Origin of the sequence: Vibrio sp. 1557 (assembly GCF_033340175.1) — a bacterium.
GTDB lineage: Bacteria > Pseudomonadota > Gammaproteobacteria > Enterobacterales > Vibrionaceae > Vibrio > Vibrio alginolyticus.
Genome location: NZ_JAWOVZ010000014.1, coordinates 1 through 57,671 on the forward strand (window position 1 = coordinate 1; position 57,671 = coordinate 57,671).

General features: G+C 43.7%; 51 protein-coding genes, 4 tRNA genes and 1 pseudogene (1 of these 56 running past the window's edge). 24 read left to right on the forward strand and 32 right to left on the reverse strand.

The genetic code is table 11. The features are described from left to right. Nucleotides 1-233: 233 nt before the first annotated feature. From R7070_RS16065 to R7070_RS16095, 7 genes are all read right to left on the reverse strand, one after another. Nucleotides 234-935, reverse strand: coding sequence for a response regulator transcription factor (locus R7070_RS16065; protein WP_169643992.1), 702 nt, complete (start codon nucleotides 933-935; stop codon nucleotides 234-236). Between the two features lie 107 nt (nucleotides 936-1,042). Continuing rightward, the gene (locus R7070_RS16070; protein ID WP_169643994.1) at nucleotides 1,043-1,924 is read right to left on the reverse strand and encodes a hypothetical protein; all 882 of its coding nucleotides are present in this window, start codon (nucleotides 1,922-1,924) and stop codon (nucleotides 1,043-1,045) included. Beyond that, nucleotides 1,914-4,298: a fimbria/pilus outer membrane usher protein gene (locus R7070_RS16075; RefSeq protein WP_169644015.1), complete on the reverse strand. Its 2,385-nt coding sequence runs from the start codon at nucleotides 4,296-4,298 to the stop codon at nucleotides 1,914-1,916. The genes R7070_RS16070 and R7070_RS16075 overlap by 11 nt, the downstream gene beginning before the upstream one ends. Nucleotides 4,299-4,389: 91 nt before the next feature. Next, nucleotides 4,390-5,085 carry a fimbria/pilus periplasmic chaperone gene (locus tag R7070_RS16080; protein ID WP_169643996.1) on the reverse strand — a complete coding sequence of 232 codons (696 nt, stop codon included), beginning with the start codon at nucleotides 5,083-5,085 and terminating at the stop codon, nucleotides 4,390-4,392. A gap of 2 nt (nucleotides 5,086-5,087) precedes the next feature. Next, a complete protein-coding gene (locus tag R7070_RS16085; protein WP_169643998.1) occupies nucleotides 5,088-5,795 on the reverse strand; it encodes a molecular chaperone in 708 nt (235 codons plus the stop codon). A gap of 75 nt (nucleotides 5,796-5,870) precedes the next feature. Next, complete coding sequence (locus R7070_RS16090; RefSeq protein ID WP_169644000.1) at nucleotides 5,871-6,371, reverse strand: hypothetical protein; 501 nt, start codon at nucleotides 6,369-6,371, stop codon at nucleotides 5,871-5,873. A 77-nt stretch (nucleotides 6,372-6,448) separates the two neighbouring features. Continuing rightward, on the reverse strand, nucleotides 6,449-6,955 hold the full coding sequence (locus R7070_RS16095) for a hypothetical protein (protein WP_225492135.1): 507 nt from the start codon (nucleotides 6,953-6,955) through the stop codon (nucleotides 6,449-6,451). A gap of 481 nt (nucleotides 6,956-7,436) precedes the next feature. Here R7070_RS16095 and R7070_RS16100 point away from each other — a divergent pair. The 4 genes from R7070_RS16100 (at nucleotide 7,437) to R7070_RS16115 (ending at nucleotide 9,849) form a co-directional block, all read left to right on the forward strand. Next, nucleotides 7,437-7,523 (forward strand) — tRNA-Leu (locus R7070_RS16100). Nucleotides 7,524-7,559: 36 nt separating this feature from the next. Continuing rightward, nucleotides 7,560-7,633: transfer RNA gene (locus R7070_RS16105), tRNA-Cys, on the forward strand. A 307-nt stretch (nucleotides 7,634-7,940) separates the two neighbouring features. Then, nucleotides 7,941-9,464, forward strand: coding sequence for an alpha-amylase (gene amyS, locus R7070_RS16110; protein ID WP_085570234.1), 1,524 nt, complete (start codon nucleotides 7,941-7,943; stop codon nucleotides 9,462-9,464). A gap of 130 nt (nucleotides 9,465-9,594) precedes the next feature. Next, nucleotides 9,595-9,849 carry a hypothetical protein gene (locus R7070_RS16115; protein WP_005375990.1) on the forward strand — a complete coding sequence of 85 codons (255 nt, stop codon included), beginning with the start codon at nucleotides 9,595-9,597 and terminating at the stop codon, nucleotides 9,847-9,849. Between the two features lie 74 nt (nucleotides 9,850-9,923). Here the strand turns inward: R7070_RS16115 and R7070_RS16120 are convergent, their stop codons facing one another. Together R7070_RS16120 and R7070_RS16125 are read right to left on the reverse strand one after the other, a co-directional pair. Next, nucleotides 9,924-10,712, reverse strand: a complete 789-nt coding sequence (locus R7070_RS16120) for a lipase family protein (protein ID WP_005375991.1) — start codon at nucleotides 10,710-10,712, stop codon at nucleotides 9,924-9,926. A gap of 69 nt (nucleotides 10,713-10,781) precedes the next feature. Further along, entirely contained in the window at nucleotides 10,782-11,711 is a 930-nt protein-coding gene (locus R7070_RS16125) for a CHAD domain-containing protein (RefSeq protein ID WP_256900046.1), read from the reverse strand. 301 nt (nucleotides 11,712-12,012) lie between these two features. Here R7070_RS16125 and R7070_RS16130 point away from each other — a divergent pair. Both R7070_RS16130 and R7070_RS16135 read left to right on the forward strand, forming a co-directional pair. Next, a tRNA-Leu gene (locus R7070_RS16130) sits at nucleotides 12,013-12,099 on the forward strand. Between the two features lie 36 nt (nucleotides 12,100-12,135). Then, a tRNA-Cys gene (locus R7070_RS16135) sits at nucleotides 12,136-12,209 on the forward strand. Nucleotides 12,210-12,214: 5 nt separating this feature from the next. Here R7070_RS16135 and R7070_RS16140 read toward each other — a convergent pair. The 5 genes from R7070_RS16140 to rnk all read right to left on the reverse strand — a co-directional run bounded on the left by R7070_RS16140 (nucleotide 12,215) and on the right by rnk (nucleotide 17,585). Further along, nucleotides 12,215-13,207 carry an LLM class flavin-dependent oxidoreductase gene (locus R7070_RS16140; RefSeq protein ID WP_005376038.1) on the reverse strand — a complete coding sequence of 331 codons (993 nt, stop codon included), beginning with the start codon at nucleotides 13,205-13,207 and terminating at the stop codon, nucleotides 12,215-12,217. A 222-nt stretch (nucleotides 13,208-13,429) separates the two neighbouring features. Next, a complete protein-coding gene (locus tag R7070_RS16145) occupies nucleotides 13,430-14,635 on the reverse strand; it encodes a diguanylate cyclase domain-containing protein (protein ID WP_256900047.1) in 1,206 nt (401 codons plus the stop codon). 133 nt (nucleotides 14,636-14,768) lie between these two features. Continuing rightward, nucleotides 14,769-15,755, reverse strand: a complete 987-nt coding sequence (locus R7070_RS16150; protein ID WP_005376042.1) for an ABC transporter substrate-binding protein — start codon at nucleotides 15,753-15,755, stop codon at nucleotides 14,769-14,771. Nucleotides 15,756-15,982: 227 nt separating this feature from the next. Further along, nucleotides 15,983-16,942, reverse strand: coding sequence for a GGDEF domain-containing protein (locus tag R7070_RS16155; protein ID WP_031777243.1), 960 nt, complete (start codon nucleotides 16,940-16,942; stop codon nucleotides 15,983-15,985). A gap of 235 nt (nucleotides 16,943-17,177) precedes the next feature. Then, nucleotides 17,178-17,585, reverse strand: coding sequence for a nucleoside diphosphate kinase regulator (rnk, locus tag R7070_RS16160; protein ID WP_005390213.1), 408 nt, complete (start codon nucleotides 17,583-17,585; stop codon nucleotides 17,178-17,180). A gap of 527 nt (nucleotides 17,586-18,112) precedes the next feature. Here rnk and nirB point away from each other — a divergent pair. The 4 genes from nirB to cobA all read left to right on the forward strand — a co-directional run bounded on the left by nirB (nucleotide 18,113) and on the right by cobA (nucleotide 22,992). Next, entirely contained in the window at nucleotides 18,113-20,677 is a 2,565-nt protein-coding gene (gene nirB / locus R7070_RS16165) for a nitrite reductase large subunit NirB (protein WP_256900048.1), read from the forward strand. 13 nt (nucleotides 20,678-20,690) lie between these two features. Further along, on the forward strand, nucleotides 20,691-21,014 hold the full coding sequence (gene nirD / locus R7070_RS16170) for a nitrite reductase small subunit NirD (protein ID WP_005387969.1): 324 nt from the start codon (nucleotides 20,691-20,693) through the stop codon (nucleotides 21,012-21,014). A gap of 194 nt (nucleotides 21,015-21,208) precedes the next feature. Next, the gene (locus R7070_RS16175) at nucleotides 21,209-22,060 is read left to right on the forward strand and encodes a formate/nitrite transporter family protein (protein ID WP_033907034.1); all 852 of its coding nucleotides are present in this window, start codon (nucleotides 21,209-21,211) and stop codon (nucleotides 22,058-22,060) included. A gap of 173 nt (nucleotides 22,061-22,233) precedes the next feature. Then, the gene (cobA, locus tag R7070_RS16180; RefSeq protein ID WP_054575960.1) at nucleotides 22,234-22,992 is read left to right on the forward strand and encodes a uroporphyrinogen-III C-methyltransferase; all 759 of its coding nucleotides are present in this window, start codon (nucleotides 22,234-22,236) and stop codon (nucleotides 22,990-22,992) included. 16 nt (nucleotides 22,993-23,008) lie between these two features. Here cobA and R7070_RS16185 read toward each other — a convergent pair whose 3' ends face one another. After that, nucleotides 23,009-23,449: a DUF4174 domain-containing protein gene (locus tag R7070_RS16185; RefSeq protein ID WP_017820187.1), complete on the reverse strand. Its 441-nt coding sequence runs from the start codon at nucleotides 23,447-23,449 to the stop codon at nucleotides 23,009-23,011. 119 nt (nucleotides 23,450-23,568) lie between these two features. Here R7070_RS16185 and R7070_RS16190 point away from each other — a divergent pair, with 119 nt between their 5' ends. Next, the gene (locus R7070_RS16190; protein WP_005387978.1) at nucleotides 23,569-24,057 is read left to right on the forward strand and encodes an NYN domain-containing protein; all 489 of its coding nucleotides are present in this window, start codon (nucleotides 23,569-23,571) and stop codon (nucleotides 24,055-24,057) included. Between the two features lie 87 nt (nucleotides 24,058-24,144). Here R7070_RS16190 and R7070_RS16195 read toward each other — a convergent pair whose 3' ends face one another. After that, nucleotides 24,145-25,476: an anaerobic C4-dicarboxylate transporter gene (locus tag R7070_RS16195; RefSeq protein WP_005376060.1), complete on the reverse strand. Its 1,332-nt coding sequence runs from the start codon at nucleotides 25,474-25,476 to the stop codon at nucleotides 24,145-24,147. Nucleotides 25,477-25,895: 419 nt separating this feature from the next. Here R7070_RS16195 and R7070_RS16200 point away from each other — a divergent pair, with 419 nt between their 5' ends. Next, the gene (locus tag R7070_RS16200) at nucleotides 25,896-26,633 is read left to right on the forward strand and encodes a siderophore ferric iron reductase (RefSeq protein ID WP_054575961.1); all 738 of its coding nucleotides are present in this window, start codon (nucleotides 25,896-25,898) and stop codon (nucleotides 26,631-26,633) included. A gap of 89 nt (nucleotides 26,634-26,722) precedes the next feature. Then, nucleotides 26,723-28,894, forward strand: coding sequence for a TonB-dependent receptor (locus tag R7070_RS16205; RefSeq protein WP_085569014.1), 2,172 nt, complete (start codon nucleotides 26,723-26,725; stop codon nucleotides 28,892-28,894). 49 nt (nucleotides 28,895-28,943) lie between these two features. Here the strand turns inward: R7070_RS16205 and R7070_RS16210 are convergent, their stop codons facing one another. Continuing rightward, a complete protein-coding gene (locus R7070_RS16210) occupies nucleotides 28,944-29,135 on the reverse strand; it encodes a DUF2986 domain-containing protein (protein WP_005376066.1) in 192 nt (63 codons plus the stop codon). A gap of 136 nt (nucleotides 29,136-29,271) precedes the next feature. Here R7070_RS16210 and R7070_RS16215 point away from each other — a divergent pair, with 136 nt between their 5' ends. Then, entirely contained in the window at nucleotides 29,272-29,781 is a 510-nt protein-coding gene (locus R7070_RS16215; RefSeq protein WP_318141250.1) for a GNAT family N-acetyltransferase, read from the forward strand. A gap of 14 nt (nucleotides 29,782-29,795) precedes the next feature. Continuing rightward, nucleotides 29,796-30,185 carry a nitrous oxide-stimulated promoter family protein gene (locus R7070_RS16220; RefSeq protein WP_005387988.1) on the forward strand — a complete coding sequence of 130 codons (390 nt, stop codon included), beginning with the start codon at nucleotides 29,796-29,798 and terminating at the stop codon, nucleotides 30,183-30,185. 49 nt (nucleotides 30,186-30,234) lie between these two features. Here the strand turns inward: R7070_RS16220 and R7070_RS16225 are convergent, their stop codons facing one another. Both R7070_RS16225 and trxC read right to left on the reverse strand, forming a co-directional pair. Next, on the reverse strand, nucleotides 30,235-31,395 hold the full coding sequence (locus R7070_RS16225; protein WP_017634647.1) for an MFS transporter: 1,161 nt from the start codon (nucleotides 31,393-31,395) through the stop codon (nucleotides 30,235-30,237). 176 nt (nucleotides 31,396-31,571) lie between these two features. Continuing rightward, nucleotides 31,572-32,006: a thioredoxin TrxC gene (trxC, locus tag R7070_RS16230; RefSeq protein ID WP_005387991.1), complete on the reverse strand. Its 435-nt coding sequence runs from the start codon at nucleotides 32,004-32,006 to the stop codon at nucleotides 31,572-31,574. Between the two features lie 162 nt (nucleotides 32,007-32,168). Between trxC and R7070_RS16235 the strand changes: the two genes are divergently transcribed. Beyond that, the gene (locus tag R7070_RS16235; protein ID WP_033907040.1) at nucleotides 32,169-33,263 is read left to right on the forward strand and encodes a ketoacyl-ACP synthase III; all 1,095 of its coding nucleotides are present in this window, start codon (nucleotides 32,169-32,171) and stop codon (nucleotides 33,261-33,263) included. An 86-nt stretch (nucleotides 33,264-33,349) separates the two neighbouring features. Here R7070_RS16235 and R7070_RS16240 read toward each other — a convergent pair whose 3' ends face one another. The 10 genes from R7070_RS16240 to R7070_RS16285 all read right to left on the reverse strand — a co-directional run bounded on the left by R7070_RS16240 (nucleotide 33,350) and on the right by R7070_RS16285 (nucleotide 46,782). Next, nucleotides 33,350-34,675, reverse strand: coding sequence for a DUF1501 domain-containing protein (locus tag R7070_RS16240; RefSeq protein ID WP_033907041.1), 1,326 nt, complete (start codon nucleotides 34,673-34,675; stop codon nucleotides 33,350-33,352). A gap of 9 nt (nucleotides 34,676-34,684) precedes the next feature. Next, a complete protein-coding gene (locus R7070_RS16245) occupies nucleotides 34,685-36,253 on the reverse strand; it encodes a DUF1800 family protein (protein WP_033907043.1) in 1,569 nt (522 codons plus the stop codon). 407 nt (nucleotides 36,254-36,660) lie between these two features. After that, a complete protein-coding gene (locus tag R7070_RS16250; protein ID WP_033907044.1) occupies nucleotides 36,661-37,923 on the reverse strand; it encodes a hydroxymethylglutaryl-CoA reductase in 1,263 nt (420 codons plus the stop codon). Nucleotides 37,924-38,275: 352 nt separating this feature from the next. After that, nucleotides 38,276-39,493: a mannose-6-phosphate isomerase, class I gene (gene manA, locus R7070_RS16255; protein ID WP_033907045.1), complete on the reverse strand. Its 1,218-nt coding sequence runs from the start codon at nucleotides 39,491-39,493 to the stop codon at nucleotides 38,276-38,278. A gap of 123 nt (nucleotides 39,494-39,616) precedes the next feature. Further along, nucleotides 39,617-40,957, reverse strand: coding sequence for an MFS transporter (locus R7070_RS16260; RefSeq protein ID WP_033907046.1), 1,341 nt, complete (start codon nucleotides 40,955-40,957; stop codon nucleotides 39,617-39,619). 6 nt (nucleotides 40,958-40,963) lie between these two features. Beyond that, the gene (gene uhpB / locus R7070_RS16265) at nucleotides 40,964-42,466 is read right to left on the reverse strand and encodes a signal transduction histidine-protein kinase/phosphatase UhpB (protein ID WP_064376966.1); all 1,503 of its coding nucleotides are present in this window, start codon (nucleotides 42,464-42,466) and stop codon (nucleotides 40,964-40,966) included. Then, on the reverse strand, nucleotides 42,466-43,074 hold the full coding sequence (uhpA, locus tag R7070_RS16270; RefSeq protein WP_256900051.1) for a transcriptional regulator UhpA: 609 nt from the start codon (nucleotides 43,072-43,074) through the stop codon (nucleotides 42,466-42,468). The genes uhpB and uhpA overlap by 1 nt, the downstream gene beginning before the upstream one ends. Nucleotides 43,075-43,212: 138 nt before the next feature. Next, nucleotides 43,213-44,607 carry a hexose-6-phosphate:phosphate antiporter gene (uhpT, locus tag R7070_RS16275; protein WP_021707729.1) on the reverse strand — a complete coding sequence of 465 codons (1,395 nt, stop codon included), beginning with the start codon at nucleotides 44,605-44,607 and terminating at the stop codon, nucleotides 43,213-43,215. 406 nt (nucleotides 44,608-45,013) lie between these two features. Then, nucleotides 45,014-45,844, reverse strand: coding sequence for a formate dehydrogenase accessory sulfurtransferase FdhD (gene fdhD, locus R7070_RS16280; RefSeq protein WP_256900052.1), 831 nt, complete (start codon nucleotides 45,842-45,844; stop codon nucleotides 45,014-45,016). A gap of 53 nt (nucleotides 45,845-45,897) precedes the next feature. Continuing rightward, complete coding sequence (locus R7070_RS16285) at nucleotides 45,898-46,782, reverse strand: LysR family transcriptional regulator (RefSeq protein WP_017820178.1); 885 nt, start codon at nucleotides 46,780-46,782, stop codon at nucleotides 45,898-45,900. Between the two features lie 666 nt (nucleotides 46,783-47,448). Between R7070_RS16285 and R7070_RS16290 the strand changes: the two genes are divergently transcribed. Together R7070_RS16290 and R7070_RS16295 are read left to right on the forward strand one after the other, a co-directional pair. Next, nucleotides 47,449-49,773 (forward strand): FdhF/YdeP family oxidoreductase, encoded by a 2,325-nt coding sequence (locus tag R7070_RS16290; RefSeq protein WP_256900053.1) that lies wholly within the window; start codon nucleotides 47,449-47,451, stop codon nucleotides 49,771-49,773. Between the two features lie 195 nt (nucleotides 49,774-49,968). Further along, nucleotides 49,969-50,445 carry a DM13 domain-containing protein gene (locus R7070_RS16295; RefSeq protein ID WP_256900054.1) on the forward strand — a complete coding sequence of 159 codons (477 nt, stop codon included), beginning with the start codon at nucleotides 49,969-49,971 and terminating at the stop codon, nucleotides 50,443-50,445. Nucleotides 50,446-50,643: 198 nt separating this feature from the next. Here R7070_RS16295 and R7070_RS16300 read toward each other — a convergent pair whose 3' ends face one another. Beyond that, nucleotides 50,644-51,093, reverse strand: coding sequence for a YkgB family protein (locus R7070_RS16300; RefSeq protein ID WP_053303648.1), 450 nt, complete (start codon nucleotides 51,091-51,093; stop codon nucleotides 50,644-50,646). A gap of 143 nt (nucleotides 51,094-51,236) precedes the next feature. Here R7070_RS16300 and R7070_RS16305 point away from each other — a divergent pair, with 143 nt between their 5' ends. Both R7070_RS16305 and R7070_RS16310 read left to right on the forward strand, forming a co-directional pair. After that, nucleotides 51,237-52,037, forward strand: coding sequence for a PhzF family phenazine biosynthesis protein (locus tag R7070_RS16305; RefSeq protein ID WP_213915478.1), 801 nt, complete (start codon nucleotides 51,237-51,239; stop codon nucleotides 52,035-52,037). 140 nt (nucleotides 52,038-52,177) lie between these two features. Further along, nucleotides 52,178-52,876 (forward strand): annotated as a pseudogene (locus R7070_RS16310) (aspartate/glutamate racemase family protein). A 67-nt stretch (nucleotides 52,877-52,943) separates the two neighbouring features. Here the strand turns inward: R7070_RS16310 and R7070_RS16315 are convergent. Further along, complete coding sequence (locus tag R7070_RS16315; RefSeq protein ID WP_256900055.1) at nucleotides 52,944-54,647, reverse strand: FAD-dependent oxidoreductase; 1,704 nt, start codon at nucleotides 54,645-54,647, stop codon at nucleotides 52,944-52,946. 151 nt (nucleotides 54,648-54,798) lie between these two features. Here R7070_RS16315 and R7070_RS16320 point away from each other — a divergent pair, with 151 nt between their 5' ends. From R7070_RS16320 to R7070_RS16330, 3 genes are read left to right on the forward strand one after another with little or no spacing between them, the layout of a single operon-like run. Then, complete coding sequence (locus tag R7070_RS16320) at nucleotides 54,799-55,089, forward strand: ArsR/SmtB family transcription factor (RefSeq protein ID WP_005376206.1); 291 nt, start codon at nucleotides 54,799-54,801, stop codon at nucleotides 55,087-55,089. Nucleotides 55,090-55,094: 5 nt separating this feature from the next. Further along, on the forward strand, nucleotides 55,095-55,508 hold the full coding sequence (locus R7070_RS16325) for a YeeE/YedE family protein (RefSeq protein ID WP_254901900.1): 414 nt from the start codon (nucleotides 55,095-55,097) through the stop codon (nucleotides 55,506-55,508). Between the two features lie 14 nt (nucleotides 55,509-55,522). Continuing rightward, nucleotides 55,523-55,963 (forward strand): YeeE/YedE family protein, encoded by a 441-nt coding sequence (locus tag R7070_RS16330; RefSeq protein WP_054700899.1) that lies wholly within the window; start codon nucleotides 55,523-55,525, stop codon nucleotides 55,961-55,963. A gap of 53 nt (nucleotides 55,964-56,016) precedes the next feature. On the opposite strand, the gene R7070_RS16335 is transcribed toward R7070_RS16330, so the two are convergent. Continuing rightward, a complete protein-coding gene (locus tag R7070_RS16335) occupies nucleotides 56,017-56,880 on the reverse strand; it encodes an endonuclease/exonuclease/phosphatase family protein (protein ID WP_238970892.1) in 864 nt (287 codons plus the stop codon). Between the two features lie 309 nt (nucleotides 56,881-57,189). Here R7070_RS16335 and nrdD point away from each other — a divergent pair, with 309 nt between their 5' ends. Next, a protein-coding gene (nrdD, locus tag R7070_RS16340) for an anaerobic ribonucleoside-triphosphate reductase (protein ID WP_005388026.1) crosses the window boundary here: on the forward strand, nucleotides 57,190-57,671 show its start. 1,639 nt of this gene lie beyond the right edge of the window; 482 of the gene's 2,121 nt are visible here — the first part of the coding sequence; its start codon is at nucleotides 57,190-57,192; the stop codon falls past the right edge of the window.

Sequence of the window (57,671 nt, forward strand, 5' to 3'; positions counted from 1 at the left end):
AACCACGGTTTATTAAGGCTTTGTTGTACTGCGTCCAGTTAGTTGTTTTGTAACGAGGTTTAGGCATGAGGCTACGATGATTAATGGGTGTAGCCGATCAGATCGTAGCTTCTTGATTTAGTTCCATCGATTTAAGCAACAAAGCCAGCTCGCGGGTGAATAGTTACTATCAAAGAACTGATAGATGAATTAGATGTTTTCACCGTGAATTTAGTTTGCAAGCAATGAAAAGGTTAGTGATGATACTGGGTAAATAAAATTTTATCATAAATAAAGCTTGCCTTTTGAATGGCTTCCTTACGGTTATTTACTTTTAATTTTTTATATATGTTGTAAACATGTGTTTTAACGGTACATTCAGCGATAAATAAATCTTCAGATATCTCACGATTGGATGCGCCTTTGATGACAAGTTTAAATATTTGAATCTCTCTCTTGGTTAAATGAGTCTGTTTCGCTTGCAGCTGTAGTGCATAAGGACGAATGTCGGTTATCATCTCTGTCATTACTTTTCTTGGCAGCCACAGATCACCATCAATTACGCTTTTTAAACAACGCGTAAAGTGCTCTATAGGTGCATCCTGGTAGATAATCCCTTTCAAATCTATGAGATACATTAATTGTGTTTCTGCTACTATCATTTCTCCAATTTCTTTAGGAAAATCATAAATTATCCATTTATTGGATAATACCTGTGATAACGTTACTTGGATATCGATAACCTTTTCTAAGGTTAGATAACTAATAAGAACGAGATCAGAGCTGATGGTCTTAGTAGATTTATTAATTTCTTGTAAGCATTTTCTTTCAAAAGAAAAATAGCCACTTTTGTTTATTTCTTGTATTATAAATTGGTTGCTAATCCCGTCATCGCCTATCAAAAGTATATGCTTTATAGCCCGATTACAATTATGTTCTTGTTCTACATAACTCATAGTTATAATTTCCGTTTTTTATTGTGCTCACTTATAGATTAGTCAATTCTAGGTAACAACGCGGAAGTTTGCCAATGTGGTATTCATATTTTGATATATGTATCGCTTTATGGCTGTTGGGATAAATTAGGTTCGATTGATATCTGCAATGTGTCTTCGTATTGACCTCCAGGTTTTTCTTCTGCGTTACCAATAACAAAGATCAGAGGAATAGGTTGACCAGTCGTAGCAGCGTGACGTGGGATACGTACACTAAATTGTGTAAGATTGACGTAGTCGTTGTCGAAGATAATTTGATAGGGAATATCCCACTTGGGTTCATGTGATTCGTGGCGTAATGCACCATGATTTGATGACTCCAAAACAACCGCATAGGCAGAGTTACTTTGAACCCATAGGTTAGGCGATGAATTGATTACTTTGTTTGAGTGTAACGTTCCTAAGTCAAGGTCATAATGTGGTTGTGATAATCCGTAAAAATGAATTTTCGCTGCTGGTGGTACATCCACAGTGACAGGAAGCAAAGTAGGACTTATTTCTATTTTGCCGTCTATTTGTGCATATGACGTAGCAACTTCTAATACGCCTCGATAGATCCCTGACGTTAACCATTGTTTAGCGGGAAAGCGCATTTGTACGGTTGCAGCAGGTTGGTTCTCGGTCAAAGTAAAGCGCCATTGATTAGCTATTGTGTTACCTGATTGCCCACTCCACTCGAAAAAGAGCGAATCTTGACGGCTACTTTTCAATGATTTACTTGTATCGTCAAGCTGTAAAACTAAGTTCAGTTTGCAGCCCTCACCAATAATATTTGCACTCACACGATAGGTATTGGTTGTTGCAAAACTGCTGTTATTGAAGACATCGTATTTTGCTTGTGTTGATACTGGTTGGATAGACAGAGAGTTAGCTTCACAAGCCCAAACAGAAGGTATATTAGCCAATGGTAGCAAGAACAACGCGCTCCGCTTTAGTTGTTTAATCGACATATAACTCTCCTAATCTGATCAAGGTGTCACTTCGTTCACTAAGATTAATAACTACTGACTCTTGTTCTTTAGTGTCAAGAACGAGTTTGTATTGCCCCGGTTTTAATCCAGAAATCGCAAAAACACCACTACGGTTTGTAAAGAATTCAATTGGTTGTTGCTGTGTTTTACCAAGGTACTGCGCAAAGCCCGCAACAAGTGAAATAGGGCTGTTACTTTGACGATCGAACAGTTTACCAATGACGGTTAATACCGCATCAGAACCAATTTGCAGTTGGAATCCTTTTTTATAGCCAGGTTTAACCCAAAAAGCGCCTTCTCCGAGATCGTAACCGGGTGGTAAGTTTTCCACGTCGTATCCGATCACTTGGCTGCTATAGGCCACAAGGTCAGGAACCAACGCAGAAGAGTCTTCATAGAGATAGACGCGTGCTTGCTTACCGTCTCGGGTAGGGTCGATGGCAATGTCGTTCTCTGCAAGGCTTTCATGTTTATTAATGATGGCAAACGCTTCTCTAACGGGTCTTCCTATTGTCACTGATGACCCTGCAAATGCCACCGCACTACTAAGCTTAAGATCGGTGCTATGATTTCTCGTATTATCACTGATGCTCTCAAGGCGAGAGGTGTGACTCGCGCTTAATTCATAGCGGTTTGCCGTATAGTTAACCCCAAGATTAACATCCGCGTCAGTCTCTTTGTTATTAATGGCACTGGCAAATGCAGAAACGCCGCCAGTGCTTCCAATATTATTTTGATAACTATAATCTAAGGCACTTTCATTGAGTTCTGTTGAATAACGACCAACGACACGTGTTTGTTTGCTGAGTGGCCAACTTAAGGTGAGAGTCGTGCTAATGTCATCGCTCCCCCTCTCGTTATTCTTATAATTAACACGAGCGCTCCACGTGGCGGGTGTATCGAATAATCTTGCAGATAGGCTGGGGCTTACAATCCAATAGTCGTTTTTTTTATCAACGCCAGCTCGATAATTTAGAGTAACAGCCGCGCGTAATGAACGTGAAAGATAGATGGATCCAAAAGCACTAGCATAATGAGTCGTTAAATTAATATCACTGCTTGATGCTTCATATGCCGATATTCCACTGAAGCTATTGCTTAAATATTCATAACTGAGGCTTAACTGTGGCTCTAGTGAGTTTGATTTAGAAAATTCGGCATCGAATGCTACTTTATAAGCGTCACCGCGACCATAAATCGGATGATCACTGTGTGAAGCGTTTAATTCAGTAATGCCTAGTTTAGAAGCGAAAAGTGCGCTAGCACCATATTGGTATAGGTTTTCACGCACTTGAGAATTAACTCCTAAGGTTAACCAAGGTGAGACACCAACATCGAGATAACCGTGAAAAATACGTTCATCCGTGAGGTATTCTAATTGTTTATTTTGGATTTCTGATGGAACGCCATACATGATACTGTATTCGAATTCGCCACTGTTTAATAAATCATTACCGGTCGCAATCGAAAATTCAATGCGTTCTTCATTTCCTGAACGATCAGTAATAACGAGCTCAATATCATTGTTTCCTTGTGCTAGTGGAATATCACTGAGATTATAACTGCCCGCACCAAGGGTTAATCTTTGTACAGGGATGCCATCGATATACACATCGACATTAGACGTGCGCTGGAGTGTGAATGATTGACTTGCACGAGGGCGTACATTTTTGGTGGGTATAAGAGTGAAGTCACGCGTCACGCCAACTCCCAAAATGTCTGTTCCATCTTGAAAAGCTTGACCACTGTTGTACATATCGCCTATTACTACTCGAGTACCTTGTTGGGGGTAATCGATATTAAGGCGTGTGCCTTCTCTAATGTAGCTTGAACCGGTTAGAGAACCATTTTCTATAAAGGATTCATATTCAAAATTAAGCATGCTTAGATTGAATGCTGAGTCGAATCGACTGCGATATAGGCTTTCTCGAGCAGAGTCTTCGTCGACAAATTGACTTTCATTGGCGGAAAGCGACACATTCACATAGCCACTCAAAAGGCTTGGCTTCGCATAATTATATAAATTTCCCGCTTCGCTCATAGATAAATTCTGTGTCAGGCTGGACTGTGGTGGGATTGTCAAGACACATTCTAATGAAGCAAAATCAAAGGTTAAACTTACCCCTGTTTGTGCGAAGTGCTGTTGAGACAATATGTCATCACCACTGGATTCTTTAAGCGCATTTATTACCTCTTGTGTCACAACTGACGTTAGGAGAGACAGGGTGTCCTCTTTGGGTAATAAAATTTGGTTGTCTGCCGTAATGGTGATGTCTGCTTCACCTAATATAGTATCACTGACCCTTAGTAAAGAGGTGAGTTTAATATCTCGGCCAGTTGGATTAAGCACCATTTCTTGGCTGTGGGCAGCAGAATTTATTATGAATAGAACCAAGCAGCACATGAAAGTGGGCGTAACCAACGTGCGCATGATCTTAAAAATGTCAGTTTTCATAACCATGATATATGCCAACGGGTAATTGAATCGAAGAAGAATGTACAGTAATAGTAGAATGAGGCGGAACAAACTGCTCACCCAGCGCCTTATGCACGGTCTGATTAATATCATCAGGAAGGTTGTCGAACCTGAGTAATGAAGTGAAGGTAAATCGATTCCCGGTGTTAGTGAGCGTTAAACTACCATGTTCACCAATATGTAACTTTATGTCCGGTTGAAGAGAAGACGAGTGAACGTGTAACAGTGCATTGTAGTGGATCTGTAGATTAATCCCAGTAGACAAACCATTCACCTTTTCAACTTGAGTACTGCTTCGATTTATATCGGCGGTGCTAAAGCGGATAAAGTAACTTTGCGACATTTCGAGAGGCACTTTACTTAGCCATTGTATTCTAAATGTTTGACGCTTTCCGGGCGCGAGCATTGCTGCGGGCGGAAACACCAAAATGTCTTCATTTGGTGAGCTAGACGTAGACGTTTCAAACGTACCATTAGGCGCAAATGTCAAACGTCGAACGTTGGCTTCAAGTGCGAGCGTTTTGGTTGAGTTGTTGGAAACTACCAACTGCGAAGTTAGTTGATGATCCGTATTTAGCTCAATGACCGTGGGGGAGAGTGTAATTCCAAACGCTTGAGTATATATAAAGCACACTATCACTCCGGCTAATAAACGCCATTGCATCGTTACTCCTCCTGTTCAATATCAATTGATAGTGTACGAATGTTGAAGTTCTCGAGTGGCAACATTTCAAAAGAACGTTTGGAGTGGGGCAATACTAACGTCCCTGAGATACGTTGTGAAATTTCATTTCCTTTTAAATAAGTAGATTGAGTGCCATCGGATACTTTCCACGTCGTGTTGGTTAATCGTCCGTAACTGTTGCCGCTATTCAGCACATCTAGAACCCAATTGTCTTTGTCGTTTTGTTTTATACTTGTGACGGAAAACTGGGGCGAGGTGTTTTGCGGACGAACATTGATGAGCGTGTTGAATCGAAGAAGTAAACTCACTTGGCCTTGATTGCTGCTGGCTCGTTCCACTTTAACTTGTTTAACCGCAACCCGATACGCTTTAGATTCAGTGATGGATGGATCGCCTAAGTAACGAATCATAACTGATTGTGCCCGGCCTGGTTCTATAATGGCAGTGACGGGTATGACCAATAATTCTTCATCCGCAGGCACAATGGTCTCGTTACCATATTCATCCATGGTCATGAAATAGGGTTGTAGTTCTACCGTCAATGGCACAGTAGAGGTATTCTCCACCCGCATCGTCATTTGAGCACGTTTCCCTAATGGTGCCATCTCGGCAGACATCGGTTCTACTTTAAAAGCATGTGCGAACATACACGTAAACGACAAAAAGAAAAATGTGAACCAACGAATCATAGCAGTGAGCTCCATCAAAAAAATCTTACATGACAATAAAGGAGGAGGCGAAATACGCCCCCTCATTCTGTACGTTTAGTTTGAGGTGATATTCACAGTTAATGTGTCAGAGTAGCCACCAGCCCAAGGAGATGTCTCGGTAGTAACAATGTCAATTGATGCACCTACACCAGTAGCCAAATTGCCTGAACCACCATAAGATTGAGAAGCTGAAACATCGTTTAGACCAGGGCCACCCGGTGCGTTCAATGTAAAGGATGCTAAACCGCCAGCAGGGTTAAATGTTGCGTCATATTTTAGAGCAAAGTCTTCATTATCATCCGACTCCAAACCACCTTCCGCACTGGTCATGGTAACGGTCGCACCATCTGCATCATTACATTTCAATTCCAGACCACCTACACTAACGCTTTGAATTGTTGAGACGTTACCAAAGTCAATTAACTGTGTGGCAAGGCCAGTCACTTCACAAACAGGTGATACATAACCAACTAACTGAACGTCACCTGGAGCGGCGTAAGCGTTAGCACCAAAAATAGCGGTTACAGCAGCTGCACAGAGTGTTAGCTTTTTCATAAGAAATTCCTTTCACTTTTGATTGTTGGCTCAATTACGGCTGAGCGTATATTGCTCTGCAGTTATTTGCAGAGTTCCTACTTTGTTACGCTATGAATTGAAGGGTATACTTCAATTTCAATAACGTCATGATAATAACCCGCATAAAGCAAGTTATTTTCGAGCGTTACCCTAAGTACTCCTCGTTGAGTAAAAGGAATAACACCAGAGCTGTCTATCATTGCGGGCGAAAGCAATTGTCTACTAAGTCGACTTTCATTTAATCGAAGCTCATCGACTTGCAACGATAATTCGTAATTTTCAATTAATTCAACGCCCTGATGTTCATATTTAAGGCCACCATATTGAGAATTGATGGTGATCCCCAAAGGGCGATTGCAATATAGTGAGAAGGGCAATGATTGCGTCTTCTGCTCAGAAAAGGTCATCACATTGCCTGATAAAAAAGTAATCTCACAACGATCTTTAATTTGACCTGCTAACCCCATGGTCAAGGTGTTCGCACGGACATAGAAAGGGATCGATAGGCTCATAACCGTTAGCGTTATCACGAATCTACGAAGAGTAAAAAATATTTTAGTCATTTACTCGCCCCTATCTGTTCAATTGCATTCGTTGTTTAACAATTCAAACTATAGAAAGCACAGACTTTGGCATAGTAGTAAAAAAAGTTGATTATTAATGGAGAGTAGGAGAAATAGTATGAGTTTAGTTAAAAGAAATGAGCCCATTTGTTTGCAATAGGTTGATATAAAATGAGTTGTATTTATTGAGGTTAAAAGTTAGCGAATAAAGAATATTTTACTTATTGTAAATGTCTGATTTATAAACTAGCAGAAGTATGCGTTTACGATATGTTTTCAGGCAACGAATTGCTAGTACAAAAAGGGGATAGGAATCGACATTTCTGGTATTAATTTATACAAATAGGTGGATTTATCTCCAGTCAGTTGATAAATAGAATATTTTTTGTTGACCAGATAAATTAATCCGTTAAAGTACGCCTCGTTCTCACGGCAAAGGTCGCTGAGACAGATGGTGTCTAACCCATCGCATGATTGCGTTGCCCTGGTGGTGGAATTGGTAGACACAAGGGATTTAAAATCCCTCGGCGTTCGCGCTGTGCCGGTTCAAGTCCGGCCCGGGGCACCATCAAAATCTTTGGTGACAGAGATACAAAATCAGAAAGGCGCCTTGGCAGAGTGGCTATGCAGCGGATTGCAAATCCGTGGACCTCGGTTCGACTCCGGGAGGCGCCTCCACTATTTCGAAAGCCAGTCTTAAATAACTGGCTTTTTTCGTTTTTAGTCTGCCTTTTCGTAACCCTTCGCGCTTTCCTAAAGTCTCCCATGTTTTGATCACCATTCAATATTTTTAACGTGCTAATCATTGATTTTATAAATGTTAGACAACTCAATAATTGTATAGTGTGATTGGTGATAGTTTCTCTTCGATTGTAATCCGAACTTTTTGTATTACAGGCAGCAACCTAGCTAGCGTCATAGTTAGTATCGCTTGGTGCGTATATGCAGAAAGGAGGATTCTAGTCCTTAACGTGAGAGAAAAATAATGAAAACATTCAACCTTAAACCTACACTTTTACCCTTAACTTTGCTGCTCAGTTCGCCTGTAATGGCGGCACAAAATGGCACCATGATGCAGTATTTCCATTGGTATGTGCCAAATGACGGTGCACTCTGGACACAAGTTGAAAACAACGCTTCGGCACTATCTGACAACGGCTTTACTGCGTTATGGTTACCGCCCGCCTATAAAGGTGCTGGTGGTAGCAACGACGTCGGTTATGGCGTTTATGATATGTATGATTTGGGAGAGTTTGATCAAAAAGGTTCGGTGCGCACCAAGTATGGCACCAAAGATCAGTACCTAAGCGCCATCAATACTGCCCATAAAAACAATATCCAGATTTATGGCGATGTGGTGTTCAACCATCGCGGCGGTGCGGATGGTAAATCCTGGGTCGACACCAAGCGAGTCGATTGGAACAACCGAAATATTGAACTTGGTGATAAATGGATTGAAGCGTGGGTAGAGTTTGATTTCCCTGGGCGCAACGATAAGTACTCAAACTTTCATTGGACGTGGTACCACTTTGATGGCGTGGACTGGGACGATGCTGGCGAAGAAAAAGCTATCTTCAAATTCAAAGGTGAGGGTAAGGCATGGGATTGGGAAGTGAGCTCGGAAAAAGGCAACTACGATTACCTTATGTACGCTGATCTAGACATGGATCACCCTGAAGTTAAGAAAGAACTTAAAGACTGGGGTGAGTGGTATATCAACATGACTGGTGTTGATGGGTTTAGAATGGACGCGGTGAAGCACATCAAATATCAATACCTGCAAGAATGGATTGATCACCTACGTTGGAAAACAGGGAAAGAACTATTCACGGTCGGAGAGTACTGGAACTACGATGTGAATCAGCTGCATAACTTTATCACCAAAACCTCTGGCAGCATGTCTTTGTTTGATGCACCGTTACATATGAACTTTTATAATGCGTCTAAATCGGGTGGTAGCTACGATATGCGTCAAATCATGGATGGTACGCTGATGAAGGACAATCCAGTCAAAGCGGTTACCTTAGTAGAAAACCATGACACTCAGCCTTTGCAGGCGTTGGAATCAACCGTTGATTGGTGGTTCAAGCCGCTCGCTTACGCGTTTATCTTATTGCGTGAAGAAGGTTATCCATCCGTGTTTTATGCAGATTACTACGGCGCCCAGTACAGTGATAAAGGGCATGACATCAATATGGTCAAAGTGCCTTACATTGAAGAGCTAGTAACACTGCGTAAAGATTATGCGTATGGCAAACAACATTCTTATCTCGACCACTGGGACGTAATTGGTTGGACTCGAGAAGGTGATGCAGAGCATCCACATTCAATGGCCGTGATCATGAGTGATGGACCTGGCGGCTCGAAGTGGATGTATACGGGTAAACCAAGTGCTCGCTACGTAGACAAGTTGGGTATCCGAACTGAAGAAGTTTGGACTGATGCGAATGGTTGGGCTGAGTTCCCAGTAAACGGCGGATCTGTCTCGGTTTGGGTTGGCGTTGAATAATCCATTCCTGTGATTTTGATACAGAGTAGGCAATTCTTGATAAAACTTTTCAATGAATCAATGTGTTATTTGATATTCATTCAACAAATGAGTAACTTATATTTGAGCATAATCTAGAGGAAGATAAAGAATGGAATCTATTGCTGATGTATTGGTTGTGGCTATTGTGTTCGGTGCCATATTTGGGGGCGGGATAATAAAGTTAATCTTGAACCATCGTAAAGAAGTAAGAGCGTTGGAGATATCTGAACGTAATACGATGAGCCGAGAAGAACAAGATAACCTTAACAAGCAAATTGGTGACTTGAAGCGACGTGTTGAAGTGTTAGAGCGAATTGTCACAGATAACAAATATCAACTTGAAAAAGAAATTGCCTCTCTGTAGATCACCACTTAATCGTAAAGCCGGCGAAGTCCGGCTTTTTCGTGTCTATACTTCATACCTTTCGGATGTTTAACTCAGCGTTCATCAAAAAAGTCTTTGTCGCGAATGTATTTACTCATAAAGTGATAAGAGAACGGTCGCATTAACCAACTAAATAAGGAGCGCCCAAGCCGTATGAGCGTTGGGGTGTTCTCGTATATTCTCCCGTTATATAACCATAGCATTTTGCCTACATGCCAATACAAAAAAGGTACGGGCGGCATAAAGGTCACGATGTCGATGTCGCAACAAATCCTGTATGTTTTGTGCCCCAAACGGTAGCGTTTCTTAAACGTCCAATCCCCGACAGCGGGCTGTCCGAAAGTGACCACGCGTTTAATGCTTTTTGGGTATTTTTTCTCAATATAGTCAGCAAAAACACTGCCAATCGCGCCACCTGAAGAGTGGCCAGTAATAGTGATTCTTTTCCCCCTGAGAATAAGTGGTACAACGATACCTTCGAGGCGTTCGATCACGGTCAACCCTAACCGATCTTCATTCCGGCTCGGTAAACTTTCTTGGAACAACAGATGATAGAAACCCGCGTGAATGCGATAGTTTAGTCCCAACCTTCGACAGCTTCTCGTCCACATCGCGAAGTTCAACAACCAATCACTGATACTGTGTGAGCCTTTAATCACTACGACCACTTCACTCTGTTTTTTACTCCAGAGCACGCGAATCATAATCTTACCATGTTCATTTCTAATGACTCGTTGCCCATTAGGATCGAACCCGTATTGAGTTTGCCTGAAGACGCGAGGGTAGGCGAGATTACAAAGCACCGCATAGCGCTCGTATTGGTATCGTTTTAATGGTTTCACGTTAACTTTCTTAGTGGAGCCTAACGGTTGACTGTAATTAATGAATATTAAAAATACGTGAACCTTGATTTAGGGTCGGTAGAGATTCTGTGTATTGGTATCGCGAATGAAAGACTCAAGCTGGCTTAAATGCGTCAAGATGGTTTGGCGAGAGAGTGCATGATGTTCGCTAAGCACGTTAATTAGCTTTTTCAAAGCCTTACGATCTTGTTTATTGAGATTTGCTGTCTCTTTGAGTTGTGCGAAAAATTCAATTTGACTTGAAGTGTCGTTAAAGTCACCGAGCTTGTCTTGCAATAGTTTTAGTTGTTTCACGTTGTTTTTGTGCTGTTGGGAAGGGTAGAGCGTGGAAAACCCTTCCAACAAATAACGCAGCGCTTTGCACTTTATCCGCATCGAATGAATCACGCTGTCATGACTTTTGTCCGAGATCTTGCGTCGTGCTTTATCAACTTTTTTAAATTGATCGGAGATTTTTTGGCTTGCGAAGAGTAACGCAGGTACGTTGCTATCCACTCGTTCGTGTTGCGTACTTCGCAGCAGACTATTCCTGACCAAAGTGCAGTGCGTTGTGTATTCTTCTGTAGCTAGCCAACGCGTAACTTTTGCCTGTTCGTAAGCACGTTCGGCTTCGATAAAGCCAAAAAGCTGCTCAAGAGACGATTTGTGGTTTGGGAGCATTTCAATGTATTGTTTTTTGCCCAAGATAAATACGTCTAAATCACGCAGCTTATTTGTTTTCTTCATCATTATTTTTAAATGAGGTTTCAAAATACTCAGTTCAAAAGGAGGTATCAGTTCGCGAAGTAGTACGCATAGTGAGCGTATGCGCCTTAGTGTGACGCGATACTGGTGTGTATATTCAGGATCCAAGTCTTCGATGATTCCCAGCTCCAGAGAGCGTGCATAATCAAATTCACTAAGGAAGAAGTGGGGCACTACGAAGTCGAGTTCGGAGTCGGCATGTAAGGGTAAGTGAAATGATGGTTTTCGAAACATGATGAGCGCTATTTTGTTCTCTGAAATACACGTTAAGTTTATACCCATACTGTTAACTTGCGCGATTTGTTGGCTCTTCATTGATATAAAATGAGAAGGTTAAAAGGCACGAAAGCAAAGCGTATTGATGATCAAATAAGCAAAATGATCGCCCTTTGTTCGTTAGAGTCGTCTTTTTAACCATTTGAATAAAAAAGACTAATTTTTTGTTGACCAGATAAATTAATCCGTTAAAGTACGCCTCGTTCTCACGGCAAAGGTCGCGAGATAGATGGTGTCTAACCCATCGCATGATTGCGTTGCCCTGGTGGTGGAATTGGTAGACACAAGGGATTTAAAATCCCTCGGCGTTCGCGCTGTGCCGGTTCAAGTCCGGCCCGGGGCACCATCAAAATCTTTGGTGACAGAGATACAAAATCAGAAAGGCGCCTTGGCAGAGTGGCTATGCAGCGGATTGCAAATCCGTGGACCTCGGTTCGACTCCGGGAGGCGCCTCCATTCTTTTACTTGTCCATGAGTTCCGATAGTAACCTGTAGGATCTCAACTTCTCAGATTGTTCAAACACCATCGTGTTTACCATAATTTCATCTGCCCCAGTGCGTTCCAAAAGTTTCTCAATTTTCTGTCTTACATATGTTTGATCACCATGGATAGATTCACGTAATTGAGTTTCAACGTGAAGCTTTTCCTGTGCTGACCATAGTGGTGCCATACTTTTCACTGGTGCGCGAAGTTTTTCGCGATTGCCGCGAATCATTTTTAAGAATTTTTGCTTCTCTGTTGTCGCGAGAAAATCTGCATGTGACTGAGTATCCGCTACGATAACGTTGGCACAAATCATCACATAGGGTTGAGCTAAATGCTCGGATGGGACAAACTCATCTCGATAAAAGTTTAGAGCACGAGACATTGCATCTGGAGCAAAGTGTGCAGCAAATGCGAAAGGTAAGCCTCTCTTAGCTGCTAAACGTGCGCTGTATGTACTCGACCCCAGAAGCCAAATCGGCAGAGATGTGTTGTTACCTGGATAAGCCGCGACTGGTTGATTTCGAGATACGGGACCAAGAAAGAAATTAAGTTCCTCCAACAGCTCTTCAAAGTCAGGATCCATATGCTCTGGTTCCCGCCTTAATGCATGCATTGTTTGGTAGTCGGTGCCTGGTGCGCGTCCTAATCCGAGGTCAATACGACCAGGGTATAATGCCTCTAACGTTCCGAATTGCTCTGCAATAACTAGTGGTGCATGGTTAGGTAACATGATTCCACCTGATCCTAAACGGATCGAGTTCGTGTGCGCTCCAATATGACTGAGTAATACACTGGTTGCGGCACTGGCGATGTCGGGCATGTTATGGTGTTCAGCCATCCAAAACCGATGATAGCCCCAGGACTCGATTGATTGAGCTAATTCAACGGAGCGTTCGAACGTTTCGGTGAAGTTTGTTCCGTCGGACACGGGTGCCAAATCCAGAACAGATAAACGAGGAAAAGACATTGGATAGTTATAGCCTGTTAATGAATCTTAACTATCATATGGTGGTGAAAGTTGACGTTTAAAAGGGGAGGATTAACCATTCACAATGGATTATTTTTCTTCAATGCCTGGAGGGCGTTTAGCTTTTGCTATGTGATAAAAGCGGCTTTATTACTGTAAGTGGCCACAGTGGTCGATGTCGTTGAATATTCGCACGTAGAACGTTTCCACAGCTACTTTAGATTAAAACATAGGCCTCTTTAACAGCGAACTGCTGTTGTCGACAATAGTGAACGAGCTAGCTTTAGAACGTTTTGACTGATACATAGACTTGTCTGCGGCTGTTAATAATTCATGTACATTCGACCCATGCTCAGGATAGAGTGCAATACCAATGCTAGCTCCGACGCATAACTCTTTACCTTTAAAATGAATTACTTTTTCTATTTCTTGGATATAACGTAGTGCACATGCAGACAGAGACGTACCTGTTGTGTGTGAACGATGAATAATAATAAATTCATCTCCACCAAAGCGGCCTACCATGTCTGATTCGTCGATAATACTTGATAATCTACTAGCTACAGATTTTAACACTGCATCACCTGCCTCATGGCCATGGCTATCGTTAATATCCTTAAATAAATTTAAATCTATAAAAAACAAACTAAAACTATTCTCACTGCCTCTGAAATTACGCGTAAGCTGGATCAAATGTTTTTCTATTGCTCGACGATTGTAGATATTAGTTAAGGAGTCGTGCTCAGACAAAAATACCAAACTTTCTTTTTGACGATTTAGAACTGAAGTTTGATTCTCTACTTCTTCTTTAAGTTTTGATTTTGATATTGTTGTGTGGTTTAACAATGCCGCCATTTTATTGAAGTAACAAGACAGATTTTCAAATTCCGTGAATTGATTTTCTGAAGGGATTTTATAGTCAAAATTTGACCTGCTTAATTGTTTTATTCCATTTATAAACCTTTGAAAGCTTCTCTTGAACTTTATTTTTATATAAAAGCACAATAGCATAACAACCAGAGAGATAAAAATAATACCTGCTTGAGTGTAATAATTTAAATTTTGTAGTTTTGTAGACTTATTATTAAGTATTTTTTTATAAATATATATTATTTCATTATTCATATCCTGGGATACAATGTTTATTCTGGATTGTATGACAGGATTTGATTTATTATAATTTACGACTGAAACATAATGGCGATCTTTGTCTAGTAAATGATTATTTTCGTATTGAACTAAAAAATACAGCTCGAGATTCATTTTTTTTAGGTCTTTAGTAAGGTATAAAACATCTTCATTTTGAGATAATAATTCGTTTAATTTGTTATGAGAAATCATGAATTGTGTGAAATTGTTTTTTCCCCTATTTTGAGTGTAAGCCCAAAGATAACTACTTAATGACTCTAATGATATTTGTATGTCCATTATTTGGTTTAATTGTTTCTTGGCTTTATAATCTTCTATTTTTATGAAGCTTATGTATACTATAACGCTGATACATAGTATTACGCTTAGACTGAATAGTGATGCTAAATAGTGGTTTAACGAACGATGCATTTTAATCTAGACCATCAAAATATGAATTGATATAGTTTTCTTTAAATATTTTTCTGTAATTTGGAATCTGTCCTTCTACATAGTTTTGTTTTAATGCCCAATTAGCTTCTGATTGTAATGTAAATAATAAAGAATTCGTTAAATTTAATCGAAAGTTATAATCATCCCAACTCCAAGATATTTCTTCAACTGTTGTGTTAAGTTTTTGTGATAGTATTTTCATTGTTAAATGAGGGTTTTTATCCATCCAGTTAATTGAGTGATGAAGTGACTTTATTATTTTCATTACTTCTTGATCTGATTTTTCAATGTGTATTTCTTTTGATACAAGCAAAAAGTAAAGTTTATACACGCCAATAATTCCTATGTTCTTTACTTCTTCATTTATTCTATTCTTGGCCATAAATCCGTATGGCTCCCAAGTAGATATTGCATCGACGTTTCCTTGCATTAAATGATTTATAATAACCTGCGTTGTTGATGATATTTTTTCTACTTTTTCTAAATCAATGTCATTTACCTGTAGCAACAAGTCTAAGTAATATTCGCTAGCGCTCTTTTTTATTACACCAACCTTTTTTCCTGGTAATTTATCTATACTTTCTATGCCAGACCGCTTTTTAGTTAGCAGCTTAATATCATTCGTAGAAGATGCAAAAGAAGTGATTAATGCTAAATCTTTGTATTCAAAGCTTTTAAACATCAGTACGCTTTCAGAAAAAGTGGCGTAATTAACATGGTTTTCTAGAAGTAGGTTTGAACATTCGACCCCTCCAAAGCACATGATAAGTTCGACGTTTAAATCGTTTTCTTCAAACGCACCTATGTGCTCTGCAATGATAAAAGGGGCTGACAGAGGCGTCTTAGATATACCGATTGTTGTAGGTTTGTGGATAGCATTTGATACCGTTGTTAACTTTAAATAAGCAACTACTAATGCAGAAAGAACTAAAATTATGATAACTGTAGAAATCTGTTTTGTATCCATCAAAAACAACTCCCTTCATAATAGTAGTAATTAATCTATCAGTTAAATGAGTGTAGTTGCTTATTGGGTTGATGCTAGGAGAGGAGGGGATTTATTTGTATCGTGCCAAATTTATGAGTACCTAGGGGTAATTTCGGTAACTGGCTTAGATATAAAGAATTTATCTTGAGTTAGTTCAAGTTGTAGCAAATGACTGATTTCATAACATGATGATTTATGGAGAGATATCAACTTTTTAAGTTGAAAAATTGTACTCCATTTTTGCCATTTTTCTTTATCTCATACATTGCGTGATCGGCTTTTTGATACACTTCATTAAACGGTTGCTTTCCTTTGTTAAAGAGACAAACACCGATACTCATTCCTATCGTTACTTTATGTAAGTCTTGATTCATCGCTGGAATGATTGAATCTAAGAGTTGATTGCAAAGTTGGGATATTTCCTCTCGACTTGAATGCCAGTTTAAGATAACAAATTCATCGCCTCCTATGCGTCCAACTTGAGACTTGCTTGACGCAAGCTCTGTTAAGCTATTGGCGATATTGATGAGGAGGGTGTCGCCAGTATGATGGCCTAGCTGGTCGTTAACTGCTTTAAAATTATCTATATCAACAAACACTAAAGCAGACTGCTGAGACGGTTCGGTTTGAGGTTGATGATTAAAGTTTTCCTCAATTGCTTTTCTATTTAACAATCCAGTCAATGGATCACTCGAAGCCAACTTGGCCAGTTGCTGCTCATAACGCTTTTCTTTTGTAATATCGATATGAGTACCCATCATCCGTAGTGGTTCGCCATCAGAACCATACTCGACGATGCGCCCTCGATCGTAGACCCAGCTATCACTGCCGTCTTTATGAATCATGCGATGCACTACCTCATAAAGGTCGGTCTTGCCTGCTAGGTGATCTTCAAATGCACCCACTGCAAGATCGTAATCTTCAGGGTGGAGATTGTTTTTCCATGTTTCAACCGTGGCGGTTAACTCATGGGGCTGATAACCTAGCATTTTGCCCCATTGCATATTGAATATCGTCAAAGTACCCGAAGGAATATGCTGCTCCCACAAACACAGTCCATTACTGTCGAGTGCAGCATTCAACTTTTCTTGTAGTCGCGCATTCTTCCGCTTCAGCTCTTCATTTTCTTTTTCTAAGCAGGCAATTCGAGTTAGATATTCTTCCATTTTGCGCATAATTTACGTCGATTTCGGAGCGACAATATACGAAAAATACTTTGCAATTTCTATGATTGAGCCTGGAGATATAAGTATTGAATATGCGGTAAATAATAAAGAATCGGTGATGTTACTTAAGAGCAGCAAAGTAAATACTTGGAAAAAGAAGGAAATAGGGGGTAAGCGAGGGGCTCTCCTGGTGCAAAGTCTTAAATGGAGGCCTTTGCACCGGGACTACTGAGGGTTAGCGGTTTAGTGCACCACAACGCTCAGGTTGGTATGTGATATCGACAATTTCAATTGTCTTCACTTGATTATTTGGCATTGGCCAGTCAAGTTTTTGGCCGACAGACAAACCGATCAGTGCGCTGCCTACGGGCGCAAAAATAGAGATATCATCACTGCTTTTCAGTTCAGAAGGGTAAACCAGTGTCTTTGTCATGGTTCTATCTTCACCTGAAAATTTAAACTCTACAGTCGAGTTCATCGTGACCACGTTATCTGGCATTTGTTCTGGCTCAAGAACTGTTGCTCGGTCGAGCTCTGCTTCTAATTCCACAAGCTCCGCTGCGATGTTTGGCATTTTATCCAACAAGGCCGTGATTCGGTTCATATCTAAGCTTGAGATGTAGATAGAATTGTTTTCTGACATTTTATGACTCCCAAATAAAAGGCCGCCTCACAAAAATGGGACGGCACTCTATATGTCAATTACGGTATCAATCATATGGACGCTATTCCATATGAACTAAACCTGATTTTAGTCTTTATAGTGCGACTTAGCTAGTAAAAAATTTTTGTTGTGAAGCTTGATTTTTCTAAATCTTTCAATCACTTCAGATATTGTTCTCTGTTCACCTTGAAACGGTGAAGTCAAGTGAGTGCGTCGTTTAGAAGCAAAGCAGGATTTATCGTAGGTGTGCTCGGTTTCGATGGTCAGCCTAACTTCATAAAAGCAAAACGGTATAGTCCGTTGCTAGCATGGCTTCGGTTATCTCAGTTTGTTAAAACTACCAATATCCGTTAATAAATTACTTTTTATTTCGCAATAGTCAGATAAATACGTTCATCTACCCCTTTAGGGTAGTTTGAAATTGTAATTGATTTACATCATGTATTAATTTTCTTTCACAATTAACAATGAGCTCAGTGATAAGAACCTAACCCTTAGGAATTATAATGAGCAAGTTGAAGCTAGTAGTCATCGGTAACGGTATGGTAGGGCACCGTTATATTGAAGACTTAGTCGAGAAAGCTGATATGTCTAATATAGACATTACGGTTTTCTGTGAAGAACCTCGTGTCGCATACGACCGTGTGCATCTTTCCTCTTACTTTTCTCACCATACTGCAGATGAACTTTCTTTAGTAAAAGAAGGCTTCTGCGAGAAACACGGTATTAACATGCTGATCGGCGAACGCGCGATTAACATCAACCGTGAAAACCGCATTGTTTACTCAAGCACTGGCCGTGAAGTTCAATACGACAAGCTGATTCTTGCTACTGGCTCATTCCCATTTGTTCCACCTATTAAAGGTCACGAAAGCAAAGACTGTTTTGTTTACCGTACTATCGAAGATCTTAAAGCGATCGAAGCGTGTGCGAAGAAGAGCAAATCAGGCGTTGTTGTCGGTGGTGGTCTGCTAGGCCTTGAAGCAGCAGGCGCACTGAAAGCACTGGGTGTAGAAACGCACGTTGTTGAGTTCGCGCCAAAACTAATGGCTGAGCAACTTGACCTGGCTGGTGGTAACCAACTTCGTCACAAGATCGAGCGTATGGGCGTGAACGTTCACACCAGCAAAAATACGCTTGAGATTGCGCCAGAAGGCACAAACGCACGCAACGTTATGCGTTTTGCTGACGGTTCAGAACTAGAAACAGACTTCATCGTATTCTCTGCAGGTATTCGTCCACAAGACAAACTAGCACGCCAAATGGAGCTAGAAGTGGCACCTCGTGGCGGTGTTGCTATCAACGACCATTGTCAGACTTCTGATGAGAACATCTACGCGATTGGTGAGTGTGCGTCTTGGAACGAAATGTTCTACGGCCTTGTTGCTCCTGGCTACAAGATGGCGACCGTTGCTGTTGACCACCTACTAGGTAACACAGAAAGCAAATTCGAAGGCGCTGACATGTCTGCGAAGCTGAAACTTCTAGGTGTAAAAGTAGGTTCAATCGGTGACGCGAACGGTCGTACTGAAGGCTGTAAGAGTTACGTTTACCAGAACGAAGAACAAGAAGTTTACAAACGTCTTATCGTTTCTAAAGACAACAAGAAACTGCTTGGCGCGGTTATGGTTGGCGACACCTCTGACTACGGTGACCTGCTTCAACTTATGTTGAACGAAATCGACCTACCAGAACACCCGGATGCGTTGATCCTTCCTGCACACGCAGGCGCTGAGAAACCAGCACTCGGTGCAGACGCTCTACCAGAAAGCGCAGTAATCTGTTCTTGTTTCGACGTAACCAAAGGCAAGATCGCACAAGCGGTTGCTGATGGTCACCACACATTGGGCGACATCAAAGCAGTGACTGGCGCAGGTACAGGCTGTGGTGGTTGTATTCCTCTAGTGACCTCTGTTCTAAATGCTGAGCTTGCTAAATCTGGTATCGAAGTGAAGAACGACGTGTGTGAGCACTTTGCATACTCACGCCAAGAGCTGTTCCACCTAATCCGCATTGAAGAGATCAAAACGTTTGATGAGCTTCTAGAGAAATACGGCAAAGGTTACGGCTGTGAAGTTTGTAAACCACTGGCTGGTTCTATCTTGGCTTCTTGCTGGGGTGAGCACATTCTTAAGCCACAACTGGTTAAGCTGCACGACACGAACGATAACTTCCTAGGTAACATCCAAAAAGACGGTACTTACTCTGTTATCCCACGTATGGCGGGTGGCGAAGTAACACCTCAAGCACTGAGTGCACTAGCGAACGTTGCAGCAGAATACAACCTATACACCAAAGTAACCGGTGCTCAACGTATTGGTCTGTTTGGTGCTCAAAAAGACGATCTTCCAGAGATCTGGCGCAAGCTTATCGACGCTGGTTTCGAAACAGGTCAAGCGTACGCAAAAGCACTTCGTATGGCGAAGACATGTGTGGGCTCAACTTGGTGTCGTTACGGCGTTCAAGACTCTGTTGGTCTGGGTTCTTACATCGAGAACCGTTACAAAGGCATTCGTACACCTCATAAGATGAAGTTCGGTGTTTCTGGTTGTACTCGTGAGTGTGCGGAAGCACAAGGTAAAGACCTTGGCATCATCGCGACTGACGCAGGTTGGAACATGTACGTATGTGGTAACGGCGGCATGAAACCTCGTCACGCAGACCTACTTGCAAGTGACCTAGATAAAGAAACACTAATCAAGTACATCGACCGCTTCATGATGTTCTACATCCGTACTGCTGCGCCACTACAACGCACATCAGTTTGGATGGAAAACATGGAAGGTGGCGTTGACTACCTACGCGAAGTGATTGTTAACGACAAGCTTGGTATCAACGCTCAACTAGAGGCAGACGTAGCGAAGCTTGTAGACGAGTACGAGTGTGAGTGGACTGCGACCATCAACGACGAATCACAACTGACTCGTTTCGCGCACTTCATCAACTCTGACAAGCGCGATGAAAACGTCGTGTTTGTACAAGAGCGTGAACAGCACCGCCCAGCAACCTTCACGGAAAAACACCCTGAAGCGAAAGGCGACATCCTACACGTAGCGATCACTGAAGCATAAGGGAAGGTTGATTATGTCATTTGAAAAGATTTGCCAAATCAGCGACATCGTACCGGGCACGGGTGTTTGTGCACTGGTTGATGGTCAGCAAGTTGCGGTATTCCGCCCAACACAAGCAGAAGAAGTGCTGGCGATCAGCAACACAGACCCGTTCTTCCAATCAAACGTGCTTTCTCGCGGTTTGATCTGTGAGCACCAAGGCGAGCTTTGGGTGGCTAGCCCACTTAAGAAGCAACGCTTTAACCTGACAACAGGTGCGTGCATGGAAGACGAGCGTTTTAGCGTGAAAGCGTACAAAACCCGCGTAACAAACGGCGAAGTAGAAATCTCTGCGTAAGCTTGGTTTTCATTCCCTCCTCTTAGGGGAGGGAATGAACTGAAACCTAGATTTAATAGACAAAGGCTTTCCAAGCATCAACTCAGGGGAACAGGGAAGCGAGGTGTTGTAGACAGCGTTCAGGTGTCAACGGGAAGCCTTTCTCTATTAAATCTTTAACTTTTTAACTTTCAATTTTGGATAAGGACACATTCATGTCTACTGATTTTAAGCCTGCAGAATTCGTGCAAACCATGATCAATGTTGGTGAAGCGAAAACCAATACAAGCACGCGAGATCTTCTGCTTCGCGGTACGATGGCTGGCGTTATTCTTTCGCTTGCGGTGGTGGTTGCTATTACCGCGATTGTACAAACGGGTATCGGCCTTGTAGGTGCACTTGTTTTCCCCGTTGGTTTCGTAATTCTAAGTGTGATGGGTTATGACCTAGTAACCGGTGTTTTTGGTCTAGCGCCTCTGGCTAAGTTTGCGAACCGTCCGGGCATCACTTGGGGTCGTATCTTCCGTTGTTGGGGTCTTGTAGGCTTGGGTAACCTTATCGGTTCTCTGATCGTTGCTTACCTAGTGGCTATCTCTCTAACAGGTAACTTCTCTCTAGAACTGAACGCAGTAGCGAAGAAATTTGTCGCTGTTTCTACCGCGCGTAGCCTTGGTTTTGAAAACATGGGTATGGACGGATGGATCACGTGTTTCGTACGCGGCATCTTCTGTAACCTAATGGTGTGTCTTGGCGTTATCGGCAACATGACAGCACGTTCAGTGTCTGGTCGTGTAGCAATGATGTGGTTCCCAATCTTCATCTTCTTTGCGCTAGTATTTGAACACACCGTAGTAAACATGTTCCTATTCCCACTAGGTATGATTCTAGGTGCGGATTTTGGTATCGCGACTTGGTTGAACTTCAACCTTATTCCAACCATTCTAGGTAATATTGTCGGTGGTCTCGTAATGACTTGTATTCCACTGTACCTAACTCACGCAAAAACAGCGCCTTCTATCAACGTAGTTGAAGAAGAAGTAAAAACAGAGCCTGCAATCGCAAAATAAACCGCTTTTATCTGGCCCTACCTATGGTAGGTAGGGCTGTTCAACTCATTTAACTTTCGATAAGTATTGTATTGATTTAACTATAAAAAGTAATAACTCCTTGGGGTGATTTTAACCTTGAATTAATGACTTGAGTGTTACTTTTTATGTCCAAATTTTCGATAGGCGTTGATATGACAACTGTTAACTCATCTTTAAACAGCGGCTTTGTTTCTCTTGTTGGTGCAGGTCCAGGTGATCCTGATTTGCTCACAGTAAAAGGCTTAAAAGCCATTCAAGCGGCTGAAGTTGTGGTGTACGACCGATTGGTGTCGAAAGACATTCTTGAATTGGCTCACGCATCAGCAGAGATGATCTACGTAGGTAAAAAATTAGACTTTCACTGTGTGCCTCAAGATCAAATCAACCAAATCTTGGTGCAGAAAGCGCAAGAAGGTAAACGCGTTGTGCGCCTAAAAGGTGGGGACTCATTTATCTTTGGCCGTGGTGGTGAAGAGCTAGAAGAGCTAGCCGAATTTGGCATCAAATACGAAGTGGTTCCTGGTATTACGGCGGCGGCGGGTGCAACGGCATACGCTGGTATTCCATTAACGCACCGTGACTATGCTCAAAGTGTTCAATTTATCACTGGTCATGTACAAAAAGATGGGCGTGAGATTGAATGGCATTCACTAGCGCAATCCAACAACACACTTGTGTTCTATATGGGGTTGAAGCAAAGCGGCCATATTATGGATAAGCTGATCACTCATGGGTTAGATCCTGAGATGTCATGCGCCATTATTGAAAACGGTACGCGCCCAGAGCAGCGCGTGTTCCAAGGAAAGTTGAACGAGCTATCGATCATGGCAGAGCAAGCCGTGAGCCCAGCATTGATTGTGGTTGGCAGCGTGACTCAACTTCACAACAAGTTGGATTGGTTCGCAAAGTAATACTGCCCAGAAGTGACTATATTTTACAGGGGCTTTGTTGCCTCTGCATTTCTTGCTTACGCATAGGCATTTGATCAATGAGGTTGTTGATAAACGGCCAGTCTGTTTCTGCGCCCCAACGGTGCTTTTCTAGACCATCTTTACCAAGCAAAATAGCAGTATGAGAACCTTTTTCGACCGCATAAAGACGAGCTAGCATTTTTAGGTCGAACTCTTCTTTAAGCCAAGCAGGAAAGGTATAACCTTGTTCTGTAATGACCAGTGTGACGACATCTCTGTCTTCCAACTCACACTCATTCATAAGTGTTTCTAGCAAGAATTGTTTGACGTATTCATCATTTTCCGGCGCAAAGTAGAGCACACTTCTATGTGGCCAGTATTTGGAGTGCGCTGGATAACCAAATGCTGTCGATGACAAGATACAAGAAAGCAGTATCACTAGTAACTTTCCGCCCATGACAGTTCCCCTAGAAACCCAAATAACTTTTTATACGTTAAGTTTAGTGGAATTGGCTCATTGTGCTTTTTCCAAAACTGGCATAGGGTAGGCAGCAAATAAATTGAGCGTAGAAATAGATGAGTTCGGAAAGCAAACAAAAAATCGCCATTTTGGTTGATGTACAGAATGTGTATTACACCTGTCGCGAAGCGTATCGAAGCAATTTTGATTACAACCAGTTTTGGTATGTCGCCACACAAGGGAAAGAGGTGGTAAGTGCTCGTGCTTATGCCATCGCGAGTAACGATCCAAAACAACGTCAGTTTCATCACATTTTACGCGGTGTTGGATTTGAGGTGATGCTTAAACCCTACATCCAGCGTCGTGATGGCAGCTCGAAAGGCGATTGGGATGTGGGTATTACTCTCGATGCAATTGAAATTGCTCCCGAAGTTGAGGAAGTGATTCTAGTTTCGGGAGATGGAGACTTTAGTCTGCTAGTAGAGAGAATTCAGCAGCGCTTCAATAAAACGGTGACCGTTTATGGTGTACCTAAACTTACATCTCAAACTCTGATTGATTGTGCCGACAATTTTGTCGCGATTGATGACGATTTCTTGCTGTAGTTAATAGTGCAATAAAGAAAGGCGAGTCACTCAGGCTGTACGAAAACGTACAATGACTCGCCTCTAATTTATCGTTGATTTGGCTAGTTACGAAGGAATGATCATTTGCCCTAGCAAGTAACCCAAGCAACACGCACCAATCACGCCGATTAAGCCCACAGACATGAATGAGTGGTTGAAGTACCACTTACCAATCTTAGTTGTGCCCGAGGTATCGAAGTTCACAGTCGCGATATCTGAAGGGTAGTTGGGAATAAAGAAGTAGCCATATACCGCTGGCATCAAGCCGATAAGCAGCGCAGGTTCCAAACCTAAGCCGAGACCAACAGGTAGCATCATGCGAGCCGTTGCAGCTTGAGAGTTCACCACAACCGACACGATGAATAACGCAAGCGCGAATGTCCAAGGGTAGTTGGTTACCATCTCTACGATGCCGGATTTAAATTGAGGCATAGCGTACTGGAAGTAGGTATCTGACATCCATGCAATACCGAAGATAGCAATCGCCGCCACCATACCAGATTTAAATACCACCCCATTTGGTACGTCACGGGGGTCAGTTTTGGTCGCAAGCAAAATGATACCGCCGAAGCAGAGCATCATCATTTGAATCACAACCGCCATGCTGATTGGCTTCGAGCCATCTACGATGGTACGAATGTCTGGCCACATCGCGATAACGACGATAACCAAGATCGATGCAATGAACAGCAATACAGAGTTACGAGCACTTGTTGGTAGTACTTCATCAAGAGACGTTGCAGTTGTGTTGAGGATTTTTTCTCTCCACACAGGATCTTTCAAACGCTCTTGGTATTCTTCATCGTCGTCTAGTTCTTTACCACGCTTTAGGCTGTAAAGTGACATCAACAACGTACCGAATAAGGTTGCAGGTACAGTAACGAGCAGAATTGAGAGCAGAGTGATCTCGTGTTGAATATCAGAGAGTTGCGCCAAGTAGTAAACTACGGCCGCTGAAATTGGCGAGGCTGTGATTGCGATTTGAGAGGCGACAGAAGCGGCAGCCATAGGACGCTCTGGACGAATGCCGTTTTTAAGCGCAACGTCGCCAATGATTGGCATGATAGAGTAAACCGCGTGACCTGTACCAAGTAGGAAGGTCATAAAGTAAGTCACGAACGGAGCAATAAGGGTGACGCGTTTTGGGTTCTTACGAAGCACACGCTCGGCAACTTGCAGCATGTATTTCAAACCGCCAGCGGCTTCAAGAATGGAAGCACATGTTACCACCGCTAAAATGATCAACATGACGGTGACAGGAGGAGAGGTTGGCGGCATCTTAAAGATGAAGACTTCAATCACCAAGCCAATTCCGGATACGACCCCAAGGCCTATACCACCATAACGTGAGCCGATATACAGCATCACGAGCAAAAATAGAAACTCAAGATACAACATGTGGATTTCCTTATTCAAAACAGAGGGCTACATAGCCAAATTACCTCTTTGTATTGTCTCGATATTCAGAAAGAAAATACTTCATGTTGTTCACAATCCGCTGGATAAGAAACAGCAATATTCAATTATTGGCAATAACTCACGCTACACAGGTGAACTGTTAACACAGTTTTATCAGGGTGTTTTTATGCTGTGTATTTTTGCGATCATGTGAGCGTTAAATGCGAAGAGGTTTAAGAGTTTGTTGCTATTCATCGCATACGTAACCAGACCTTACAGTTTCACAGAACGCGGAAATACAGTCATAGCTAACCCTAAGAGTGTTTCTTTGTTATGAAAACGCAAAGGATAATAGTTTGCATTGCGATTAGTGCTTGGGTATAAAGGTGTCAGAATGAATACAACTACAATAAGCCATCATGTCTGAGCAATTTTTCCCGCAACTGTTTCAAACTTCGAGTGAGATAACACCTTACCTACACGGTGATATCGGCGAGATAGGGCAAGAAGCTATCCATATCGAAAATGATATCAACCCGATCATCCAAGGCCTTTACCAGCAAATCTCGGAGGCTCATCCGGAAGCGGGAAAAGCATATTGGTTGACAAGAACGTGGGATTTACTTTGTTGGCAGCCAGTTTATGTCGCATTCATCTCTATTTACGGTTACCACACGTTGCCAAACATTCGCGAGATAGCGCAGCACCTCAAACCTTGTTTTGTTTCTGGGTACCGATTCTCCGACGAAGCGCATATACATGGCGAGCCAGAGGCGTTGATAAAAGAGGCGGGGCGTCAAATCCGAGAACTGTTCGACTTCTATCAACAAGAGATGAGTCAATGGACACGCATTCGTCCTGGCTTCACCCATCAATTGATGTCGGACGGAATCATGGCTTGTTTAATTCGTCTCCAACAGCGCTTTCCGCAAATGACTAACTCGACACTTCAGGAGCATGCGGTCTTGTGGCTAAGCGCAATGGGTTTGGATGTTGATAATAGCCGCTCACTTCATGAGACGGAATCTGATCAGCCGCTAAAGTTAGTAAGAAAAAGTTGTTGTTTAGTCTATAAGTGTGAAGGCAGAAAGCTTTGTGCAGATTGTCCTCGTTTAGAGGAAAATCGACAGCTTATCAGCAAGAAGGTTCTTAATTAACATTTATTTAACTTGTGTAACAGTGCTCGATTTGAGAGTGAGAATAAGTATCATTGCATACTCTTGTTGACAACAAAAAGATAAATACAATGATGAAAAGGACGTTTTCTTTCAATCTCATCGTACTTGCGATGAGCAGTGGATACGCAGTTAGCTCAATAGCAGCAGAAGATCTTCAACAAACATCGACTCCGAGCGATGAGCAATTGGTTGTTGTAGGCAGTGTGATGCCGAAATCGATCTCCGATATTCCAGGAACGGTTTGGTTTGTTGGCCAAGAAGAGATTGCTCAGCAATATCGTGCGGGCAAGACACTGGGTGATATTCTTTCTGCCACCATCCCTTCTTTAGACGTCGGCACCGGTGGTCGAACTAACTATGGTCAGAACCTTCGCGGTAGAGCAATGTTGGTAATGATTGATGGTGTCTCGTTACAGTCTTCTCGCCCGATTAGTCGTCAGTTAGACGCAATAGACCCATTCAACATCGAGCGAATTGAAGTACTATCTGGTGCAACCTCCATTTATGGTGCAGGCGCTACTGGTGGTGTTATTAACATTATCACCAAGAAAGCGTACTCGGATGACTTGTCGTTTGAATCCTACATGAGTGGCACTACAGGTTTTAACAGCAGCGATGACTTTGATTACAAACTCGCTCAGTCTATCTCGGGTGGTAATGAGCGAATTACCGCTAGAGGTTCGGTTGTGTACACCGAGACACAAGGTGCATTTGACGCAAATGGCGACATTGTCACCCCAGACATTTCACAGGGCTCCTTGCAGTATAATTCAACGCTCGATGTTATGGGATCGACCGAGATTCAAATCTCCGATGCCAGCAAGTTAAACTTTGTCGCACAATACTATGACAGCCAGCAAGATTCGCCATACGGTTTGTACATTGTTAACAATAAATTTGTTGATGTACGAGAGGGGTTCGATTCCGACCGTGAACATGGTACAGAGCGAGTTCTCTTAAGTGCGAACTACGCTCACGACAGCGTATTCGGTCATCAACTGATAGGCGAGTTATCTTACCGTAGTGAAGACCAAACCTTTACTCCTTATTACCAAAGTGCCTCTCAACAAAAAACAGAAGTTTTTGCTGGGCGCTTAGCGTTAGCTAAAAGCTGGGAGTCATTCAAACTTGTTTATGGTGTCGATGCGTACTTAGACCGTTTTGAAAGTAACCAGGCTCTGTTCGATCCAACCATTGCGAACAGCTCTGGGAACTTAATTAATCGAACCTATGCCGAAGTGGGGCGTTACCCAGATGTTGATGTGGCGTCTTACGCAATGTTTGTCCAAGGGGATTACCAAATCAATCAAGATTGGTCAGTACAAGCAGGCTACCGCTACCAATACATGGACAATAAGATTGATGATTTTGTTGCCTATAGTATACAAAAGAAGATCGCATCGGGTAATGGTGTATCAGCGGATGCGGTACCAGGTGGCAGCACTGACTACTCTGTGAGCTTATTTAATTTGGGCACCATTTATCAGCTTAACGATGAATCTCAGCTTTGGGCGAACTTCTCTCAAGGTTTCGAACTCGCTGATCCTGCAAAGTACTACGGCCAAGGTAGCTACGATGCCGCGGATGCAAATGGTCACTACGCGTTGAACAATAGCATTAATGTATCTGACTCAAAAATGTCGGGCATCAAAACGGACAGCTATGAAATTGGTTACCGATTAGATACGGATACTGTCGCACTGCAAGCGGCGGGTTACTACTCGGTTTCGGATAACTCAATCAAGTATGACAAGAAGACGCTCCTAATCACCAATGTTGATGACGAGCAACGTGTATACGGTGCCGAAGCAAACATTAACTACTGGGTAAACCGTGATATTTTGTTAGGTGCATCAGGTCACTATGTGGTTTCTGAGCTTAAAACCAACGGTAAGTGGGAAGATCTAAGCGCGGGTAAAGCAAGTACATCAAAAGCGAACGCGTGGGCGGCTTACTATCAGGATGGCTATTCAGTACGTTTACAAAGCCAGACGATGTTTGATTACGAAGATGACGCAAACAATAAACTAGATGGATACACTACGTTTGATCTTCTTGGTAACGTAACACTACCTATCGGGCAGTTAGGTTTTGGTATTCAAAACCTATTTGACGAAGACTACACAACCGCTTGGGGACAACGTGCGCAGATTCTTTATGCAGCACACTACGATGCTGCAGCGTACGACTACAAAGGAAGAGGTCGCACATTCACACTGAACTACAGTGTCGAATACTAAAGCTAACTATCTCCGAATATCAAAAAAGCCGCTTGAAGCGGCTTTTCTTTTAGGCTTGATCTGTCTGCGCTGTGTCTACAACGTTTTCCGTGTGTTCTGAAGCTTGGTTTTGTTCTTCAGCTTCCATTTTCGCGCGTTCAGCTTTGGAGATATAACGCGGCTTATTGCTCTTATGTAGCTTAGCGTTATGCTTCTTCTGCTTCGCTTTCAAGATCTGATTGATTTTCTTCTTGCGGTTCATGGTTGTGGTCCTTTAATTTAGCGAGGCAGGATAGTTACTTTTTTATCAAGTTACAACTAAATAAGCGCCGGTATCGGTCGCAAAATTCAAGTACGTTCCTATGTCCAATCATCTATCGCGTTTTAATGGAGCCCAAATGAAAACACTGTACACCGAACGTTTGATACTGCGTCTTGTGAGTGTAGATGATGCACCATTTATACTAGAACTTTATAACCACCCAGACTTCTACCGTTTTGTCGGAGACAAACAAATTCGTACCGAATATGAAGCGGCGCGTTACATAAAAGAAAACATGCTACGCATGCAACAAATTAAAGGCGTGAGTTTACTCGTTGTAGAGAAGAAAGAAGATGGGCAACCCATCGGGATTTGTGGGTTGGTTAAACGTGACACATTACAACACTATGATCTCGGATATGGATTTTTACCTTCCGCTTATGGCTACGGCTACGGAACGGAGTCTGCAACCGCAGTGCTGGAATACGCTAGAGAGGAAATGAAACTCGATAATTTGGTTGCCATCACCAATAATGACAATATTCGTAGTATAAGTTTGCTCAAAAAACTGGGCTTTGAGTTTGAACGAGTTGAGCAGCAATTTGATAATGGCCGCACGTTAGAACTTTACACAATGATGTTGTGATTTTTGGATAGCGCATGAGCGATATTTTACTTGGCAAACTCGCCACTGAATTTAAGACAGTAAAAGCCATGGTAGAGGTTTACTGTCATGACCATCATGGAACAAAACGTGACTTATGCTCAGAATGTCGTGAGCTGCTTGAATACGCAGAAGTGCGCCTCGACCGCTGTCCTTATGGAGAGAATAAACCGACGTGTAATAAATGTCCGATTCACTGCTACAAACCAGAGCCGAAAGAACAAATGCGTTTGGTCATGCGTTACTCTGGCCCCAGAATGTTACTGAAACATCCCATCTTGGCGGTTCGTCATTTGCTTCATGAAAAGCGCATGGTACCGGAAAAGCCTGCAGCGAACGCGTCAAACCGTCACAAGCGTTTATCTAAACAAAAATGCGAAGAATAAAAAAACGAGGGCGACATGTCCTCGTTTTCGTTGAGTAGAAGCGGCGTGGTTAGAGGCCAGCGGCCATACGCTGCTTGGTTTTGCTCGCAGCAAGTAGCATGTATACGCCAGTCGCAACCAAAGCGGCAAACAAGTAGCCTAGCAAGCCGTGTTCTTGGCCCATAAATTTATCAGCGACAACAGGACCAGCAACAGAGCCGATGCTGTAGCTAAACAGCATGACTTGTGTCGCAGAGACAATAAAGCGTTCATCAAGACCTTCGCAACCTAAGTTGATTGCAATCGGGTACAAAGCAAAAGTAGCTGCACCTAAAAAGAACAATGCAGCAGCCAATACCACGGCTGACGAGGAAATAAACGTCATACCGATCGAAAAAATACCCAAAATACAGAAAAACGCCATTAGCACTGTGCGGCTCATGTATTTGTTTAACGCGGTCACCATTGGTTGAACTAGCATGCCACCTAGAATCACTAGCGCCATCAATGTACCAATGTCTTGATGGCTAATTTTACGGTTAGTTAACTCAACTGGCATTAATCCGTAGATCGCGCCTAAGGTCAAACCTGAAACAACACAACCAATAATTGCTGCATGGTTTAGTTTGGCAATTTGCTTAAATGATAAAGCGGTTGATTCATGGCTGTTTGGCTGCTCACACTCAATGAACATTAGCACCAGCATCGCCATTAAGATCAACGTCGTGATCGCAATAAACGGAACGCCGCCACTTACGCCAAGCACGCCAATACCAAACTGGCCTAATGCTGAACCACCATAAAGCGATAGCATGTACAAGCTCAAACGTCTCGCACGCGATGCTTCGTCTCCAGACATTAGCCAAGATTCAACAATGACAAAAACACCAGCAACCGCGATACCCGCAATAAAGCGAGCGGCAAGCCACATCAATCCGTTAGCAAACACGGGTAGTGTGACGATAGTTAGCGAAAATACGGCCAAGCAACCAATAAACGCGTTACGGTGACCAACTTGACGTACGATACGTTCAATAAAAATAGCACCGGTTAATAAGCCGCCATAAAACACACTCGCCAACCAACTCGCGTAATCTGCTGAGATGTTGTATTCACCGAGCATGAGAGGGATCAAGCTCATTAAATAGCCCGAAGCCACCGCATAAAGAGACAGTGCGACGACTGGAACTGTAACTCGTGGTGATGCTGCAGGAACGACTGTGTTTTCCACTGTTTTGCGCCTATAAGTTAAATGAAATCTAAGGGTTATTCGGCGCGAATATGAGGCTAATAGTTAGGCAAGTAAAATGATAAATTTAAGTCGTTTCGATAAATAATATTTGTTAACTAGATAGGTTGATAAGTTGCATAAAAACGCCAACCTACAAACAAGGTTGGCGTGGAAGATTATTTAGTAAGTGCTTGATTTAACCATTGATCGAATTGAGTTTTAGGTAACGCACCATTGATCATATCAACGCGTTGACCATTCTTGAAAACCATAATGGTAGGAATACTGCGAATACCAAATTGCGTCGCAAGTTGTTGTTGAGCTTCGGTATCAATCTTAACAAAACGAGCCGTTCCGGCTTGCTCATGAGCAACATCAGAGAAAACAGGAGCAAAACCAACGCACGGGTTGCACCATGGGGCCCAAAAATCTACTACAACAGGCATATCACTTTGTAATAGAGCAGAAAAGTTATCTTGTGTACCTTCGATAGGCGAGCCGTCTAAAAGTGCACTTTTACATTTACCGCAAGTTGCAGATTCGGCAACGCGCTCATTAGGGACACGATTTAGACCGCCGCACGAAGGGCAGCGAGTTTTAAACGATGACATGACTTCTTCCTTTATTACGTATTGATGAAAACATGACTTACCAGTCAGCCTCATTATTTGTATACTTATTTTTTAACCTGCCGAAATAACGCAGCGCAGGTTTGTATTTGAGCCTAAGGTTCTAAGAAATTTTATTAAAATACAACAATAAATAGGTCTGCGATGACAAATTACTACGCTGAAATTACAGGTTGGGGGAAATGTGTTCCGCCAGCCGTGCTCTCTAACGATGATCTTAGCACTTTCCTCGATACTTCCGATGAGTGGATTCGTACCCGCACTGGTATCGAAAACCGCCGTATTAGTCATGTAAACACGTCAGACATGGCGACCGTTGCTGCTAAACATGCATTAGCTCGAGCAGGCGTCGATGCAACAGACGTGGATTTAATCATTGTGGCGACTTGTTCACCAGATTCATTGATTCCAAATATCGCGTCTAAGGTACAGCAGAACCTAGGTATTCGTGCAGCCGCTGCCTTTGACTTAAATGCCGCATGTACGGGATTTGTCTATGGCCTAGAAACGGGCACACGTTTGATTCAATCAGGTAACTATCGTAACGCGATCATTATTGGTGCGGAAAGATTGTCTTTCTACATCGATTGGGCAATGCGAGATACCGCTGTTCTATTTGGTGATGGTGCGGGCGCCGTTGTGTTATCAAGAACGGAAAAAGAAACGGGTTTACTACAGTCTCAAATCGGTTGTGACGCAAAAGGCCGCGATATTCTGTCCGTACCAAAGTTTGGTACTTGTATGGATCGCTTTGCGGAAGACAACGGTTACTGGGATTTCAACTTTGTAGGACAAGAAATTTTCAAACGTGCAGTAAAAGGCATGGGGCTAGCTGCGAAAACCGTACTGAAAGCATCACAGTTAACGACGGACCAAATCGATGTTGTGATTCCGCATCAAGCGAATATTCGTATTATTCAAACCTTGTGTGACCTGTCTGGAATTCCGCACGACAAAGCGTTTGTTAACATTCAAAACTATGGCAATACTTCAGCTGCGACGGTGCCAATTGCATTGTGTGAAGCGGTAGAGCAAGGTCGAGTTAACCCAGGTGATAATATGCTTCTTGCTGCGTTTGGTGCAGGTTTGACATGGGGTGCGGCAGTATTGAAATGGGGTGACCGCGTAACGCCAGTTTCTGAAAGTGATGCGGTTCTGCCTGAATGTGAGCAATCCGCGTTAGAATTACTTGAGCGTGCCATTAAGCTGTGTAACGAACGCCGTCGCGACGAGGTGTAACGGACACTCTGCAAACATAAGATGGGTAAGGGAGCGCGAGGCTCCCTTATTTGATGATGCGTTCTACAGCTAACCTGAAAAATATCTTAAGCCATAAAACCCAGGTTTGAATGAGTAAAATTACGGATGTTCGGGAAGACGTATTCCAGTGCAGCGTTATCACTCACGCCCATCCACTGTGCTAGTGTTGAACCAACTTGATCAGCGGCAATTTTGGGTATGAGTCGGCCTTGAGAGTAATCATCGTTTCCGCCCAGTATTAGTTCCGGCCATGTACCGATAGGTTGTTTCCCATTTACCGCGCCTCCAATTAATAGTTGATGGCCACCCCAGCCATGATCAGTACCATTTCCGTTGCTCATCATCCGTCGACCGAAGTCAGACATAGTGAAAGAGGTGACTTGCTTGTTTAGCCCTAACCGTTCGACCGCACGATACATTGCCAAAAGGTTTGTCGCGAGATCCTCAAGTAACACTGGATGACGTGCCAGTTGCGAATCGTGTAGGTCATACCCAGAGTGTTTAACGAAAAAGACTTGTCGTTGCTGCTTCAGGACATCTTGGCTTGCTATCAATTTGTACACGGTTTGCATCTGCTTGCCGAGCGTCGATGACGTAAACAGCGGCTCGTCAGCAATGTGGTTGAGTTGCTCGCTCAGTACACTGCTCATTACCATCGACTCATCAACCATCAAATTAAAATGACCATTAAATGGATTGTCAGTTTGATGAGAGAGAAGGCGATCATAGATCCCCTTGTATAGCGGGTTCTCAATCGCGGTAAGCTGAACCGCGCGATCTTTTTTCAGGACAGTTTGGCGGTGTTCCATTGCCCGTAACCAAAGCGAGTTGCCATGCACACTGTATAGCGGTGTTATTTCTGATTCAGAGTTTAATACATCCAACATTCTGCCAGCCCAACCAAGATTTTTAGACTCGCTCATTCCACCAAGTAACCAAGCGTCTGTTTGAGAATTATGAGAAAACAGTTGCTCGGGAAGTGATGCTTCACCTTGCTCAATAGCTTGTTTGGTGACGGGATGGTTGAGAATGCCACTATTGAGCACGATGCTGGCATCGCCTTGTTCGAAAACGGAAGTTAACGCATTTAACTTTGGGTGTAAGCCGAGCTTCACTGGGTGATTTGAGCTATCGACAGCACTCAAATTGATAGGGAGTATGTCTTCTTTGGCGACAGAGAGTGGCCCTCTGACTTTGGAATATTGACGATAGTGCGCCTCCGATAATGGCAGTACGGTGTTGAACGCATCGTTTCCGCCAGCTAAATACACACATATTAATGCTCGAAAGTCATTAGATGGCGCTGCGAGAGAGTAACCTGGCAGACTAAGAGAGGCTAGTGCGCCCATCGATAGCGTGCTTTGTATAAAATGTCGTCGTGAAATATCCATAATTCACTCCTAATCCTGAATATAAAATTCGTCGCCAGAAATGGCGGTAAATATCACTAGAGCGAGTTTTGTTGTTGGCACATAGTCCTCACGATAATCATTCAGCGCGGTGAGCATGAGCTCTTTCAATTCAGCAGAAGCCGTTCCAGCAAAGAAACGCTCGTTAACCAATTCGACTAAGGCATGGTGATCGTCTAGAAGAAGATAAAGCTCGTTAAGATCGAAGTGGTAGGAATCACCACCTCCTCTACGAGTGCTGGTTAACATATAGTTGACCAAATCGGTATAAACAGACCAATTGAGAAGTTCATACTCTGGAGAGTTAATACCAGACTCCGTAAACTCGTTAGACGGCTGATAGTCTGGAGAGTAAAAATTAAACACGGAAGGAGAACGAAGCGGCCCTTGATTAGCGATGTTCATCATCGTTGTTGCGTCTTCGTAACGTGATCCTTTAACCGTAAAACCTGATGCTCGATGAAAATTAGTCAGGACCAGTATCGGTTCTTTCACTTTTATAGGCGGGGTATCCGTCATCCCTAATGCTTCAGGGTCGAGCAATATGGCTCGAACAACGGCGGTTAGATCGCCTTTTTCTCCTTCCCCATTGTTGTTAAATATCGTAGCAACACGCGCGACGTACTCTGGGCTTGGATTTGAACTGACCAAACGTTGGATAAGTAACTTTGAAACAAATGGAGCAACATTTGGGTGAGACATCAACATATCAATCACTTTTGAAAGCTCTTCTTGTGCGGTTAGACCCGATGGGATCACGTTCCCTAGAAATCGCTTCTCGCCGGTGTCGTGTCTTTGACTGATAACTCGCATCGGTTTCACGAATGCGATGTCGGAATTTTTCCATCCAGTTAATGCTCGCGCGAGCTCTTGAATATCAGTTTGATTGTACGTGGGGATAGGTTTGCCTGTTGCGTGGTTTAGCTTTTTACTGCCATCTAAATTGAGTTCATACAAACCGATAGTGAATAACTGCATTAACTCTCGAGCAAAGTTCTCATCGGGAAGCGTTCCTGTCGCACTATTTTCTTTTGCACTACCGAGCATAGACAAATAGCTCCCCATGACTGGATGGATGGAAACGTCATACAACAGGTCTCGGTAGTTGCCAAACGCATGCTCAACCAACAGATCGTAGTAATTCACTAACCCTGTAGGTTTGCTGGAAAGAACGCCGCCATAACGAGAAACGACTACGATCTGACTCAATGCATAAGCCGTTCGCTGTCTGAGCTGATCTTCAGCAGTAACAACAATTTGATACCAAGCATTTTCTCGGTTTGACTGTAGGCCTTTAGAAAAAGGCGTTTGATAAAGTGGTTGATGGTAGGTTGCTGGCAGGTTGATTTGTTTCTGTATCCAATCCTCTAACCCGTTTTCCCTAACCTCATTAATTAACGCAGGTGTTGGTCCAAAAGAGGTTTGATAGAGAAAACGCGCAACGGTTTGATCGGATGGGGATTGCTGTATTTGTGCTGATACATTAGACACATGGCTCAGCAATAAGATAGCCAATCCTAGTACCCAAGCAGAGATTTTATTTAGCTTCTGACGTCTCATAGTTAACTCGCTTACCCGAAGTAACGATTTAAGTCCATTTAACGGGAGTTATTAAGCTCTTTTGAGCTGTTTAGTAAATTTATGAAAATCAAGCAGCTGCATAGGCGAGTATAGTAGCTATAAGTGGTGAACAAAAAACTCAAACGATGAATTTGGTACTATAGTGCTAGAGGTTTTTGATGCTACTTTTTCTAAGATACTGATATTAAATATGGCCAATGAAGAGTAACAAGCAGAGATATCGCAATGGATGTATAAGGGGGACAGCTAAAGTACTGTTAACAAGAGATTGGTATGTTTGTTAAGGCTTAAGTTAGTTTCAAGAAATTATTGAGCCAATAAATAAAGTCCATTGGTTTGCACAAGAGAAAACCACACGGATGTTCTCTTGTACAAAGCAACAAAGGTTATTTTCGGGCAAGCTTATGGTGAGCACGAGAAAAGTGATCGGCACAAAATGCGCCCACAATCGAGAGTTCGCCAGCCAGACAAAGCGAAGCTGCGACTTCGGCTAACGCTTTCGCATTGCCGTTGCCGAGCAAACCCAAAATATCCAAACATGCTTTTTGCGTTGGAAGGCCAGTACCACCGCCAACCGTTCCCACCATGATGTTTGGCAAGGTCACGCACGCGTACAAGTTGCCTTGAGCGTCCACATCCATACGAGTGATTCCAATGGCAGACTCTGCAACGCAAGCGGCATCTTGACCACAAGCAATGTACAGCGCGGCAAGGGCGTTTGCGTAATGCGCGTTGACGCCAATTGTCCCGCTGAGTAAACCGCCCACTGTGGTCATTTTGCCAAATTGAACCATAGACTCCGGCGTCGTATGCAGATATTTTTCCACTAACTCAGCAGGAATGGTCACTTCGGCGGATACTTTCTTACCGCGTACTGAGCGCAGTGTGTGCGCGTTTGGTTTTTTGTCGCCTGATAAGTTGCCATCCAAGAATGCTTGAGTTGGTTTGATTGGGCTGGTCGCCAAAATATGATGGAACACTTCGTTTGTTGCGATGGTCACCATGTTTTGTCCGGAAGCGTCACCAGTCACGTATTCAAAGACCAAATAAACATGGTTTCCTTCGATATTTACATTGATGTCTTTGAGTTTGCCATGTGAGGTGGTGGATTCCGAAATTTGACGAAATACGTCAAACTGGGTCACAACCCAACTGACGAACTGGCCAGCGTCGGCAAGGTTATTAAAGGCGAACACTGGTGTTCGGCTCACCCCTTCACTTAGTAACAATGCGCTCGCGCCACCAGCGGCGGTGATAAGATTTGCGCCACGGTTGTAGGAAGCGACTAACGCGGCTTCTGTCGTTGCAAGCGGAACCAAAAAGTCATCGTTCGCATACAAGCCGTTGACGCGCAAAGGGCCTGCAATGCCGACCGGCACATTAACAGTACCAATGAAGTGCTCGATGTTGTTGGAGTAAGCATCGCAATGTGACTGCGTGAAAGGATCAAGGAGATGATCTTTATTGGTCATGTGTTCCAATACTTGCCAACGGCGCGCCAAATGCTTATCCGATAGGCCAGGGCTTAAGCAGAGACGTTTCTCTGGCTTGTGAAACTTCGGTTCTAATGCCGATTGAATCTTACTGCTGGTTTCGATATCGGAAAGGGCGGAGCTTTGAACAGGGTTATCTTGGTTTAACTTCGGCATACAAACGTTAACTGAAAAATCGAACCAGAGATTGTAGTGATTAGGGCTTTGATTACAACGTTGATTATACGTTTTGCAACAAATACCACTGTGTGAGTGCCTTTGTTATCCAAGTAATTTGATATTGGAGCGGAGGAGTTACCAGAAATAAATGGGTTTTGACAATGAATGTTGCAGTAAATGGCAGAGCCGGGAGGTTATGGCTCTTAGAGAAATTGGACTGTGAGTGTCTGGAGTCGACAAGGGATAAGCATGATTGCCTTAAAAGCGGAATGGTTCAATCTATGAAAGGAATAAATTGTCTAACCCAATCCCTTGGGTCAGACGCTAGCTTGAATCTGTTATTCAGAAGTTAGTTAAATGCGCGAGCCACACGTCCCGCACTTTGAATACGGTAATGGCCAACGTAAGCAGGAACAAATACAGATTGTCCTTTCGCGGCGGTTAACGTCTCACCGTTATCACTGATGAGTGTCAGGTCGGCATCAATCGCCATCAAAATCTCTGCGCTATTGGCATCAACCACTTCATTGTTCGGTTGGTTTAGAATGCTGAAGCTAAAGTCTGCCACTGGGACCGGATAAAGGCTTTGGCAACCATTGGCATTAGGATCTAGAACAAGGCTGTTAAACGGCTTAGGCGCAAAATCTGTGCATTTAACCAGTTCTTCAACATCCATGTGTTTCGGCGTGAGTCCTGCACGCAAAACGTTATCTGAGTTCGCCATGATCTCTAATCCAGTACCTTTAATGTAAGCGTGTGGCGTTCTTGCGCTCAGGAACATCGCTTCGCCAGGTTGCAGCGTGATGACATTCAACAGCAATGGTGCAAACAAGCCGACGTCGCCGGGGTATTGAGTGGATAGATCCAAGATGAGTTGGAAAACGTCGCTGTCAGTGCCTTGCTCCGATTGACGTGAAGCGTGGGCAAGAAGCTGTTTCAGTGCACGCTCTTTTGTTTCTCCTTCCATGGTCAGAATGTGCACAAAGAAATCGCGTAAACCTTGTGAGTTGATTTCGCGTTTGAATGCATCTAGCGGTGTGCGTAGCTCATCGATATCGCAAAGGCCAAATGCCTCAATAATCTCGTCATACGAACGAAAACCGTTCATGGCTTGGTAACTTGTCAGCGCGTACACCAACTCAGGTTTATGGTTTGGATCCTTGTAGTTACGATGGCTTGCGTTTAGTGGGATCCCGGCACTTTGTTCTTTTTCGAAGCCTATTTCGGCATCTTGTTTGCTTGGGTGAACTTGAATCGACAGTGCATGTTCGGCCGCTAAGATTTTAAACAGAAAGGGCAGGTCGCCAAATTTTGCTGCGGTTTCTGATGATAAATAAGCGGGTTGGTTTTGTTTGATCAGTTCAGACAAAGGCAGCGTGTTTTGCTCAACCTGAACTTCAGAGCAGCCGTTTGGGTGAGTACCCATCCATACTTCTGCTTGAGGCTCATTCGTTTCGTTAGAAAAGCCAAACAAATCGTGAATAGAAGAGGTGCTTCCCCAAGCGTAGTTTTGGATTTTGTTGTTCATTTGAAAGAAGCTATGCGATGAAATAGTGTTCAAATTCATGAATTTTTCCCATAGTTAACCCTCCGAACTGAATCGGAAGAAAAATTGAGCAGAGATACGTTAAATAAGGAGGGCGAGCGCGGTTAGGTCACTCGCCAATTTGCCCGAGGGCGATAAGTCGATTTACAACCGAGGTTTTGGTTCGAGTGGTTTTCGTGAAGGTTGCGCTTGCAAAAATGGCAGCAACAAAAGGCCAATGACGGCTGCACAAACTGAAATGGTGATGAAGAAACCTGTCCAATGATATTCTTCAAGAATTAATGCCAGTGGATAGCCAGACAATGCAGCGCCCATGTAGGCGAACAAGCCAACGAATCCTGTTGCCGCGCCGGCAGAATCTTTGTGAGAGCACTCCGCCGCCGCCATACCGATCAGCATTTGTGGCCCAAAGACAAAGAAGCCGATGGAGAACAATCCCGCGGCTTGGAACGCAAAGTTGGTCAGGGGCATCAGCCAAAGCGCAGAGACAGATAAAAAAATCCCAATCGCGAACAGCAAGTTCATTGGCCCACGGTTACCGCCAAAGAGTTTGTCTGAGCCCCAACCCGCAACCAATGAACCAACAAAACCTCCGATTTCAAACATCGACAGAGCAGCGTTGGCGTTAATCAGGCTATAGTGATGCTGCTCGGTCAAGTACAGGTTTCCCCAGTCATTGATTGCGGTTCGGACGATGTAAACCAACACATAACTGAACGCGAGCAGCCAGATGTATTTGTTGTTAAATACGTACGATTTTAGAATTTCTCGGTAGGTGAGGCCACGTCCGTAATTTTCCTGCGCAAGTTCTAGTGCGTCGTTGCGCCATCGGCCGACACTTGGTAAACCCATTGTTGTGGGTTTGTCGCGCAATCGCCAACAAACGAATAGACCGAGTAATACCCCGATGATGCCGGGTAGAATAAAACCTTCACGCCAGCTGTAGTGCAACGTTAAATAGCCCACCAAAATAGGGATCAGCGCGCCACCAACGTTGTGTGCGGTGTTCCAAATCGCCCATAAGAAGCCACGCTCGGAACGTGAATACCAAGTCGTTAACAGCTTGGAGCATGAAGGCCAGCCCCAGCCTTGGAACCAGGCGTTTAAGATCCACAGAGTAATGAAAGCCGCGAGTGAGCTAGAAAAACCGAACGCGATATTGACCAGACCTGTCGCAATCAATCCTAATCCCATGAAATAACGAGGGTTAGAGCGATCTGAAATCGTACCGGAAATAAACTTCGAGCAGCCGTAAGTAATGTAGAAAAGCGTACCGATAAGGCCCAAATCGCCTTTATCTAAGCCAAGATCGGTAATCATCGCTGGTGCGGCGTAGTTAAAGGTCTTACGAGTAAAGTAGAAACCTGCGTAGCCGATGTACATCCCCAACATAATGTGCAAACGCCAATGGCGGTAACGCTGGTCGATTTGCTCGTTGCTCAGACTCGGTTGAGTAAATTTAGGTGAACGTAAAAATCCAAACATCTTGAGTTACACCTTAGGTAAAGTAATGCTGATTTGTGTGCCAGTCACTTGATCGCTGGTGGAGTAGATAACCATTTTTCCACCTAACGCGTGCACACGCTCTTGCATGCCGCGAACGCCCATGCCTTTCATGCTGTCCTGAACTTTGAAGCCGACACCATCATCGTGAATCATTAGTGACACCGCCGTTTCTCCAATTGTCAGCTCAATATTGATCAACTGCGCTCCTGCGTACTTGGCGGCGTTATTCAATGACTCTTGGCATAAACGGAATAGGGTGACTTTGAGTGTGTCACTCACGCTGGTGTAATTGCCTTGCCAGTTCAGTTGAACAGTTGTTCCATGATTGGCGAATTCCATCTCTCGCGTCAGTTGCTCGACGGATTCTTTCAAGTCCAAATCATCCAGCATTTTGGGTCTTAGCTTGCTCAACAGTCGCTTAGTGGTGTCGTACACGTTGAGGGAAAGCCCTTCGATCATGTCGGCGCAACCTACGCGTGTTTCTGTGTTATTTACCCGCTTAATGATGTTGGCTTGTGTGCGGATTGCCGTGATGTTCTGGCCGATTTCGTCATGTAGCTCGCGCGCAATATCGCGTCTTACCGATTCTTCCGCTTTGATAAGCTGGCGAGACAAATTCTGATTGCGTGCAAGTTCGCCGCGCAGTTTGTGATTGAGGTCTTTTTGTTTCTGAACCCCTAAGCCGAGCATAATGCCGGTGATGGTTTGCGCCGAGAGAGATAATAACAAATCGGTGATTTCTAGATTTGATACGCCGCTGCGAGCCGCAATCAGCGCAATGCTGTTGAGCATGGTGGCGAGCAGGGCTCCTTGCCAGCCGTAACGAAGTGCCAACACGATGATTGGGATAGCCATACAAAATGGCGCAAATCGTTTTAGCTCTTCAGGCAAGCTGGTTTGCACCAAAATACTGCCGATCAAAAGCAGCGCATAAAGCACGATATGACGTACCTGAAATACAACGGCATTACTAAGTAGGAGAGAGCTAAGCGGAGACCAACGACTTTGGAACAAATAGCTCCACAACAGGTAGCACATAGGCACCACGAGCAAGCCTCCAGAAATGCTAGCCAGCCATACCATGTAAACAGAAGGCACGTGAAATCCGACCGCCATTACGTTGATGAAGGCGGTAATGATGATCACAATGCCCATGACGGCTAAGTGGCGGTTTTGGTCACCGTAGTAGTATTTTTTCGCAATCAGAGTGACCGGGATACTGGCAATGCTCGCAATCAGCACGGTAAGCCACTGCGGTTGACCCAGTAAGATCGCAAGTGCGATGGAAAGCCACCACTCTGAAAGATAAATCGTTGGCCAATAAGCGGTGCGAGTGTGTAGGGCGACACCTAATCGTAAAGCGAAAGGAAACAATAAGATCGCCAGCTCGGGATCATTGACAAAGTAATAGGCAATCACCCATAAGCAGAACCAGGCGCAAGCCATAACAAAAAGTCCGCAAATGGTGGTAACAGCATAAGCTCGCATTAAAAGGACTCATGAGAAAATAGTTTGGCGAGCTCAACGTTGTTTTTCACGCCGAGTTTGTCGATGGCATTCGCACGATGAACATGCACAGTCTTGTGGCTCAAGCCAAGCTTTGCCGCGACAGACTTTACATCCAACCCAGTGGCAAGTAGCTGACATACCTCGTTTTCACGTTTTGTCAGTTGGCATAGAGAGGTGGTGTTGTCGCTAGGCGTTGCAAGTTTAAGTGCAATATCTGATGTGAGGTAACAGCCGCCAGAAGCACTGGTTCTCACGGCTTGAATAAGTTCATCTGGGCTACAGCGTTTACTAAGATAGCCTTTTGCACCTAGCTTTAGTGATTTTTCCACCATCGCAGGGGAGTCATGCACGCTAAGCATCACGCAGGCAATGCCAGTTGGTATTTCGCTGAGAAAGTTTAAGCCGCTTTCATCTGGCATGGAAATATCTAGGATGACGACGTGTGGGTGTACCGCAGGCAACCCTTTTCGCGCTTCGGCGACAGAGCCGAATTCACCAACAACGGTAATATCACTTTCTAAATTTAATAATTGTGCGAAACCTGAACGCACGATGACGTGATCATCAACTAGAGCAACATGAATCATTATTACAACCAAATAGAGCAGACGACTAACAACAATAAGCTCCAACAGGAGCTAATAGAAAAATCTTTAATGATACTGAATTGAGCCATGCTTTTTAATGATCTTGCGCGCTTTACCGAAGTAAAGCGCGCAGAGAAGCTAGGCTTGGTTTTGTGCAAGTTGAAGCTTCTTCGCGTGTCGAATCTTCTTCTCTTCCGCGATAGCGACGAAAGCAAGCAAAACAATACAAATCATGGCGGAGGTATCTAGGGCTGCGAAGGTACCTTTCCAACCTGTTAAGCCGAAGATAGGTGTACCGTCTGCAATCATACCGAGACCAAGTTTCGCGAAGCTGTCACCGATTAGGTAAGCGAATGTACCTTTTACGCCGTCAGCCACACTGATTGCTTTTTTAGGGACGAAACCAACCGCGGCAACACCGATAAGAAGTTGCGGACCAAACACCAAGAAGCCCAATACAAATAGTGAGGCCAAGTACATGAACTCGCTAGTGGCGTGCTGGTAGAACTCAAGCGATACGATGATCAAGCCAAGAGACACACAAGCAACCAATGCGCGGCGACCGTTTGCTAGGTCAGACAGGTAACCCCACATCAAAGTACCCACAAGCGCACCGACTTCGAACAGAGTAAAGCCAGAGATTGCCGTTTCTTTTGACAGACCAAGTTCTTGGTACGCGTATACCGTTGACCATTGGTCGATACCAATACGCACGATGTAAAGGAAGATGTTGGCAAAGCAAAGTAGCCAGATAACTTTGTTTTTAAGAACGTATTCAACAAAGATTTCTTTTTTGGTCATCTGGTTTTCTTCAGCGGCGGTGTCTTCTTCACTCACTGCTTCATCGAAAAGTTCTTCTACTTTACCTAGACCGTAAGCTTCTGGTGAGTCGCTACCAAAGCGCATACCGATAAAGCCAACGATGATCGCGATGATAGAAGGGAACACGAACATGCCGATTACGTGGCCGTCGAATAGGTAGTTGGCACCGAAAAGAGCAACACCCGCTGCGCCCGCACCACCAACGTTGTGTGACATGTTCCACAAGCCTAGGTAAGAGCCGCGTTTGTTACGAGGTGTCCATTTTGTAATGGTTGAGTAACTAGAAGGGCCACCAGTACTTTGGAAGAAACCACTCAGAGCGTAGAAAGCCACCATCAAGAACAGGCTTGCACTACCGCCGCCCATGCTGAAGCTGAAACCAAGCATTGCAAGACCAGAAAGGATCAGCATAAAAGGGAGGAATTGCTTGGTGTTCTTACCGTCAGCGTAGTAAGAGACAACGGTTTTACCGATGCCGTATGTGATGGAGAAGCCAAGGCCAATAAGACCTAGGTCTGTCATGCTCAAACCGTAAGTTGAGATCATGTCGTTTTGCGCGACATTGAAGTTCTTACGAATCAAGTACATGGTTAGGTAGCCGATAAATACGACCAAGTAAGATTGGATGAACGGTTTAAACCACATCTTTCTTCTAACTTCGACAGGAAGATCGAGGGTCGGCTTCCGCACCTGTTCGAGGAATTTTAACATGATGAACTCTCTTGTAATTGTTTTAGAAACACAACGGCGACCGTTATGTGCTCTTGTTACCTTTGACTGAGCGGAATTCTAGAGAGTGGTTTTGTGAGGCACATGAGATGGTTGCCTAGATCGGCTAGGAAAAATTCCTAGAAATGCCTAGGAAGGCGGAAAAGCGTGAAAAGAGTCACACAAAATCCTTACTAATTTATGGGTTTTTGACAGGGTTCTTATCGGATTGGAAAGCGTTCAAATGCAAGCAGGTTAATATATGCAAGCTTAGTGCTGACAAGGGGTGAGCACGTTTGGTTGGAGAGAATAGTGTCTTGTCGCTAAGTATCAATTGGGAACGAGAAGCAAACAACAGAGACCCAGAGGTCTCTGTTAGAAATATTAGGAATTCGGCTAGGTTGACGTGTTAAGGCGCAGGGCTGTATAGACGCGGCGAGCCGTGTTTTGGTAAGTGAATTAGGTTCAAATGGTTTCTTCTTGCCCATTCGACAGTTAACGCTGTAGGTGCAGATAAGCAAACCAGAGTGGGGATACGCGCGCGAACGGCTTTGTGGATCAACTCTAAGCTGCAACGGCTTGTCATGATTGCGAAGCCACTTTGAGGTTCGATGTGATTGTTGGCCAATGCGCCAATCAACTTATCTAGCGCGTTGTGACGGCCGATGTCCTCTCGGCACAACTTGATGTTGCCTTGTAAATCTGAAAATAAAGCGGCGTGTAGCGCGCCAGATTCACGTGCGGCTTCTTGATGCAGTGCGACTTTGTCTCGCAGCCCTTCGAATACATCGGAGCGCGGAGGAAGAGACGGTGTTAGCGGTGCTAAATCAGGCAAAGCTTGTTCCAGAGCCTCGACGCCACAAATGCCGCATCCGGTTGTGCCTGCAAGATTCCGACGTTGTGTTTTTAGCGCCCAGAAAGCGCGGTTGCTGATTTCCACTTCCGCATAGTGAGATTCGTGATCGCCACCAATTTCAATGTCTTTAATCTCTTTGAAATCGTGGACGATGCCTGTGCTTAGGCTAAATCCTTTCACGAAGTCTTCCAGATGGCCTGGCGTCACCATCATGACCGCTTGGCTAATGCCGTTAAAGCTGATAGCTAAGGCGGATTCACTCGCCAGCGACATTTGTTGCACTGGGCGGCCATCAATCAATTCTCGGTAATTGAACGCACTTGGTTGAGGTGGTGCTTGATTGAAATCGGACAGTTCTAAATAAGATTGAGTAGTACATCTCATGAAATCACCTCATAAGCCGTTATGTATGCCAAAAATTGACGTGTGGATTCTTGTTATCGATTGAATATGTTTTTTGCTTCTGCGAAGCACTGATCGGTTAGCGCGGAGAAGGGTTCTTGTTTTCGCTTTAACAAACCTAGCGGGGCGTGAACGGCGGCTTCTTCGATAGGGATAATGCGAAGCGTATCGTTCAACTCTTCCAATCCACAATTCAGCGGCATAATGGCGCAACAAAGGCCACTGGCTACTGCTTGGATCAAGTGAAAGGTGGAGTTACTTTCAATGACGGTTTGCGGAACCAGCCCTTTACTCACAAAGCTAAGATCAATGGAGTGGCGATAGTGCATGCCCTTCGAAAGCAGCCCTAGCGGAATGTTATTGAGTGACTCCCACAACACTTCAGATTCGGCAAAATCAAAATGACGCTCATCGAATAAAACGCCAAGTTTGGTTGAATCTAGTTCGATAACATCGAAGTAAGCGGTGTTGACTTGATCGACATAACACATCCCCAAATCAAGTTGATTGCGATTGAGTTGGTCTATGATCTGTTCGGTCGTCATGGAGAGTATTTGAAAGCGTAACTCAGGGAACTGTTGAGCTAATGGTTTAAGCAATTGCATAGGGTTTTGGCTGGCGAGTGGCACCATTCCAAGCCGAAGAGAGCCTACCAACTGACCACGGCAGTTGGCGGCTTCGGCTTGCAATCCATCATGAGCTGCTAAGACGGTTTTTGCCCAAGCTAAAATGCGTTCTCCGGCTTCAGTAAATCCTTCAAATCTTTGACTTCTTTGGATTAATTCGAGATCGAGCTCTTCCTCTAAGCTTCGGATTCTCATGGACAAAGTAGGCTGCGTAATGTGGCACAATGCGGCGGCTTGACCAAAGTGTTTGGTCTGTTCAAGTGCGATGAGATATTTAAGTTGTTTGATATCCATAATGGCTTGTTAACCTTGCGTTGTGAGTCACATGTACGGGGGAACTCCCTAAAAAGGGCACAGCACTACCGTACTTTTTAAGCGCTGGAGCGTTTTAACTGGGGAATGAAAAACCAAAACCAAGTCAAGAATAAAACCACACTCAAAATTGATCTGAATCAAGGCTATTCCTGATATTAATTAGGGTCAAATTTAAAGTATCTATAGTGTGATAGATATTATCTATTATCAAGAGTACCGATTTTATTGAGCTCGTTAAGCGAACTAGGTGGAATCGGATGGGAAAACGATTAACCTCATAAATTGTATTGATTATAAATGTTATGACCGTCAGTGGAAAAATTCGTCATAGATTTTGTTTATCACTTGGTCAGGATTATCAATTGGACGCATATTGAATAACGACTTAATCTTTGATTTAGATCAAGACGCAACAATGCGAATTGAATCTACCAGTCTTAGAAACAGTAGGCGGGTATCCGATATCAAGAATCTAGATAAGTAAACGCTCGGACAAGCGAGAGCATGTTGAGTGGTTACTTATTTGGATTAAAAAATACATGGATTAGAAACTAAGCCCTTCAATACTTCCGCATTATCTCAATAAATAACGCGCTTGTTTTCACGGGCACCCTGCTTGCTGGTATATCTGCGAGGAGTAAAGTCGTGAGCCAAAAAGAACAAATAAAAACATACAAAGGTCCAGCTGGTGGTTGGGGTGCACTGAAAGCCGTAACCAGAAGTTGGTGGGGCAGTGAAAATGCAGTTAAAAACATTCGCACTATGCTCAAAACCAACCAAAATGGCGGTTTCGACTGCCCGGGATGTGCATGGGGTGAGTCGCCAGATAGTGGTAAAGTCAATTTCTGTGAGAATGGCGCGAAAGCGGTAAACTGGGAGGCGACTAATCGTCTGATTGATCCTGAGTTTTTTTCCAATCACAGCGTTTCTTCTCTCTCAACTCAAACCGATTACTGGTTGGAATACCAAGGCCGTATCACGCACCCAATGCGATACGATGCTGAATCCGACCACTATGTGCCTGTCTCTTGGGATGAGGCTTTTTCTCTTGTGGCTAAACATCTCAACCAATTGGATTCACCACACCAAGCGGAGTTTTATACCTCTGGCCGTGCAAGCAACGAAGCGGCGTTTTTATATCAGCTATTTGTGCGCGCATTCGGTACCAACAACTTCCCAGATTGTTCCAACATGTGTCACGAAGCCAGTGCAATCGGGATGAAAGACACCATTGGCGTTGGTAAAGGCACAGTGATCTTTGATGATTTTGAAGAAGCCGACGCGATTTTTGTGATTGGTCAAAACCCGGGCACGAATCACCCACGAATGCTTGAACCTCTGCGCGAAGCGGTAAAACGTGGTGCTCAGGTTATCTGTCTAAACCCGCTGAAAGAGCGCGGATTAGAGCGTTTCCAAAACCCACAAATGCCGATTGAGATGTTGAGTAACGGCTCAGAGCCTACAAACACGGCGTACCTGCGTCCTGCTTTGGGCGGAGACATGGCAGTATTTCGTGGCATCGCGAAATTCTTGTTGCAATGGGAACGCGAGGCATTGCAAAACGGTGGCAAAGCGGTATTTGACCGTGAATTCATCAAGCAGCACACGATAGGTATAGATGACTATTTGGCTGAAGTGGACGCAACCGCTTGGGAACACATCACGGAACAATCGGGTCTTGATTTAAGTGAAATCGAGATGGTGGCGAGCATGTATCGACGTGCAGAACGTGTGATCATGTGTTGGGCGATGGGGTTGACTCAGCATCGTCACTCTGTACCAACCATTAAAGAAGTCGCAAACGTGCAAATGTTACGAGGTAACGTTGGTAAGCCGGGCGCGGGTCTTTCACCAGTACGTGGTCACAGTAACGTTCAGGGCGACCGTACGATGGGCATTGATGAAAAACCTTCAGATCTGTTGTTGGATCGCATTGAAAGTCGATTTAACTTTGCCGTCCCGCGCGGTGAAGGCCACAACACTGTGCAAGCCATTAAAGCGATGGAAGAAGGGCAAGCGAAAGTATTTATCGGTTTGGGCGGTAACTTTGCACAAGCAACGCCAGACACAGAACGTACGCACAACGCGATGCGAAACTGTAATTTAACCGTACACATTTCGACGAAGTTAAATCGTTCTCACCTTGTCACAGGTAAAGATGCGCTTATTCTTCCGTGCTTAGGCCGTACCGAGATTGATCAGCAAGCAACTGGCCCACAAGGCGTGACGGTTGAAGATACTTTCAGCATGGTGCATATCTCATTTGGTCAGCTAAAACCGCGTTCGGAGCATTTGCGTTCAGAACCAGCGATTATTGCCGGTATTGCCAATGCTACACTCGGGGCAAAACCAATTGATTGGTTGTGGGCGATTGAAGATTACGACCGTATTCGCGATTTGATTGCCGACACGATTCCGGGCTTTACCGACTTTAACCATAAGCTTAAACACCCGGGTGGATTCCACTTGGTAAACCCAGCTGCTGAGCGTCGATGGAATACACCAAGCGGCAAAGCACAGTTCAGCTCTAGCGAGTTGCCGAAGCAGTTGATCAGCGAAGCGATACTCGAAAAAGGCCAAAAGCCAGATTTGATCTTGCAAACCATGCGCTCACACGACCAATACAATACGACACTTTACGGCTTGAATGACCGTTATCGTGGAGTATTTGGTATGCGCGAAGTGCTGTTTATCAATGAAGCGGATATTCGTAAACTCGGTTTTGAACCGGGCGACAAAGTGGACATGGTGTCATTGTGGGAAGATGGCGTTGAGCGCCGTGTGAGCGGATTTACGCTTGTTGCCTATGATGTACCAGCAGGTCAGGCGGCGGCTTACTATCCAGAAACAAACCCATTAGTTCCTTTGGACAGTTATGGGGATAGAACGTTTACGCCAACCTCTAAGTTTATTGCGATAAAATTGGAAAAATCGACATCCGATAAGATCGCTTTGGTGGAAGCGGAATAGTGACCAAACCGGCACAACGACATTTCCGATAAGCAAACGGCTGATATTAATTATCAGCCGTTTTTAATTGCGCTCAGTCTGCATTTAGTGCGCATAGCTTGTGTATAATGTTAATGACATTATGCTGCTCGATAATAGACAGATAAGGCCGATTTGAATCTAATTTCAAGTAGTAAAACTAATAAGAAGATGCTTATGACCTTGAAAAATATAATTAAATTAACAATCAGTCACTTAGTGGCAGTTTCTATTGGCATTGCGATAGGTATCTATACTTTACCGATCCTTATTGCACCACCTGCGCCGACCGATGAACAAGTTGCTAAGAGCAAGCAAGGTGCAGAATACAGCGCAGTGTTTAAGAGGGAACTCAAAGGTAGCGATGCTTTTCATTGGGGAGAGGGAGAAATTCATTTGAGTTCTGAAGTCATTACGTTGGTAGGAAAACTCGCTCCCGGACCAGACTATAAACTCTATCTATCTCCTAAGTTTGTCGAAACGGAACAAGAGTTTAATGACCTTAAATCTGAGATGGGCTTAATTGGTGATGTCAAAACGTTCGATAACTTCGTTGTTGAGGTTCCTCAAAGCACTTCAATTTCTGAATACAATACGGTTGTTGTATGGTGCGAGACATTCGGTGAGTTCATTACTTCGGCAAAGTATCAATAAACCTTAGCAGTAGAGTGAAAGGCTTTTCTTTTCACTTTACGCTAGGATGTTGTTTCGCATAATTAAGAGGCAAAGACTCTTAAACATTCTAAATTTAAGAGCCTTTGTTTAGAGTTATTGACAGAACCATTCGACTTGTAAGTCGTTTGCACCTTTCAGGCTACGTTCTGGAAAAACAAGATTTCGAACTATTTAGAGTTATTCTCTGTTTGGCTTGTTTCGTTCGATGACGCTAATCGCAATGGCTAAAAATAGAATATCTTTTACTAAAAAGAAGTTTGTCACCAAAACCCCATCAGACACTTTCCATGTATTCGGTGTCGTAATTAGAAAGCTGAGTGTCGCAAGAAAAATAATTGCGGCGGCTATGCCAGAAAAATAAGCGACTCGTGTGTTTTTAAGGCCAACGATTAATCCAATAGCGACAATGATTTCTGTTGCGCCAATGATGTTTGATACGGTTTGAACTGACATCACATCATACAACCAACTCATCAGAAAATGATTTTCAACGAGCGGTTGTATAAGCTTGGCCTCTGTAGGTGTGAATTTATAAATACCAATCCATATTAGAACTAAAGAAACGCCGAAAACTCCGATAAGATATCCAATTGAGTCACATTGATGATGGCTTTTTACGTTTTGCATAATTAACTACATTCTCCTGTTTGTTAGCGCTTCCAACAAGACCTATAAGGTTGGTAGAAAATTTCATAGGTTTTTTCGCTCAAACAGATATTAAAAATCACGTGATACAGAATTACGTGTTTGATAGAACTTAAGGATATTTCGTGGAAGTTAAAATTTTTCAGGTTGACTCGTTTACATCAGAGGTTTTCAAAGGTAATCCCGCGGGTGTTTGTATCACAGAGTCAAGCCTTGATGAGGAAACGATGTTGGCCATCGCGGCCGAGATGTCGTTATCTGAAACGGCATTTCTGTCACTCAGTACAATGCAACTTCGTTGGTTTACACCGAGGACGGAAGTTGCTTTGTGTGGACACGGCACACTTGCAACGGCGCACGTTCTGAAAGAGCAGGGGTTATATAATACTGGAGATACGATTGAGTTCGTTACGCTATCCGGGGTTTTAACTGCACAACTCGATCATGAAGAAATTCATTTGGTGTTTCCTGCTCCAACTTTAGATATGAGAGCTAGTATTAACAAAGACTTACTTCATGGCTTGGGGCTAGATGCCGCCAATGTAGTCGCCTACGGTCAGTTTGATAATAAGCAGTTGATCGTCATTAATGATGAATTTGTGCTTGAACAGCTCGACCCTGATTTTGGTGCGCTGCTTAAACAAAAAGGCCGTGGCGTCGTCATCACTGCTCAATCAAGCACTGACGCCGATTTTGTCTCTCGATACTTCGCGCCTTGGGTAGGTGTTAATGAGGACCCAGTTACAGGCTCTGCACATTGCGCTTTATGTGTTTACTGGGCTAAAGAGCTCAACAAAAAGCAACTGAAAGGCTTCCAAGCCTCCAAGAGAAGTGGGGTCGTCCATACAGAGTTGTTAAGCACTGAGCACGTTAAGCTTTCTGGAAATGCAGTAACGATATTGCGAGGATATATGAGAATCGCGTAGCGGTCCTTGTGGGAATGATTTTATTTTCGTGTTACCCAATGCTCAATAGTGAAGACGCTTGAATGCTGCTTATTTAAGTGGCTGATTTTTTTTTGTAAAAACACCCCTGGCACGGTGGTGTATAACGATTGGAGAGTTATATGAAAACTATCGGTCTTCTAGGTGGTATGAGCTGGGAGTCGACGCTTAGTTATTACAAATTGATCAACGAAGGAGTCAAAGAGGCGTTAGGCGGCCTAAATTCCGCAAAAATTTGTATGTATAGCGTGAATTTTTCGGAGATAGAGAAACTTCAACATCAAGGTAAATGGGAAGAAACGGCAAGCATTCTATCTGATGCTGCATCTTCAATAGAAAAAGGGGGCGCTGACTTCATTCTTATTTGTACTAACACAATGCACAAAGTTGCGCCTCAAATTGAAGCCAGTATTAATATCCCCATACTACATATCGCAGACGCGACTGCTGAGTTACTTCGTGAGAAAGGGGTTCAAAAGGTCGGACTCCTTGGTACTCAATTCACAATGGAGTAAGACTTTTATAAAGGAAGGCTTTCCGACCGTTATGGGCTTGATGTCATAATTCCCGATCAAGACGACCGCTCTAAAGTACATAACATTATTTATAAAGAGTTATGCCAAGGTGAAATCAAAGAGGAGTCAAGGACGATATACTTGCAAATTATTGAAAAACTAAAAGAGCAGGGAGCTGAAGCTGTGATTCTCGGGTGTACTGAAATTGCCTTACTTGTAAACCAAAGTCACACCGATGTTACACTACTCGATACCACTTCTCTCCATGCTCAAGCAGCAGTCCGTTTGGCTATTGAAGGTGAATGATCTACGCTTTCTTTCCTGCAAAAAAAGAGAAAACCAAGCACGTGGTTTTCTCTTTTTTATTATCAAGTTATAAGCGAGCAAATTTGAGAGTTCTGTATCCACCAATCAAGTTGCGGGCTTTGTAACCATTGTTGACCAGCTGACGGTATGCTACGTTACCGCGTAACCCAACTTGACAGTAAATCACGATCTCTTTCTCTTTAGGAAGTTCGTGCATGCGACGACGTAGTTGATCGACAGGAATATTAATTGCACCTTCAAGATAACCAACGGACTCCAATTCACCAGGATTACGAACATCAAGTAACAGTTGGTCTTCTGTCAGTGAATCCATTTCATCATAATGAATCGCGGTCGCATCGCCTTTGATGATGTTATTTGCCACAAACGCCGCTTGGTTAATTACATCTTTAGCAGAGCCATAAGGTGGCGCGTAAGTTAGCTCGAGGTGTTGCAGTTGCTCTACCGTCATACCAGCACGCTGAGCAACTGCCATTACGTCGATACGTTTATCAACACCGTCTTTACCTACTGCTTGCGCACCTAATATTTTACCTGTTACTGGATCAAACAGCATTTTGAATGACACGGTTTCTGCACCTGGGTAGTAACTCGCGTGACTTGCTGTATGCACATACACTTTTTCATAAGCGATGTTTTCACGTTTCAGCTGTTTCTCGTTTTTACCAGTAGAAGCGACGGCTAAATCAAAAATCTTACAGATCGCCGTGCCTTGCGTACCTTGGTAAGTTTCTTGGCGGCCAAGCATGTTGTCTGCTGCAATTCGGCCTTGACGGTTTGCCGGGCCCGCAAGTGGCACTAGAGTTTGCTCGCCAGTCACAAAGTCTTTCTCTTCTACCGCGTCGCCGACAGCGTAGATCGAAGGATCGCTGGTTTGCATGTATTCATTGGTATAAATACCACCAAGAGCGCCGATTTCTAAGCCAGCTTCTTTCGCTAATTTGGTCTCGGGGCGAACACCAATTGCCATAATCAAAACATCGGTGGTGAGTCTTTCACCGTTGTTTAGTGTTAATTCCAATTCACCTTCTAGATGTTGGTGTTTTTCGCTCTCACCAGAGTCGAAACTTGCCACGTGCTCGTTAGGTACGAATTTCACCGACTCAAGTGCGACGCCAAGTTTAAGGTCGATGCCTTTCTCACGAATTTCAGCATGTGCGAAGCCAGCCATTTCACGGTCAACGGGCGTCATCACTTGATCCGCCATTTCAACTAATGTGGTTTTTATGCCTAGCTGGTGGAAGGCTTCCATCATTTCCAAACCGATAAAACCACCACCAACGACCGTAGCGTGTTCAACTTTGTTGGTTTCGATCGTTTTAATGATGCGATCCATATCTGGAATATTGCGCAGCGAGTGCGTTAACGGGTTATCAATACCCGGAATAGGCGGCACAACTGGACCTGCGCCAGGGCTGAGTAGAAGAAAGTCGTAGCTCTCTTGGTATTCCGAGCCATCAAGCAAATTGTTAACCGTAACCGTTTTGTCTTGACGGTTAATAGAAACCACTTCGTTCATCACACGGACATCAACATTGAAACGCGCTAGAAAGCTCTCAGGCGTTTGAAGAAGCAGTTTGCTGCGCTCTTGGATATCGCCACCAATGTGATAGGGTAAGCCACAGTTTGCAAATGACACAAATGGGCCGCGTTCAAACATAATGATTTCTGCGTCTTCACTAAGACGACGAGCGCGAGCTGCTGCAGATGCACCGCCAGCAACCCCACCAATAATCACGATTTTGCTCATGGATTTCTCCTGCTGAATGATCGAAAACGCCTACACCTTACTTAAATAAATTAGCTGAGTCTAATGTTATTTAATCTACATTAGCATTGACTTAATAATATTAATTAGTAATATCTAATAAAATGTAATGTAGTAATGAAGAGGCATAAGAATGGGCGACAGTATGCTACAAAGTGCGACCGAAGCGAGTGAGCTGCTTAAAATTATGGCTCATCCAGAGCGCCTAATCGTGATGTGTAAGCTGATTGAAGGTGAGAAAGGGGTCGGTGAACTGTTTGAAGGTTCATCATTAAGCCAATCTGCTTTTTCACAACATCTCACCGTATTGAGAAAGCACGACATCATTAAAGCTAGGAAGGTTTCTCAGCAGGTATTTTATTCAATTTCTGATGAAAGAGTTGGTCCGCTGGTTGAAGCGTTTAAGCAAGTTTTCTGTAAGTAATTAGTTTGGCGGATGCTATGTTTGAAGTTCCTTGGATGTCGCTTTTGGGCGGCATAATAGTTGGCGTATCAGCGATAACACTGATGCTATTTACTGGCAAGACTGCTGGGATCAGTGGGATCTTAAACGGTGCCGTTGAGAGCGCAGACCGCGTTTGGCGAATTGTTTTTTTAATTGCGATGGTATTAGGTGGCTTGTTTGCTGTTTATGTTCTTGGCGGGCATGTACCAGATCAGTACAGCGGTTCTCTTATTTTAGTTATCGTTGCTGGCTTGTTAGTCGGTGTTGGTACGCGTATCGGCAATGGTTGTACTAGTGGCCATGGCATTTGTGGAATAGGGCGTTTCTCAATCCGTTCTGTGGTCGCGACGTGTACTTTTATGGCCACAGCCATGTTAACCGTCTTGCTAGTATCGTGAGGAATAGTGTCGTTATGAAAACTCACGTAATGAAAAGTATTAAGCAAATGTCCGTTGTTGCATTTTCTGGTGTGCTCTTTGGTATTGGTATGGTGGTCTCTGGTATGGCTGAACCGGCAAAAGTGATTGGCTTTCTCGATATTACTGGGGCATGGGATCCAAGCTTAGCCTTCGTAATGGGCGGAGCACTTGCGGTGTTCGTTCCAGCTTATCTTTTATTAATAAAGCCAAGAAGCGAATCTGTGTTTGGTGATGAGATTGTATGCCCAACTTCTAAAGCGATAGACAAAAAGTTAGTCGGTGGTGCTGTACTGTTTGGTATTGGTTGGGGCTTACTGGGTGTGTGTCCTGGTCCTGCGGTTGCCAGCCTTATTACTGGCAACACACAAGTTCTGCTCTTTATAGCGGCAATGTTGGTTGGGTCATTCACCGCTAAAAGAATGGTTCGTGGCTAAAGAGTTCTTCAACGCAAAAAAGAGTATCTCAACGTTAACAGAGAACTTAAACGCTAAAAAGTGAGTGTCGTAGAAACCGGGCAATGGTCACTCAGTTTATAGTCGAGTACATCTTGTGTTTTGAAAACGGTTTGAACACCAGACGACGCCTTTAAATCACCACTCGCAATGATGTGGTCTATCACCGAGCGGAATTGGTGGGTTTTATTCGGATTACGATTAGAGCGCACTTTACATTCTGCTTTAGTGTCTTTAGTCACTAGCTTTGCACTAGTATTGTCCGATATCACGTCCCACAACCAATCTCCTTGATAACCCAAGTTGTGGTTAAAGTCGCCAAGCACGACATAATGTTGTTTGTTGTCCTCGCGCGCCTTTATCCACTTAGCTAGTGCCTGTCCTTGTTGTTTCACTATCTTACAATCGCGGTTATTACGATACGCGCCACTGCAACCCGCTTTCAGATGTACAGAGAGTAGGTGAGTCTCGTTTTCTTGGTTTGGATTTAAAACAAGGTAGCTCGCGAAGCGCAGCTTGCTGTTGCCTCGTGTGATAGAGAAGTCTGGCTTGTCTAATACGCTTACGCCATTGCGCACGGCAAAGCCTGTGTATTGGTTGGTGTCGTTAAACTGAAGGTGTCGGTTGGAGGCGTTTGAACGATCGGAAAGATAAATAGTGAAGTCGTTGCCAACAGCTTTTTGCATTGCAGCGACGCTTTCGACTTCTTGAAAAGCAAGAATGTCGGCTTGTGTTTTATCCACATAGTGGGTCAGTTTTTCAAAATCTTGTGGTGTTCTCGACACTTTTCCACCATCTATAGATAACCATTCTATGTTCCAACTGGTTAGATTGATGGAGTTTTGAGCAAATGAAAGAGAACTAAAAAGTAATATTAACGTAACAAAAAGTGATCGCATTTTGGCCTGTTGCACTCCTATCTTTTAGCGTATTCCTTTCCATCCTTTATCCTACAAGACCTCCAAAAATAGCAAGTAGATTTAGTACCAATTTTGCAATTTTCATGGTTTTCTTCGCAACTGAGATCAACGCCAATAAGATCGATTTCTTCTTGTTCGCTAGCCAATCTTTATTGATCAAAATCAATGTTTTCGAGTGGTGCTTCTCGTTAAATACGCCACAATATATTGTGTTGCTAGAATAAAAAATAACCCCATATAGTGTGTTTGTGGATAACTCTGTGAGTATGCTCGGGTAAGGAGAACAAGGTGAAACCAATCGTAATCAAACGCGACGGATCAAGAGCTCCGTTCAACAGGGATCGTATCCAAGCAGCAGTTGAAGCAGCAGCGGAAAACAAAGATAAAGATGTCGCTATTTATGCTCTTAATGTGGCTCTTGCTGTCGAGTTACAGTTAAGAGAACACGATGAAGTTCACATCCATGAGATTCAAGACTTAGTCGAAAATGAACTCATGCAAGGTCCTTACAAAGCCCTAGCGCGTTCTTACATTGAATATCGCCACGATCGCGACATCGCTCGTGAGAAGCAAAGTGCACTAACTCGCGAAATCGAAGGTTTGATTGAAGAAAGTAATCTGGATCTAATCAACGAGAACGCGAACAAAGACGGCAAAGTAATTCCGACTCAACGTGACTTGTTGGCTGGTATCGTAGCGAAACACTATGCGAAGACGCACATTCTTCCTCGCGATGTGGTTCAAGCGCACGAAGTGGGTGACATTCACTA

Excerpts from the sequence above, each read along its gene's own strand:
- R7070_RS16065 (WP_169643992.1), bottom strand. The coding sequence starts at position 935 with ATGAGTTATGTAGAACAAGAACATAATTGTAATCGGGCTATAAAGCAT.
- R7070_RS16070 (WP_169643994.1), bottom strand. The coding sequence starts at position 1,924 with ATGTCGATTAAACAACTAAAGCGGAGCGCGTTGTTCTTGCTACCATTG.
- R7070_RS16075 (WP_169644015.1), bottom strand. The coding sequence starts at position 4,298 with ATGGTGCTTAATCCAACTGGCCGAGATATTAAACTCACCTCTTTACTA.
- R7070_RS16080 (WP_169643996.1), bottom strand. The coding sequence starts at position 5,085 with ATGCAATGGCGTTTATTAGCCGGAGTGATAGTGTGCTTTATATATACT.
- R7070_RS16085 (WP_169643998.1), bottom strand. The coding sequence starts at position 5,795 with ATGATTCGTTGGTTCACATTTTTCTTTTTGTCGTTTACGTGTATGTTC.
- R7070_RS16090 (WP_169644000.1), bottom strand. The coding sequence starts at position 6,371 with ATGAAAAAGCTAACACTCTGTGCAGCTGCTGTAACCGCTATTTTTGGT.
- R7070_RS16095 (WP_225492135.1), bottom strand. The coding sequence starts at position 6,955 with ATGACTAAAATATTTTTTACTCTTCGTAGATTCGTGATAACGCTAACG.
- amyS (WP_085570234.1), top strand. The coding sequence starts at position 7,941 with ATGAAAACATTCAACCTTAAACCTACACTTTTACCCTTAACTTTGCTG.
- R7070_RS16115 (WP_005375990.1), top strand. The coding sequence starts at position 9,595 with ATGGAATCTATTGCTGATGTATTGGTTGTGGCTATTGTGTTCGGTGCC.
- R7070_RS16125 (WP_256900046.1), bottom strand. The coding sequence starts at position 11,711 with ATGTTTCGAAAACCATCATTTCACTTACCCTTACATGCCGACTCCGAA.
- R7070_RS16140 (WP_005376038.1), bottom strand. The coding sequence starts at position 13,207 with ATGTCTTTTCCTCGTTTATCTGTTCTGGATTTGGCACCCGTGTCCGAC.
- R7070_RS16145 (WP_256900047.1), bottom strand. The coding sequence starts at position 14,635 with ATGGACATACAAATATCATTAGAGTCATTAAGTAGTTATCTTTGGGCT.
- R7070_RS16150 (WP_005376042.1), bottom strand. The coding sequence starts at position 15,755 with ATGGATACAAAACAGATTTCTACAGTTATCATAATTTTAGTTCTTTCT.
- R7070_RS16155 (WP_031777243.1), bottom strand. The coding sequence starts at position 16,942 with ATGGAAGAATATCTAACTCGAATTGCCTGCTTAGAAAAAGAAAATGAA.
- rnk (WP_005390213.1), bottom strand. The coding sequence starts at position 17,585 with ATGTCAGAAAACAATTCTATCTACATCTCAAGCTTAGATATGAACCGA.
- nirB (WP_256900048.1), top strand. The coding sequence starts at position 18,113 with ATGAGCAAGTTGAAGCTAGTAGTCATCGGTAACGGTATGGTAGGGCAC.
- nirD (WP_005387969.1), top strand. The coding sequence starts at position 20,691 with ATGTCATTTGAAAAGATTTGCCAAATCAGCGACATCGTACCGGGCACG.
- R7070_RS16175 (WP_033907034.1), top strand. The coding sequence starts at position 21,209 with ATGTCTACTGATTTTAAGCCTGCAGAATTCGTGCAAACCATGATCAAT.
- cobA (WP_054575960.1), top strand. The coding sequence starts at position 22,234 with ATGACAACTGTTAACTCATCTTTAAACAGCGGCTTTGTTTCTCTTGTT.
- R7070_RS16185 (WP_017820187.1), bottom strand. The coding sequence starts at position 23,449 with ATGGGCGGAAAGTTACTAGTGATACTGCTTTCTTGTATCTTGTCATCG.
- R7070_RS16190 (WP_005387978.1), top strand. The coding sequence starts at position 23,569 with ATGAGTTCGGAAAGCAAACAAAAAATCGCCATTTTGGTTGATGTACAG.
- R7070_RS16195 (WP_005376060.1), bottom strand. The coding sequence starts at position 25,476 with ATGTTGTATCTTGAGTTTCTATTTTTGCTCGTGATGCTGTATATCGGC.
- R7070_RS16200 (WP_054575961.1), top strand. The coding sequence starts at position 25,896 with ATGTCTGAGCAATTTTTCCCGCAACTGTTTCAAACTTCGAGTGAGATA.
- R7070_RS16205 (WP_085569014.1), top strand. The coding sequence starts at position 26,723 with ATGATGAAAAGGACGTTTTCTTTCAATCTCATCGTACTTGCGATGAGC.
- R7070_RS16210 (WP_005376066.1), bottom strand. The coding sequence starts at position 29,135 with ATGAACCGCAAGAAGAAAATCAATCAGATCTTGAAAGCGAAGCAGAAG.
- R7070_RS16215 (WP_318141250.1), top strand. The coding sequence starts at position 29,272 with ATGAAAACACTGTACACCGAACGTTTGATACTGCGTCTTGTGAGTGTA.
- R7070_RS16220 (WP_005387988.1), top strand. The coding sequence starts at position 29,796 with ATGAGCGATATTTTACTTGGCAAACTCGCCACTGAATTTAAGACAGTA.
- trxC (WP_005387991.1), bottom strand. The coding sequence starts at position 32,006 with ATGTCATCGTTTAAAACTCGCTGCCCTTCGTGCGGCGGTCTAAATCGT.
- R7070_RS16235 (WP_033907040.1), top strand. The coding sequence starts at position 32,169 with ATGACAAATTACTACGCTGAAATTACAGGTTGGGGGAAATGTGTTCCG.
- R7070_RS16240 (WP_033907041.1), bottom strand. The coding sequence starts at position 34,675 with ATGGATATTTCACGACGACATTTTATACAAAGCACGCTATCGATGGGC.
- R7070_RS16245 (WP_033907043.1), bottom strand. The coding sequence starts at position 36,253 with ATGAGACGTCAGAAGCTAAATAAAATCTCTGCTTGGGTACTAGGATTG.
- R7070_RS16250 (WP_033907044.1), bottom strand. The coding sequence starts at position 37,923 with ATGCCGAAGTTAAACCAAGATAACCCTGTTCAAAGCTCCGCCCTTTCC.
- manA (WP_033907045.1), bottom strand. The coding sequence starts at position 39,493 with ATGAATTTGAACACTATTTCATCGCATAGCTTCTTTCAAATGAACAAC.
- R7070_RS16260 (WP_033907046.1), bottom strand. The coding sequence starts at position 40,957 with ATGTTTGGATTTTTACGTTCACCTAAATTTACTCAACCGAGTCTGAGC.
- uhpB (WP_064376966.1), bottom strand. The coding sequence starts at position 42,466 with ATGCGAGCTTATGCTGTTACCACCATTTGCGGACTTTTTGTTATGGCT.
- uhpA (WP_256900051.1), bottom strand. The coding sequence starts at position 43,074 with ATGATTCATGTTGCTCTAGTTGATGATCACGTCATCGTGCGTTCAGGT.
- uhpT (WP_021707729.1), bottom strand. The coding sequence starts at position 44,607 with ATGTTAAAATTCCTCGAACAGGTGCGGAAGCCGACCCTCGATCTTCCT.
- fdhD (WP_256900052.1), bottom strand. The coding sequence starts at position 45,844 with ATGAGATGTACTACTCAATCTTATTTAGAACTGTCCGATTTCAATCAA.
- R7070_RS16285 (WP_017820178.1), bottom strand. The coding sequence starts at position 46,782 with ATGGATATCAAACAACTTAAATATCTCATCGCACTTGAACAGACCAAA.
- R7070_RS16295 (WP_256900054.1), top strand. The coding sequence starts at position 49,969 with ATGACCTTGAAAAATATAATTAAATTAACAATCAGTCACTTAGTGGCA.
- R7070_RS16300 (WP_053303648.1), bottom strand. The coding sequence starts at position 51,093 with ATGCAAAACGTAAAAAGCCATCATCAATGTGACTCAATTGGATATCTT.
- R7070_RS16315 (WP_256900055.1), bottom strand. The coding sequence starts at position 54,647 with ATGAGCAAAATCGTGATTATTGGTGGGGTTGCTGGCGGTGCATCTGCA.
- R7070_RS16320 (WP_005376206.1), top strand. The coding sequence starts at position 54,799 with ATGGGCGACAGTATGCTACAAAGTGCGACCGAAGCGAGTGAGCTGCTT.
- R7070_RS16330 (WP_054700899.1), top strand. The coding sequence starts at position 55,523 with ATGAAAACTCACGTAATGAAAAGTATTAAGCAAATGTCCGTTGTTGCA.
- R7070_RS16335 (WP_238970892.1), bottom strand. The coding sequence starts at position 56,880 with ATGCGATCACTTTTTGTTACGTTAATATTACTTTTTAGTTCTCTTTCA.